Origin of the sequence: Streptomyces sp. NPDC047853 (assembly GCF_043204535.1) — a bacterium.
Lineage (GTDB): Bacteria > Actinomycetota > Actinomycetes > Streptomycetales > Streptomycetaceae > Streptomyces.
Window position 1 is genome coordinate 1 of record NZ_JBIDCI010000035.1, and the last position, 41,269, is coordinate 41,269.

General features: G+C 72.6%; 36 protein-coding genes. 16 read left to right on the plus strand and 20 right to left on the minus strand.

Translation table 11 applies throughout. The annotated features are described in order from the left end of the window. Positions 1 to 253: 253 nt before the first annotated feature. On the minus strand, positions 254 to 1,699 hold the full coding sequence (gene xylB / locus ACGF5T_RS35175) for a xylulokinase (protein ID WP_366768900.1): 1,446 nt from the start codon (positions 1,697 to 1,699) through the stop codon (positions 254 to 256). Positions 1,700 to 1,864: 165 nt separating this feature from the next. Here xylB and xylA point away from each other — a divergent pair, with 165 nt between their 5' ends. Further along, a complete protein-coding gene (xylA, locus tag ACGF5T_RS35180) occupies positions 1,865 to 3,028 on the plus strand; it encodes a xylose isomerase (RefSeq protein WP_356606549.1) in 1,164 nt (387 codons plus the stop codon). 105 nt (positions 3,029 to 3,133) lie between these two features. Here xylA and ACGF5T_RS35185 read toward each other — a convergent pair whose 3' ends face one another. Then, a complete protein-coding gene (locus tag ACGF5T_RS35185) occupies positions 3,134 to 4,408 on the minus strand; it encodes an SWF or SNF family helicase (protein ID WP_366768899.1) in 1,275 nt (424 codons plus the stop codon). Continuing rightward, positions 4,405 to 7,284 (minus strand): DEAD/DEAH box helicase, encoded by a 2,880-nt coding sequence (locus tag ACGF5T_RS35190; protein WP_366768901.1) that lies wholly within the window; start codon positions 7,282 to 7,284, stop codon positions 4,405 to 4,407. Before ACGF5T_RS35190 ends, ACGF5T_RS35185 begins: the two co-directional genes overlap by 4 nt. A gap of 319 nt (positions 7,285 to 7,603) precedes the next feature. Between ACGF5T_RS35190 and ACGF5T_RS35195 the strand changes: the two genes are divergently transcribed. Further along, positions 7,604 to 7,786 (plus strand): hypothetical protein, encoded by a 183-nt coding sequence (locus tag ACGF5T_RS35195; RefSeq protein ID WP_356606553.1) that lies wholly within the window; start codon positions 7,604 to 7,606, stop codon positions 7,784 to 7,786. A 4-nt stretch (positions 7,787 to 7,790) separates the two neighbouring features. Here the strand turns inward: ACGF5T_RS35195 and ACGF5T_RS35200 are convergent, their stop codons facing one another. From ACGF5T_RS35200 to ACGF5T_RS35210, 3 genes are all read right to left on the minus strand, one after another. After that, a complete protein-coding gene (locus tag ACGF5T_RS35200) occupies positions 7,791 to 9,182 on the minus strand; it encodes a tannase/feruloyl esterase family alpha/beta hydrolase (protein WP_366768898.1) in 1,392 nt (463 codons plus the stop codon). 163 nt (positions 9,183 to 9,345) lie between these two features. Then, positions 9,346 to 10,317, minus strand: coding sequence for a hypothetical protein (locus ACGF5T_RS35205; RefSeq protein ID WP_356606557.1), 972 nt, complete (start codon positions 10,315 to 10,317; stop codon positions 9,346 to 9,348). 137 nt (positions 10,318 to 10,454) lie between these two features. Then, positions 10,455 to 10,796 carry a hypothetical protein gene (locus tag ACGF5T_RS35210; RefSeq protein WP_361010254.1) on the minus strand — a complete coding sequence of 114 codons (342 nt, stop codon included), beginning with the start codon at positions 10,794 to 10,796 and terminating at the stop codon, positions 10,455 to 10,457. 54 nt (positions 10,797 to 10,850) lie between these two features. Between ACGF5T_RS35210 and ACGF5T_RS35215 the strand changes: the two genes are divergently transcribed. Continuing rightward, a complete protein-coding gene (locus ACGF5T_RS35215; RefSeq protein WP_356606561.1) occupies positions 10,851 to 11,747 on the plus strand; it encodes an oxygenase MpaB family protein in 897 nt (298 codons plus the stop codon). Here ACGF5T_RS35215 and ACGF5T_RS35220 read toward each other — a convergent pair. Next, a complete protein-coding gene (locus tag ACGF5T_RS35220) occupies positions 11,733 to 12,257 on the minus strand; it encodes a PadR family transcriptional regulator (RefSeq protein ID WP_366768897.1) in 525 nt (174 codons plus the stop codon). The two genes, ACGF5T_RS35215 and ACGF5T_RS35220, sit on opposite strands and share 15 nt — an antisense overlap. 124 nt (positions 12,258 to 12,381) lie before the next feature. On the opposite strand from ACGF5T_RS35220, the gene ACGF5T_RS35225 reads away from it, so the two are divergent. Then, a complete protein-coding gene (locus tag ACGF5T_RS35225) occupies positions 12,382 to 13,137 on the plus strand; it encodes an alpha/beta hydrolase (RefSeq protein WP_366768896.1) in 756 nt (251 codons plus the stop codon). Positions 13,138 to 13,141: 4 nt separating this feature from the next. On the opposite strand, the gene ACGF5T_RS35230 is transcribed toward ACGF5T_RS35225, so the two are convergent. Further along, positions 13,142 to 13,741, minus strand: coding sequence for a methyltransferase domain-containing protein (locus ACGF5T_RS35230; RefSeq protein ID WP_361010260.1), 600 nt, complete (start codon positions 13,739 to 13,741; stop codon positions 13,142 to 13,144). A 152-nt stretch (positions 13,742 to 13,893) separates the two neighbouring features. Here ACGF5T_RS35230 and ACGF5T_RS35235 point away from each other — a divergent pair, with 152 nt between their 5' ends. The 5 genes from ACGF5T_RS35235 to ACGF5T_RS35255 all read left to right on the plus strand — a co-directional run bounded on the left by ACGF5T_RS35235 (position 13,894) and on the right by ACGF5T_RS35255 (position 18,826). Next, positions 13,894 to 14,667, plus strand: a complete 774-nt coding sequence (locus ACGF5T_RS35235) for an MHYT domain-containing protein (protein ID WP_356606569.1) — start codon at positions 13,894 to 13,896, stop codon at positions 14,665 to 14,667. Positions 14,668 to 14,733: 66 nt separating this feature from the next. Beyond that, entirely contained in the window at positions 14,734 to 17,292 is a 2,559-nt protein-coding gene (locus ACGF5T_RS35240; RefSeq protein ID WP_366768895.1) for a nitrate- and nitrite sensing domain-containing protein, read from the plus strand. Further along, positions 17,289 to 17,726 (plus strand): roadblock/LC7 domain-containing protein, encoded by a 438-nt coding sequence (locus ACGF5T_RS35245; RefSeq protein WP_361010268.1) that lies wholly within the window; start codon positions 17,289 to 17,291, stop codon positions 17,724 to 17,726. Before ACGF5T_RS35240 ends, ACGF5T_RS35245 begins: the two co-directional genes overlap by 4 nt. A 17-nt stretch (positions 17,727 to 17,743) precedes the next feature. Continuing rightward, on the plus strand, positions 17,744 to 18,157 hold the full coding sequence (locus ACGF5T_RS35250) for a DUF742 domain-containing protein (RefSeq protein ID WP_361010271.1): 414 nt from the start codon (positions 17,744 to 17,746) through the stop codon (positions 18,155 to 18,157). A gap of 63 nt (positions 18,158 to 18,220) precedes the next feature. Continuing rightward, positions 18,221 to 18,826 (plus strand): ATP/GTP-binding protein, encoded by a 606-nt coding sequence (locus ACGF5T_RS35255; RefSeq protein WP_356606577.1) that lies wholly within the window; start codon positions 18,221 to 18,223, stop codon positions 18,824 to 18,826. Positions 18,827 to 18,854: 28 nt separating this feature from the next. On the opposite strand, the gene ACGF5T_RS35260 is transcribed toward ACGF5T_RS35255, so the two are convergent. Next, positions 18,855 to 19,283: a PPOX class F420-dependent oxidoreductase gene (locus ACGF5T_RS35260; protein ID WP_361010276.1), complete on the minus strand. Its 429-nt coding sequence runs from the start codon at positions 19,281 to 19,283 to the stop codon at positions 18,855 to 18,857. Positions 19,284 to 19,389: 106 nt separating this feature from the next. Here ACGF5T_RS35260 and ACGF5T_RS35265 point away from each other — a divergent pair, with 106 nt between their 5' ends. Together ACGF5T_RS35265 and ACGF5T_RS35270 are read left to right on the plus strand one after the other, a co-directional pair. After that, positions 19,390 to 19,803, plus strand: a complete 414-nt coding sequence (locus ACGF5T_RS35265) for a roadblock/LC7 domain-containing protein (RefSeq protein WP_356606580.1) — start codon at positions 19,390 to 19,392, stop codon at positions 19,801 to 19,803. A 138-nt stretch (positions 19,804 to 19,941) separates the two neighbouring features. Beyond that, on the plus strand, positions 19,942 to 20,943 hold the full coding sequence (locus ACGF5T_RS35270; protein ID WP_366768894.1) for a DUF6397 family protein: 1,002 nt from the start codon (positions 19,942 to 19,944) through the stop codon (positions 20,941 to 20,943). Position 20,944: 1 nt separating this feature from the next. On the opposite strand, the gene ACGF5T_RS35275 is transcribed toward ACGF5T_RS35270, so the two are convergent. Then, positions 20,945 to 21,811 (minus strand): acyl-CoA thioesterase II, encoded by an 867-nt coding sequence (locus ACGF5T_RS35275; RefSeq protein ID WP_356606584.1) that lies wholly within the window; start codon positions 21,809 to 21,811, stop codon positions 20,945 to 20,947. Between the two features lie 19 nt (positions 21,812 to 21,830). Next, a complete protein-coding gene (locus tag ACGF5T_RS35280) occupies positions 21,831 to 24,344 on the minus strand; it encodes a DUF3516 domain-containing protein (RefSeq protein WP_356606586.1) in 2,514 nt (837 codons plus the stop codon). Positions 24,345 to 24,489: 145 nt separating this feature from the next. Between ACGF5T_RS35280 and ACGF5T_RS35285 the strand changes: the two genes are divergently transcribed. Continuing rightward, a complete protein-coding gene (locus ACGF5T_RS35285) occupies positions 24,490 to 25,284 on the plus strand; it encodes a metal-dependent hydrolase (RefSeq protein WP_366768893.1) in 795 nt (264 codons plus the stop codon). 20 nt (positions 25,285 to 25,304) lie between these two features. Here the strand turns inward: ACGF5T_RS35285 and ACGF5T_RS35290 are convergent, their stop codons facing one another. The 4 genes from ACGF5T_RS35290 to ACGF5T_RS35305 all read right to left on the minus strand — a co-directional run bounded on the left by ACGF5T_RS35290 (position 25,305) and on the right by ACGF5T_RS35305 (position 30,124). Next, positions 25,305 to 25,577 (minus strand): type B 50S ribosomal protein L31, encoded by a 273-nt coding sequence (locus ACGF5T_RS35290; protein ID WP_356606590.1) that lies wholly within the window; start codon positions 25,575 to 25,577, stop codon positions 25,305 to 25,307. A gap of 60 nt (positions 25,578 to 25,637) precedes the next feature. Then, positions 25,638 to 26,108: a DUF5709 domain-containing protein gene (locus tag ACGF5T_RS35295; RefSeq protein ID WP_356606592.1), complete on the minus strand. Its 471-nt coding sequence runs from the start codon at positions 26,106 to 26,108 to the stop codon at positions 25,638 to 25,640. A gap of 327 nt (positions 26,109 to 26,435) precedes the next feature. Then, positions 26,436 to 28,217 (minus strand): ABC transporter ATP-binding protein, encoded by a 1,782-nt coding sequence (locus ACGF5T_RS35300; RefSeq protein WP_366768892.1) that lies wholly within the window; start codon positions 28,215 to 28,217, stop codon positions 26,436 to 26,438. Then, on the minus strand, positions 28,214 to 30,124 hold the full coding sequence (locus tag ACGF5T_RS35305; RefSeq protein WP_356606596.1) for an ABC transporter ATP-binding protein: 1,911 nt from the start codon (positions 30,122 to 30,124) through the stop codon (positions 28,214 to 28,216). Before ACGF5T_RS35305 ends, ACGF5T_RS35300 begins: the two co-directional genes overlap by 4 nt. Positions 30,125 to 30,307: 183 nt before the next feature. Between ACGF5T_RS35305 and ACGF5T_RS35310 the strand changes: the two genes are divergently transcribed. After that, the gene (locus tag ACGF5T_RS35310) at positions 30,308 to 31,060 is read left to right on the plus strand and encodes a hypothetical protein (protein ID WP_366768891.1); all 753 of its coding nucleotides are present in this window, start codon (positions 30,308 to 30,310) and stop codon (positions 31,058 to 31,060) included. A gap of 14 nt (positions 31,061 to 31,074) precedes the next feature. Here ACGF5T_RS35310 and ACGF5T_RS35315 read toward each other — a convergent pair whose 3' ends face one another. Then, positions 31,075 to 31,536: a MarR family transcriptional regulator gene (locus ACGF5T_RS35315; RefSeq protein ID WP_361010292.1), complete on the minus strand. Its 462-nt coding sequence runs from the start codon at positions 31,534 to 31,536 to the stop codon at positions 31,075 to 31,077. A 99-nt stretch (positions 31,537 to 31,635) separates the two neighbouring features. Here ACGF5T_RS35315 and ACGF5T_RS35320 point away from each other — a divergent pair, with 99 nt between their 5' ends. Both ACGF5T_RS35320 and mltG read left to right on the plus strand, forming a co-directional pair. Continuing rightward, positions 31,636 to 33,438, plus strand: coding sequence for an ABC transporter ATP-binding protein (locus tag ACGF5T_RS35320; RefSeq protein ID WP_366768890.1), 1,803 nt, complete (start codon positions 31,636 to 31,638; stop codon positions 33,436 to 33,438). Positions 33,439 to 33,481: 43 nt separating this feature from the next. Continuing rightward, positions 33,482 to 34,348 (plus strand): endolytic transglycosylase MltG, encoded by an 867-nt coding sequence (mltG, locus tag ACGF5T_RS35325; RefSeq protein ID WP_366768889.1) that lies wholly within the window; start codon positions 33,482 to 33,484, stop codon positions 34,346 to 34,348. 12 nt (positions 34,349 to 34,360) lie between these two features. Here mltG and ACGF5T_RS35330 read toward each other — a convergent pair whose 3' ends face one another. Then, on the minus strand, positions 34,361 to 35,440 hold the full coding sequence (locus ACGF5T_RS35330) for an NAD(P)-binding domain-containing protein (protein WP_366768888.1): 1,080 nt from the start codon (positions 35,438 to 35,440) through the stop codon (positions 34,361 to 34,363). 92 nt (positions 35,441 to 35,532) lie between these two features. Here ACGF5T_RS35330 and ACGF5T_RS35335 point away from each other — a divergent pair, with 92 nt between their 5' ends. Further along, positions 35,533 to 35,955: a YjbQ family protein gene (locus ACGF5T_RS35335; protein ID WP_366768887.1), complete on the plus strand. Its 423-nt coding sequence runs from the start codon at positions 35,533 to 35,535 to the stop codon at positions 35,953 to 35,955. A gap of 89 nt (positions 35,956 to 36,044) precedes the next feature. Here ACGF5T_RS35335 and ACGF5T_RS35340 read toward each other — a convergent pair whose 3' ends face one another. The 3 genes from ACGF5T_RS35340 to ACGF5T_RS35350 form a co-directional block, all read right to left on the minus strand. Beyond that, on the minus strand, positions 36,045 to 36,872 hold the full coding sequence (locus ACGF5T_RS35340; RefSeq protein WP_361010306.1) for a pentapeptide repeat-containing protein: 828 nt from the start codon (positions 36,870 to 36,872) through the stop codon (positions 36,045 to 36,047). 336 nt (positions 36,873 to 37,208) lie between these two features. Continuing rightward, the gene (locus ACGF5T_RS35345; protein WP_366768886.1) at positions 37,209 to 40,211 is read right to left on the minus strand and encodes a phosphotransferase; all 3,003 of its coding nucleotides are present in this window, start codon (positions 40,209 to 40,211) and stop codon (positions 37,209 to 37,211) included. A 119-nt stretch (positions 40,212 to 40,330) separates the two neighbouring features. After that, positions 40,331 to 41,101: a hypothetical protein gene (locus ACGF5T_RS35350; protein WP_366768885.1), complete on the minus strand. Its 771-nt coding sequence runs from the start codon at positions 41,099 to 41,101 to the stop codon at positions 40,331 to 40,333. Between the last annotated feature and the right edge of the window lie 168 nt (positions 41,102 to 41,269).

Sequence of the window (41,269 nt, forward strand, 5' to 3'; positions counted from 1 at the left end):
CCCCCCAAGCCATCAACTCGACAGGGGGAGACAGTCATGCCAACTCCGAAGGCCGGGCGACCCCGTCGCGGGGCCACCAAGAAGGTAATGGGGGGGCGGGTCCCCGGTGACCGCCCGCCGCCACGGCCCCCGCCGGCGCGCTCAGGGCGCGGTCCCCGCCGGCGCACGCTCGACGCCCCGAAGGCATCACCGCCCCGTGCCGGGGACGGCTCGGCACGGAGACTCGTCGGCGGTGCCCGCGTGGAGCGCGCCGTCAGCGGGTTTCCGCGGTCCGCTCCAGCAGGGGTGCCGCGTCGGAAAGTACCCCGGAGATCCTCGTCAGCGCCGCCTCGTCCCGCTCCACGGCGTCCAGCACCGGCCCGGCGGCCGTGTTCCAGCGCCGGGCGACCGCTGCGGCGTCCTCACCGGTCAGCAGGCCGGCCGCCTGTGCGGCGGCACCGAGTGCGACCAGTTCCTTCGCCTCGGGGATCTGCACGGGACGGCCCGACAGCCGTCGTACGGTCTGCTGCCACGCACTCCCGCGGGCGCCGCCGCCGATCAGCAGCAGGGGCGCCGAGGGGTCCGCGTCGGAGTCCAGGACGAGGTCGAGTGCCCCGAGCAGCGAGTGCACCGCACCGTCGTAGGCGGCCTGGAGCAGTTGGCCGGCGGTCGTGTCGTGGCGCAGGCCGTGCAGGAGGCCGGAGGCATGCGGCAGGTTCGGTGTGCGTTCGCCGTCGAGGTAGGGCAGGAGGGTGACCTCGGTGCCCGGTTCGACGGCTTCCCGGTCCAGGTGCAACAGGGCCGCGACGCGGTCGACGGCGAGCGTGCAGTTGAGGGTGCAGGCCAGTGGCAGCCAGTCGCCGCGCGCGTCGGCGAAGCCCGCCACGGTGCCGGTCGGGTCGGCGGGCCTGCGCCGCGACACGGCGTACACGGTGCCGGACGTGCCGAGACTCATCACCGGAACGCCGGGGCGGAGCCCGAGGCCCAGTGCGGCGGCCGCGTTGTCGCCGGTGCCCGCGGCGACCAGGGTGCCCTTGGAGAACGGCAGGTCGTGACCGTCGCGCACGGTGCCGGCCACCTCGCCGGGCCGCACCATCCGGGGCAGCAACGCCGGATCGAGCCCCACGCGCGCGAGGATGTCCTCGTCGTACGCCTCCGTACCGGAGGCCCACCAACCGGTTCCGGACGCGTCGCCGCGGTCGGTGGTCCCCTCACCGGTGAGGCGCTCGGTGAGGTAGTCGTGGGGGAGCCGAACGGCCTTGACCGCGCGGGCCGCCTCCGGCTCGTGCTCGGCCAGCCAGGCCCACTTGGTGACCGTGAACGAGGCGCTCGGCACGCTGCCCGTGCGCTCCGCCCACGTCCTGGGGCCGCCCAGCTCGTCGATCAGCCGACGGGCCTGCGGGGCCGAACGCACGTCGTTCCACAGCAGGGCCGGGCGCACCGGATCTCCCTGGGCGTCCAGGGTGACCAGTCCGTGCTGCTGTCCACCGACCGACACCGCGGCCGCCTCGCGAGCGGCGTCGCCGCACTGGTGCAGCGCCTCGCGCAACGCCTCCCACCACTGACGCGGATCGCTCTCGCGGCCGGCCCCGGAGGAGACGGTGTGGGGTGCCTGGCCGCTCGCGACGACCTGGCCGGTGGCGGCGTCGACGACCAGTGCCTTCGTGGACTGGGTGGATGTGTCCACACCCACGACGAGCGGACCCTCGGCTGCTGACATCGGGTTTCTCCTCTTCCGCGGCTCCGCGGGCTCTGACCGGACTGCTCGTACTGCGTCGGGGGGACACCTTGTCCCTTCCCAGGAGCGTGTGTGCATACTAATTTGTAAAGCGCCATGACGAAATAGTCGGCAGCGAGTGATCGGCAGCGAGTGAGGAGCCGCGGAATGAACTACCAGCCCACTCCCGAGGACAGGTTCACGTTCGGTTTGTGGACGGTCGGCTGGCAGGGCCGGGACCCCTTCGGTGACGCCACCCGGCGGGCACTGGACCCGGCGGAGTCGGTACGGCGCCTGGCCGAGCTGGGCGCGTACGGGGTCACGTTCCACGACGACGACCTGATCCCGTTCGGGTCGAGCGACACCGAGCGTGAGGAGCACGTCAAGCGGTTCCGGCAGGCGTTGGACGCGACGGGCATGAAGGTCCCGATGGCGACGACGAACCTGTTCACCCACCCGGTCTTCAAGGACGGCGCGTTCACCGCGAACGACCGTGACGTGCGCCGGTACGCGCTGCGCAAGACGATCCGCAACATCGACCTCGCGGTGGAGCTGGGTGCGAGCGTGTACGTCGCCTGGGGCGGCCGGGAGGGCGCGGAATCCGGTGCGGCCAAGGACGTGCGGGACGCGCTGGACCGCATGAAGGAGGCCTTCGACCTGCTGGGCGAGTACGTCACCGAGCAGGGCTACGACCTGAGGTTCGCGATCGAGCCCAAGCCGAACGAGCCCCGCGGCGACATCCTGCTGCCGACGGTGGGCCACGCGCTGGCGTTCATCGAGCGGCTGGAGCGGCCGGAGCTCTACGGCGTGAACCCGGAGGTCGGTCACGAGCAGATGGCGGGGCTGAACTTCCCGCACGGCATCGCGCAGGCACTGTGGGCGGGCAAGCTGTTCCACATCGACCTCAACGGCCAGTCCGGCATCAAGTACGACCAGGACCTCCGGTTCGGCGCGGGTGACCTGAGGGCCGCGTTCTGGCTGGTCGACCTGCTGGAGCGGGCCGGGTACGAGGGGCCGCGGCACTTCGACTTCAAGCCGCCGCGCACCGAGGACCTCGACGGCGTGTGGGCGTCGGCGGCCGGCTGCATGCGCAACTACCTCATCCTCAAGGACCGGGCCGCCGCGTTCCGCGCCGACCCGCAGGTGCAGGAGGCGCTCGCCGCGGCGCGGCTGGACGAGCTGGCCCGTCCGACCGCCGAGGACGGCCTCGCGGCGCTGCTGGCCGACCCGACCGCCTACGACACCTTCGACGTGGACGAGGCCGCCGCCCGCGGCATGGCCTTCGAGCACCTCGACCAGCTCGCCATGGACCACCTCCTCGGCGCCCGCTGAGCGGTCCGTCCGCTGAGCGACGGCTCCTGTTCCCCCTGTCCACAGGTGGGGCCGGAGCACGCTCGACCCCCGTCCCCCCGGCGCGATGCCGGGGGGGACGGGGGGTCACGCTTCCTCGTCCGCCGCGAGTGCCGCCGCGGCCAGGGCCGTCGCCGGGTCCTGGACCGGGCCGCCCGCCGGGAGCCAACGACCCCGCTCCCTCCGGTACGGCCACCAGCGGCCGTCCCGGTCCAGCCGGAGCTGATGCGGCGCATCCACCACGGTCCACCGGTTGGCCCGTGCCCGCAGCGACGGCCGCTCGTCCTCGTCCCAGGCGGACCCGAGCGCGGCACGCGCGCGTGTGTACGTGTCGCCCCGCGGCGTCCACTCCTCCTCGAGCACGGACAGGGCGGCCGCGCCCCCGAGCCGCCACGCGCGCACGGCGACGGCCAGTTCCTCCCCGTCACGTCCCGAGCCCTCACCGAGGCGTCGCGTCACTTCCGGTCCGGGGTCGCCGGCCGCCAGCCGTACCGCGTCCTGCGCGGCGGTCACCTCCGCGGACCCGGTCCGCCCGTCACCCGGGGCCCCCGAACGCAGGGCCTCGGCGAGCAGCCGGTGTGCCTCCGCCGCGGCCTGCGAGGCCACGTAGGCCAGCGCGGCGGGGTCGATGCCGGCGGGTGGCACCGTCTCGGTCTCCAGGGAGGGCGGTACGCCCGGCTCCTTGTGCGGAACGGGCAGCGCGGGCAGCGGAGGCAGCACGTGCCCCGCAGCGTAGGCCTCGGCGGCGTCCACCCCCGCCGGACGCGAGGCGCTCTCTTGCGCGGACGTCCCGCCGTGCCTCTGAAGGGCGTCGAGTACGGCGCCCTCCGCGCGGCCCCGCATCAGCAGCAGCACGAAGGGGTCCTGGTCCAGCAGCCGGGCCACCTGGTAGCAGAGCGCGGCGGTGTGCCCGCAGTGGTCCCAGGCGCCGCAGTCGCACTCCGGTTCCAGGTCGCCCAGGCCCGGCAGCAGGTCGATCCCCGCGGTCGCGGCGTCCTCCACGAGGTGCGGTGGCATGTCGTGATCCAGCAGGGCGGCCACGTGCCCGGCCCGCTCGATCGCCATGTCGACGAAGCGGTCCCACTGGGCGTCGGACAATTTCTCGAGCAGGACGTCGGCCCGGTGCGCGGTGCCGTCCCGGTCCTGGACGACTGCGGTGATGCGACCAGGCCGTACCGACACCGCCCCGACGGCTCCCGCGCGTGCGAGCCGGCGGCCCGTCTTCACCTGGGCCGTGTCCAGCGCGGCGTCCTCCAGGGCCTTCAGCCAGGACCGGCCCCACCAGGTCTGCGCGAAGCCCCGGCCCGGCGCGGGCGGCAGCGCGGCGAACGTCCGCTGCGTGTCGTCGTCGTAGGGTGTCATCGCGTGTCCCCTCGCAGCTCGACCAGGTCGGCGAGTTCCGTGTCCGTCAGCTCCGTGAGCGCCGCCTCGCCGGCTCCCAGTACGGCGTCGGCCAGTTTCCGCTTGCGGTTCAGCAGGGCGGCGATGCGGTCCTCGACCGTCCCCTCGGCGACCAGCCGGTGCACCTGCACGGGGCGGGTCTGGCCGATGCGGTAGGCGCGGTCGGTGGCCTGCGCCTCGACGGCCGGGTTCCACCAGCGGTCGAAGTGCACGACGTGCTCCGCGCGCGTGAGGTTCAGTCCGGTGCCCGCCGCCTTCAGCGACAGCAGGAACACCGGGACCTCCCCGTCCTGGAAGCGCCGCACGAGTGCCTCCCGTGCCGTCACGGACGTTCCCCCGTGGAGGAACAGCGACGGCACGCCGCGGGCGGCCAGGTGTCGTTCGAGGAGGCGCGCCATCTGCACGTACTGCGTGAAGACCAGCACACTCGACCCCTCGGCGAGGATCGTGCCGAGCAACTCGTCCAGCAGTTCCAGCTTCCCCGAACGTCCGGCGAGCCGGGGACGGTCCTCCTTGAGGAACTGCGCCGGGTGGTTGCAGATCTGCTTGAGGCTCGTCAGCAGTTTCACGATCATGCCGCGTCGCGCCATGCTGTCGGCCCCGGAGATCTCCTCGAGTGCCTCGCGCACCACCGCCTCGTACAGACCCGTCTGCTCAGCGGTCAGCGACACCGGGTGGTCGGTCTCCGTCTTGGGCGGCAGTTCGGGCGCGATGCCAGGGTCCGACTTGCGTCGGCGCAGGAGGAACGGCCCGACGAGGCGCGCCAGGCGCTCCGCGGCCGCCGGGTCCTGCCCCCCTTCGACGGCTTGCGCGTAGTGCTCGCGGAACCTGCCGAGCCGCCCCAGCAGACCGGGGGTGGCCCAGTCGAGGATCGCCCAGAGTTCCGAGAGGTTGTTCTCCACCGGGGTGCCGGTGAGTGCCACGCGTGCGCGCGCGCCGATGGAACGCAGTCGCCGCGCGGTCTCCGAGTACGGGTTCTTCACGTGCTGTGCCTCGTCCGCCACGACCAGGCCCCACGGGACGGCGGCCAGCCGTTCGGCGTCCCGGCGCATGGTGCCGTAGGTGGTGAGCACGAACGCGCCGTCCGGGAGGCCCTCCAGGTCGCGTCGTGCGCCGTGGAAGCGGCGCACGGGTGTGCCGGGCGCGAACCGCTCGATCTCCCGCTGCCAGTTGCCCATGAGGGAGGTCGGGCAGACCACGAGCGTGGGCCCGGCGGCGGCCGGGTCGGTCTGCCGGTGCAGGTGCAGCGCGATCAGGGTGATGGTCTTGCCGAGACCCATGTCGTCGGCGAGACAGCACCCCAGGCCCAGTGACGTCATGCGGACCAGCCAGCCGAGTCCTCTCAGCTGGTAGTCGCGCAGCGTGGCGTCGAGCGAGGCGGGCTGTCCCACGGCCTCCCGCGCCTCGGGATCGGCGAGGCGTTCCCGCAGCTCGGCCAGCCACCCCGTGGGCCGCACCTCGACGCGCTCGCCGTCGACCTCCGTCGAGCCCGTCAGGGCGGCGGCGAGCGCGTCGACGGGCGTGACCTTGTGTTGCCGGCGACTGCGGGCGCGCAGCGCCTCCTGCGGGGCGACGAGCACCCACTGGTCACGCAGGCGCACCAGGGGGCGGTTGGCCTCCGCGAGGAGTTCCAGTTCCGCGCGGGTGAGTCGTTGGTCGCCGAGGGCGAACGACCAGTCGAAGGCGAGGAGCGCGTCGGCGGACAGGAACGACGGACCGGCGACGGACGAGGCCGTGCGCCCCGCCGACTCCTCGTCGGGCGGTCCGACCTCCGCGTGAGCGGTCAGGTCACGGGCCAGTTCCCTCGGCCAGTGCACGTCGACTCCCGCGCCGGCCAGTGCTCGGGAAGCCGTCCCGAGCAGCTCGGTGACCTCCTCGTCGGCCAGTTCGACCGCGTCCGGCACGGCCGCCGACAGCAACGGCGTGAGGGCGGGCCAGGCCCGGGCGGCCCGGCGGAGGGCGAGCAGGGCGTCCAGCCGCGCGCGGGTGCCGAACGGGGCGCCCACGGATCCGGCCCACACCTCGGCGGTGTCCGCGACGAGCGCCGGATCGTTCACGCTGTGCACCTGGACCACCGCCCGGAACGTCGGCCGAGCCTCCGAGGGCGCCGCGTCCGACAGCCCCCGGACCTCGACGCGCAGGGACAGGCGTACGCCCGCGTCGTGTCCCGCGGCGACGTCGGCGGCCCACTCGCGCAGTTCGGGCATCCGCCGCGGCTCCCAGGAGGCGTAGGCGGGACCGGCCGTCACCATCGCGGCGGCGGGGGAGCGGGGCATCGAGTCGGCGACGGCGTCCAGGAAGGCGCGCACCAGTCCTTCCGGGTCGGGGAGCCGCAGGGGTTCGACGCCGTCGATCGGGACCGCGTGCGCCTCGGGCGGCATGGCGGCCGCCAGATGGCGCAGGCGCTCGACGTCGTCGGCGCCCATCGGGCCCGCGCGCCAGGCCTCGTGGTCGGCCGCGGACAGGCCGGGCAGCAGCAGCCCGCGCGCCACGAGGTGGAGGGCCTCGACCGCGACCGCGCCCCAGAACTCCGTCGCCCGATGGCCCTCCGCGCGGACCCGCGCGCGCGTGAGGACCGGGAGGGCCGACCCCACCGGAAGCAGCGTCGCCGACACGCTCACCGGACGCACACCGTCACCCTCGGGCAGCGCGACCGTCAGACGTTCCGCGGGCAGCCCCGTGGCGACGCCCGGAGGGTCCTCGGTGTCGGGGCGCCAGAAGGCGACCGCTCCGGTGCGGGCGGGATCACCGGGCAGGAAGACGGCACGGCAGTGAGCGAGGGCGGAGAGGTCGGAGAGGTCGGAGAGTGCGGCCGGGTGGGCGGTCCGTGCAGCGATGATGTATTCCTCAAATTTGACTAGCCAGCGTCGCGATCGCAGAGCTTACATGCTTTCCGGCGCCGTGGAGTGCGCCTCGGGTGTGGCTTGCGACACTGTTCGAGGAGGAGAGTGGCGGTACCGGACGACGCCTCGGACGAAGCGCCGGGGAGGAAGCGCCGGGGAGGAAGCGCCGGGGAGGAAGCGCCGCCGTGCGCCGTCTCAGGGTCGCGTAGGGGTCGAGTCTCAGGGAGGTCTCAGGGGCGCCGCACGGAACTGCCGGGAGCGCGGGCCCGTTTTCAGGACAGAGAGCGGCAGTGGCCGCGAAGGAGGCGACACCATGTCGAAGAACGCCAAGGTTGCCGCGGGAGGTGTGGCGGCCGGGCTCATCCTGCTGATCTGGCTCCCGTGGTGGGCCGCCCTGCTGATCGTTCTGGGAGTCCCGGCCGCCGCGTACCTCACCCTGGACCCCTCGCAGCGGCGCAGGCTGCGCCGTACGACCCGCAGGGAGATAGGCCGATGAGGCGCTAACGCCCCGTCGCGGCCGGCTCCCGCAGCGAGCAGGAGTTGACCACGTCGCCGTCCGCGGGCCTGCCGACCGTGCGGTCCGCGGGCGGCGGGGTGCCCCGCTCCACCCACGCGGTCAGCGCGTCGAACGCCGACCGGTAGCAGGGCAGGATGGGCCGCAGCCTGTCGGGATGGGTGTCGTACAGCCCGTCGACGTGGGTGCCGCCTCCGATCGTGTAGTAGCGGTGCAGCCTCCCCCGGCCGCTCGCGTCGACCATGCGGGCGTACACGTCGGAGTCGGCGGCCTTGGGCAGCAGCGCGTCGAGATCGCCGTGCAAGGTGATCAGCGGCTTCGCGACGCGTCCGGTCAGGGCGACCCGGGCCACCGCGCGGTGGACGGAGGCGGGGCGCGCCGCGTAGTCGTAGGCCGCGTCGGAGGGGCACGGCGCCAGGATCTCCTCCAGCGCGGACCCGGCGGTCGGTCCCGGACAGCGGGGGTCGTAGCCCGGGTCGAACTCGGCGCGGTAGATCTTCTGGGTCAGCCCCCAGTAGGCCCTCTCGTGGTACGGCCACAGGAATTCGGATCCGCGCGCGAAGCCCGCCGTGTACAGGTCCTCCTCCCGTGCCTCACCGAGCATCCGGGCCACCGTCACCGGCAGGGACGTGAGCAGGTTGGGGCCGTCCGCGGTCCACAGCGCCCCCTCCCAGTCCACACCGCCGTCGTACAGCTCCGGGTGGTTCTCCAGTTGCCAGCGGGTGAGATAGCCGCCGTTGGAGATCCCGGTGATGTACGTGTGACGCGGTGCGTGTCCGTAGCGCTGGGCGACCACGCGCCGGGCGGCGCGGGTGAGCTGCGTGGTGCGGGTGTTCCACTCGGCGACCGCGTCTCCGGGCCGTGCGCCGTCCCGGTAGAAGTCCGCGCCGCTGTTGCCCTTGTCGGTCGCGGCGTACGCGTACCCCTGGGCGAGGACGCGGTCGGAGATCGCCTTGTCCGTGGCGTACTGCTTGCGCGTGCCCGGCGCCCCCGTGACGACGAGGCCGCCGTTCCAGCGGTCCGGCAGCCGGATCACGAACTGCGCGTCGTGCTGCCAGCCGTGCGTGGCGTTGAAGCGGGAGGAGTCCGGGAAGTAGCCGTCGATCTGGACGCCGGGAACACCGGACGGCACCTCGGTGCCACCGGCTGTCAGCCCGGCCTGGTCGGCCATGTCGGTGTACGGGGTGCCCGCGAGCCCGGCGGTGGTCAGATCGTCCAGACAGGCGCTGCGCTGCAGAGCCGCGCCCGGCACCCGCACTCGGTCCTGGCGGGAGCAGTGTCCTCCTCCGTCGGCCTGCGCGGCCGCGGGAGCCGGCTGGGTGAGCGCGACCGCGGTGAGGGCGGCGGCGAGGAACGGGACACCACGGGGCAGACGCATCAGGGCCTCCAGGCGCTGTGGAGCGGAGCTCAGGGCTGCCCCATCGTGCGGTCCCCTTGCGGCCGTATCCATGTGCTCGAACCACATGAGGGAACGGCCTGGCATGGGGGGCGAAGGCGGCCCGGGGCCGTCCCGCACCGGTGCCGGGCCCTCCGCCACCCGATCAGCTCGGCCGTACCGCCATCCTGTCCAGGGCTTCAAGGAGCCCGGGCAGCGACGGCCCCCGGCCCACCGGCAGGACCTCTCCGGGTTCCTCGTCGAGCAGGATGAAGGCGATGTCGTCGGTGCGGGCGACGAGCGACCAGCCGGGACCGTCGGCCCGCAGCGTCCGGGCGTCCCCCGACGCGAACGACGAACGGACCCGGCCCAGCGGCGGGGGCGTGTCGACATAGGCGCGCGCTTCCGCGAGCACGCGCCGGACCCCGCTGTGCCCGAGGGACCCGGCATCGACCCGTTCCACGGCGTCGGCCTGATCCGCCGTGGCGCCCGGGCCCGCGGAGTCGGTGCCGTCCTCGGCGGCGGTCCGGTCCGTGCCGTCGGCCGGCGCCCCCTCGGCGGCGGCGGTCCGGTCCTCGTCGGCGTCGTCGTCCGGGACACGCCCGTCCGCGACGGGCCCGCCGTCCGGCACGGGGAAGTCCGCGTCGTCGATCTGCTCCCGCCACTGTGCCCACTGCAGGGCGATCTCGTCGGCCCCCAGACGTCGCTGCGCCGGCCCCCACACGGACGTGTCCGGCGGCGTCAGAGCGGGCTGGTCGACGGAGTCGGGGCCGGGATCGTGCGGCGCGGGCACGCCGGGGGCCGCCACGGCGACCGCCAGGGGCCAGCCGGGCAGCGCGGTGACGACCGTACGCTCGTCCGGCGACAGCTCGTACTCCATCCCGCAGTCCCAGGACGCCACGGCCACGGCGACCAGCGACGCGTCGTCGATGACCACCGTCCACCGCGCACCGTCGCCGTCCTGGCCGAGCACCAGTCCGTAGCCGTCGGCCAGCGGCGGGAGACCGAGCGCCGCGCACGCCTCCACGTAGTCGTCGCCCAGCACACTCGGGAACTTCGCCGGCGTCAGCAACACCGCCGTGAGCACGTAGAGCGCATCTTCCGCGGCGGCGACGGTGTCCTCGTCCGTCCCGGCCATCCCAGCCTCCCCATCGGTTGGTCCAATGGCGCGCACCCTAGTGCGACCGGGAAGCCCTTGTCACGACTCCCAGACGCACCCGAGCTGCACTTTCCGGCTGGTCGGGGCGAATCGACCACCGGCCCCGGAGGGCCGGGTCAGGACGCGGGCAGCCCCAGAAGGTCCCGGGCCACCTCCCGCGGCGACGCGCCGCGCTGCCGCGCGAGGGCGATCACGGCCCGGCAGGCCAGCTCGTTCACCCCGAACGACAGCGCCTCCGGCGACACCCAGCCCGCCGCCTCGTCGATGCCCTCCTGGTCGTTCTCCGCGGCCGCCGCGACGTAGGCGGCGGCGGCATCGAAGAGATTGTGCGCACGCGGCTCCCCTCCGCCGTTCCCCCCGGTGCGCCGGACGGTGCGAGACCTGCGCCGGTTCTCGCGGATCCTGCCGAACAAGCGGACCACCTCCCCTGCCGGATGCCTCGGTCGGCGACCGCGCATCTCCCGCTCCCCAACGTAGAGTTGAAGCTCCTACGGCAGAAGGGGACGGGGACTGTGAAGCGCTACGAGCGGTTGCGGCAGATCCGGCGGATGGACCCTTACGAGGACGCGTCGGAGATCTATCGGCTGGCCTCGGCCTACGAGTTCCCGTGGGACTTCGCCCGCGCCCTGGAGCTGGCGCTGTACCGCACCTACGCCGTGCCGAGCATCGGCCGACTGCTGGCGCGGACGGCTGAGTTCACGGAGCGGGCGCAGAAGCGCTACGACGACACGGCGCTGCTGCTCGACGCCGTCGTCGAGCACGGCTTCGGCAGTGAGCAGGGCCGCACGGCCATCCGGCGCATCAACCAGATGCACCGCGCCTACGACATCACCAACGACGACATGCGGTACGTCCTGTGCACGTTCGTGGTGATCCCCAAGCGCTGGATCGACGCCTACGGCTGGCGCAGGCTGTCGCGTCACGAGATCGTCGCCTCCGCCGTCCACCACCGCACGCTGGGACGGCACATGGGCATCAAGGACGTTCCCACGTCGTACGAGGAGTTCGAGGCCTGCCTCGACGCCTACGAGGAGGCCCACTTCGCGTGGGACGAGGAGGCGCGCCGGGTCGCCGACGGCACCCTCGACCTCATGGCCTCCTGGTACCCCGGCGCCCTCGGACCGCTCCTGCGCACCGGCACCCTCGCCCTGCTCGACGAGCCCCTCCTGCGCGCGTTCCGGTACACGCCGCCGAGCGCCACCAGCCGCGCGATCGTGCGCCGCGCGGTGCGCCTGCGCGGGCGCGCGGTCCGCCTGATGCCACCGAGGCGTGCCCCGCACCACGCCCGGCAGAACAGGGAGATCAAGGGCTACCCGGACGGCTACCTGCTGGCGGAGCTGGGCACCCACCCGACCCCCGGCGTCCGGGGCTGCCCGGTCCGTCGGATCGGGGCGTCAGCCGCCGAGTGAGCCGAGGGTCTCGCGCAGCCAGCCCAGTTCGGCCCGGGACGTGGCTCGGGCGATGGTGAGGACGCCCCGTCGGAAGGGGTCGTCCAGCTCCTCGGCGCGCAGCGGCCGGTCACCGTCGTAGAAGAAGCTCGCCGGTTCCTCCAGGAAGGCCAGGCGGCGGCGCAGTACGCCGGCCTGGGCGCCGGCGTCGTCCAGGTGCCGGAGGAAGGCGAGGACCGTGAACCAGCGGTTCTCGTCGCTGATGTCACGCTTCGTCGGCTCGGCGAGCCGACGGCGCAGCTCCCGCCGTCCCTCCTCGGTGAGTGTCAGAACATGGCGCGGGGCCGCCACGGCGCCCGGCTGCGTGGCGCGCGCGAGGAGGCCCGCCGCTTCCAGGCGCTTGATCGCGGGGTAGAGCGTGCTCTCGGCGACGGGCCGGACGTGCCCGGTCAGAGCGCTGATGCGCTTGCGCAGCTCGTAGCCGTGCAGGGGTGCGTCGTACAGGAATCCGAGGATGGACAGTTCCAGCATGCCCGCATTCTCGCGCACGACCGTTGTACACCGGGCCTGCGATACTCCGCTCACCGAATACATCGGTTCCGATGTATTCTCTTGGAGGGGCGGCGAGGGCCGCGGCCCATCGAGGGAGGACGGAATGCGAGAGGCCCGGTTCGACAGTGAGGGAAGCCGCATCCGCTGGACGGAGACGCCGGGGGAGGAACCCGCGCGGGTGTACGTGCACGGTCTCGGCGCGATGTCGTCCGTGTACCACGCGCACATCGCGGCGCGTCCCGAACTCGCGGGACGGCGCAGCCTCTTCGTGGATCTGCCCGGTCACGGCATCAGCGACCGGCCCGCGCGCTTCGGCTACACCCTCGAGGACCACGCCGACGCCTTGGCCGCCGCGCTGGACGAGGCCGGCCTGTCCGGAGCCGAGCTGATCGCGCACAGCATGGGTGGCGCAGTCGCCGTCGTCCTCGCCCACCGGCGGCCCGAGCTGGTCTCCCGCCTGGTCCTCACGGAGGCCAACCTCGACGCCTGCCCGCCACCGACCGCCGGCAGCAGCGGCATCGCCGCCCATGAGGAGGACGACTTCGTCGACGGCGGCCACGCGCGCGTGCTGGAGCACGTCGGACCGGTGTGGGCGGCGACGATGCGGCTGGCCGACCCCCGGGCCCTGCACCGCTCCGCCGTGGGGCTGCGCCGGGGGTCGCGGCCCGTGATGCGCACCCTCCTCGAAGGGCTGCCGGTCGACCGGGTGTACCTGCAGGGCGAACGCAGCGGCGAAGTGCCGGGCCGACAGGCGCTGGAAGACGCGGGCGTGCGCGTGATGACCGTGCCGGGGGCCGGGCACAACGTCATGTTCGACCGGCCCGACGTCTTCGCGGCCGCGGTCGCGGGCCGGGGCTGATCGGTCAGTCCTCGCGCACGGCCAGCGCCAGGAAGCGGTCGTCCTCGTCGACGTACGACGTCATGCGCCATCCGGAACCGGCCAGCAGGGAGCGCAGACGGGGTTCGGCACGGAGGTCGTCCGGTGCGAGCTGCCGCCCCTGCCGTGCGGCGAGCGCCGCCCTGCCGATCGGGTGGAACAGGGCCAGCACCCCGCCGGGACGCACGACGCGTGCCAACTCCCGCAAGTCGCGCGCGGGATCGGGCAGGTGCGCGACCAGACCCGCCGCGAACACGGCGTCGAGCGAACGGGACCGCAGCGGCAGCGCGGCGACGTCGGTCAGCAGCAGCCGCCCGTCACGATCCCGTCCTGCCCGTGCGGCGGCCTGGAGCATCGCAGGGGTCAGGTCGGCCCCGATCACGAGGCCCGACGGTCCCACGGCCGCCCGAAGCGGCGTCAGGGCGCGGCCGGTACCGCACCCCGCGTCGAGCACGCGGTCCCCCTCCCGCAGCCCCAGCTGTGCGGCCGCCGCCTCGTAGGCGGGCCCGTCGTCGGGGAACCGGCTGTCCCAGTCGGCGGCACGGGCGCCGAAGAAGTCCTGCACGTGTGTGTGGTCGTCGCTCATGGTCCGCATGATCCCCCAAGCGCAGGGAGGACGCCGCAGCGCGCACGTTCGAGCATGACGCGATCGTTCCAGCGCTTCTCTGCGTCAGATAGCAACACCTTTCGCAATGCGCCCCCGTTGTGCGCCCTTGGCGGGACTAGCGTCCCGGGGCCATGGGACACCTGGACCACGCCGCCCTCGGCTGGCTGACCCCCGCGCTGTCGTACGCGATGGCCTGTACCGGCGCGGCCCTCGGACTGCGCTGCACCGTACGCGCCCTCGCCGCCACCGGGCGGGCGCGCCGCAACTGGCTCCTCACCGCGGCCTCGGCGATCGGCACGGGCATCTGGACGATGCACTTCGTCGCCATGCTCGGCTTCCGGGTCCACGGCACCGACATCCGCTACGACGTACCGCTCACCCTCATGAGCCTCCTCGTCGCCATGATCGTGGTCTGCGCCGGCGTCTTCGCGGTCGGCTACGGCCGCCACCGCGGGCGGGCACTCCTGCTCGGCGGGCTCACCACAGGTCTCGGCGTGGCCAGCATGCACTACCTCGGCATGGCGGCCGTGCGCCTGCACGGCGACGTGGGCTACGACCCGACGCGCGTCGGACTCTCCGTCCTCATCGCCGTCGCCGCGGCCACGGCGGCCCTGTGGGCGGCGCTCGACATCAGCTCGCCCCTCGCCGTCACCGGCGCCTCGCTGATCATGGGGGCGGCGGTCAGCAGCATGCACTACACCGGCATGTCCGCGGTGAGCGTGCGGGTCACGCCCTCCGGCGCGGCACTGCCCGGGGCCACGGCGATGCAGTTCGTCTTCCCCCTCGCCGTCGGCCTCGGGTCCTACCTCTTCCTGACCGCGGCCTTCGTCGCACTGTCACCGACGGCAGGGGAGCGGGAGGCCACCGTCTCGGCCCGGCGGCCCGTGGGGAGCGGCGCCCGGTGACGGGCCCCGGACCACGAAGTCCGGCGACCCGAGGCACCGACCGATCCCGCACCGAGCGAGGAGGCCATGCGCACACCCCGTACGACCACCGCGACCCGCGCCGGGACACCGCCGCCCCGGCCCGCCGTCCGCGGCCGTCGCGCGCACGCCGGACCACCGGCCGACGAGGACCGGACGGACCCCATGAGTGAGACACCCGACCCGGCGCCCACCCGCGCCCGCCGCGGGGGGATACGCCCGCGCACCGTGCGCGCCAGAATCATCTGCCTGCTGATGGTGCCCGTCGTGTCCCTGCTCGGTCTGTGGGCGTACGCCACCGTCACCACCGCCCAGGACATCGCCCGGCTGCGGCAGGTGCAGCGTGTGGACGCCCAGGTCAGGTCTCCCGTGAGCGCCGCCGTCGCCGCGTTGCAGGCCGAACGGCTCTCCGCGGTACGCCACACCAGCGATCCGTCGGCGGTGCGCAGCGGCGACTACCGGGAACTCTTCGCGCGCACCGACCGCGCGGTCGCGAGACTGCGGCTAGGCGACCGCCACACCGTCGCCGACAGCGAGGACCTCCCCGCCGATGTGGCCCGGCGGCTCGACGCCTTCGTCGACGGCGTCGAACGGCTCGGGCCACTGCGTGACACGGTCCTCGACCGCCGCACGGACTGGGAGGAGGCCTACCGCCGGTACACGACGACCATCGCGGCGGCCTTCCCGGTGGGCGGCGCGCTGAGCGGCGTCCAGGACGCCGATCTCGGCTCCGACGCGCGCGTACTGGTCGAGTTCGCCCGCGCGGGCGAGGCGCTGGCCCAGGAGGACGCGCTGCTCGCCGGCGCCCGCCTCGCCGACGGCCTCGACGGCGAGCGGCTGCGGCTGTTCACCGGAGCCGTCGACCGCCGCCGGACACTGACCGGATCCTCCGTCGCCGACCTGCGGGGCCCCGAACGCGCCGCCTGGCGGGAACTCGCCCAAAGCGGCGCCTACGCGAACCTGGGGGCGACCGAGGACAGGCTGCTCGCCCGCGGTGCGCAACCCCGGGGCATCGAGGCATCGGCGCCACGGGCCACCTGGGACGCCGCGCACGCGCGCGTGCGCGACGGGATGCGGACCATCGAACGGAACGCCGGGCGGGAGGTCGCCGACCGAGCCGACCCGTTCACGCGCGGCCTGCTCACCCCGGCCGGGGCCGCGGTCCTCCTAGGCCTGCTCTCCGTGGCCGCGTCGCTCGTCATCTCCGTCCGCATCGGCCGCGGCCTCGTGGTCGACCTGGTCGGCCTGCGCGACAGCGCCCTGCGGATCGCCAGGCGCAAGCTGCCCGAGGCCATGCGCAGACTGCGCGAAGGAGAGGAGATCGACATCGGTTCCGAGGCGCCACCCGGACCACCCGCCGAGGACGAGCCCGGTCAGGTCGCCGAAGCGCTGGACACCGTGCACCGTGCCGCCCTGCGGGCCGCGGTGGAACGCGCCGAACTGGCCAGTGGCATCTCCGGAGTCTTCGTCAACCTCGCCCGCCGCAGCCAGATCCTCGTCCACCGCCAGCTGAGCCTCCTGGACACCATGGAGCGCCGGTCCGAGGACCCCGACGAACTGAGCGACCTCTTCCGCCTCGACCACCTCACCACCCGCATGCGGCGCCACGCCGAAAGCCTGATCATCCTCTCCGGCGCGGCGCCCGGCCGGGCCTGGCGCATGCCGGTCTCCCTCACCGACGTGGTCCGCGCGGCCGTCTCGGAGGTCGAGGACTACGCGCGCGTGGAGGTGCGGCAACTGCCCGAGGCGTCCGTCGTCGGTACCGCCGTCGCCGACCTCACCCACCTCGTCGCCGAGATCATCGAGAACGCCGCCCAGTTCTCCCCACCCCACACCCGCGTGCGCGTCACCGGCGAGCCCGTCGGCAACGGCTACGCGATCGAGGTCGAGGACCGTGGGCTCGGCATGGGAAAGGACAGCCTCGCCGAGGCCAACCACCGCATCGCCCGGTCGGAGGCGCTCGACCTGTTCGACAGCGACCGGCTCGGTCTGTTCGTGGTCAGCCGGCTCGCCGCCCGGCACGACATCAAGGTCCACCTCAGGACCTCGCCCTACGGCGGCACCACCGCCGTCGTCCTGCTGCCCACCGCGCTCCTGCACGGCGAAGCGGCGACCCCCTCGCCCAGGGCCGCGCACGAGGCACCGCGGACCGAGGAGGACCTCCGCGCGCGCGTGCCCGGCCCCGCGGAACACCAGGAGACCGTCTCGGCACCGGACGACCGGCCTGCCCTGGCGGCCTTCGCACCGGTCAGGCCGGATTCGACGGCACCGACCCGGAACCCAGGAGCCCCCGCCTTGCGACTGCACCGTTCCCCCGGCGACCCGGCCGGCTCCGGCGACCCGGTTCTGCGGTCCGTGCCGGAGGAGCCCGACGGCCTCCCCCGGCGCACTCGGCAGGCCAGTCTCGCGCCCCAACTGCGCGACGGACGCCCCGCGGACCGCGCACAGCCGCGGCCGCGCGACGACGAACGCACCCCCGAGGCCGTCCGGGACCGTATGACGGCCTACCGGGACGGCTGGTCGCGTGGCGGGGGCCGGAGAGCCGGCCGCGGGGCACCGGGGGACGCCACGGGAGGCGGCAACAGCGACGAAGGAGACCCCGCATGATCCACGATCCCGGCCCGGGAACCGCCCGGCGGACCCGCGAACTCGACTGGCTGCTGGACGACCTCGTCCTACGGGTGGGCGACGTACGACACGCCGTGGTGCTGTCGAACGACGGCCTCGCCGTCGGCGCCTCGACCGGCCTCGGACGCGAGGACGCCGAGCACCTGGCGGCGGTCGCCTCCGGCTTCCACAGCCTGGCCAAAGGTGCCGGCCGCCACTTCGGTGCCGGGGGCGTGCGCCAGACCATGGTGGAGATGGACGACGGCTTCCTCTTCGTCGCCGCCGCCGGCGAAGGCTCCTGCCTCGCCGTCCTCACCGCCGTGACCGCGGACATCGGCCTGGTGGCCTACGAGATGGCACGTCTGGTGCGACGCGTCGGCGAGCACCTCCGCACCGCGCCGCGCGCCGCCGCACGGCCGCCCGCCGGCGGATGAACGGGGAGGGCGCGCGGATGACCGAAGACACCACGGGCGACCGCCGGGACCGGCCGGGCAGCCAGTGGTACGACGACGAGGCCGGACCGCTGGTGCGTCCCTACGCGATGACCGGCGGACGCACCCGCCCGGGCCCCGCGGGCACGGCGTTCGACCTGATCGCCCTCGTGACGCGTGTCCCAGGTGCACCGGGCGCCGACAACCCCGCGCTGGGGCCGGAACACCGGACCCTGAGCGGGCTGTGCCGCACGGAGGCCCAGTCGGTCGCCGAACTCGCCGCCGACGCCGACCTGCCCGTGGGCGTCGTCCGAGTGCTCCTCGGCGACCTGGTGGAACTCGGCTCGGTCACCGTCAGCCGTCCCGTACCCCCCGCGCAGTTGCCCGACGAACGGATCCTGCGCGAAGTGATCGACGGGCTCCGCGCCCTCTAGAGGAGGCCGACAACCATGACCGGCAACACCGTGCACGACCACCCGGACGGGGAGAAGTGAGCCATGGCCTCCGAACACTGCGACGCCGCGGACGGCGACACGGGCGCCTTGGCGTTGAAGATCCTGGTCGCCGGAGGGTTCGGCGTGGGCAAGACCACCCTGGTGGGGGCGGTCAGCGAGATCAGGCCGCTGCGTACGGAGGAACAGCTCAGCGAGGCCGGCCGGCTGGTGGACGACACGGACCGCGTCGACCGCAAGGTCACCACGACCGTCGCCATGGACTTCGGGCGCATCACCATCCGCTCCGGTCTTTCCCTGTACCTCTTCGGGACACCGGGTCAGGACCGCTTCTGGTTCCTGTGGGACGAGCTCTCCCAGGGAGCACTCGGCGCCGTCGTCCTCGCGGACACCCGGCGCCTCACCGACTGCTTCCCGGCGGTGGACTACTTCGAGCACCGGCGCATCCCGTTCGTCGTGGCGGTCAACTGCTTCACGGGAGCACGCCGCTACGACGCCGACGACGTGCTGCGCGCCCTCGACCTCGACCGGGGGACGCCCGTGGTGCTGTGCGACGCCCGGGACCGCGCCTCGGGCAAGGAGGTGCTCATCCGGCTCGTCGAGTACGCCGGGCGGATGCACACCGCCCGACTGCTCGACTCCGTGCGCTGACCGCGTCGCGCGTCGGACCGGACGGGCCTCAGTCCGCCACGGCCCTCTGCGCCAGGACCTTGTCCACGGTGACGCGGACGAGCAGTTCGCCCGGGACGCCGTTGCGGGCCCCGAACTCCGCAGCACGCTCCTCGCCCATGTACCGGGCACCGATGCGCTCTGCCCAGAGCCGGAGGTCCGCGAGGTCCTCCGAGATCCGCGCACGCCCCTGCAGCACCACGAAGTCGAAGGGCGGCCGGTCGTCGTCCACGCACAGGGCGACGCGGCCGTCGCGGACCAGGTTGCGTCCCTTCACCGTGTCCTTGCCGGTGTTGAACACCACGTCGTCCCCGTCGAGCAGGAACCAGATCGGGGCCACGTGCGGGCTGCCGTCCGCCCGGACGGTCGACAGCTTCGCGGTGCGGGTGCCGTCCGTGACGAACGCCCGCCACTCCTCATCGGTCATCTTCTCTGCCATGCCCCCATCCTCCTTGCCCGGAGCACGGGCGTGGGGAAGGCTGGCGGACAGATCCTCCGGCCAGGGGGAGACCATGCATACGGGGACAACACGGGGAGTTCGGACCATGGTGCAGAACCAGGGACTCGGCTGGCTGCTGGACGACCTGACCGGGCGGGTGGAACACGTCCGGCACGCGTTGGTGCTGTCCAACGACGGGCTGGTGACCGGGGCGAGTACGGGCCTGCGGAGGGAGGACGCCGAGCACCTCGCCGCCGTCTCGTCCGGACTGCACAGCCTGGCCAAGGGCTCGGGCCGCCACTTCGGGGCCGGGCAGGTGCAGCAGACGATGGTCGAGTTCGACGACGCCGTCCTGTTCGTCACCGCCGCAGGCTCGGGCAGTTGCCTGTGCGTGCTCAGCGGCGCCGAGGCGGACATCGGGCAGATCGCCTACGAGATGACGCTGCTGGTGAACCGGGTCGGTGAACACCTCGACGTCGACGCGCGACAGCCGGGTCGCATAGCGCCGACGGAGTTCTGACCTGGGGTTCTCATCCTCGGGTGAGGTCGGCCGGAGAGTTTTCCACAGGCCCGTCGCCGAGTCCGCGCCGGCGGCTACGGTTCTTGTGTCAGGCGGGCGCGGACGGCGCCGGCCGCACACTCCACGGGGGAGACGAGCATGTCCGGCAACACCCTCACGCACGAAACGACGGCCTCCGCAGACCGGATCGGCACCACCCGCGGCACATCCCTCGCGCCCGGCCGAGCGGCACGCGAACTCGGACTCAAGCGCAGCGAGTTCGCTCTCGCGGTACACCTCGGCCGCGTCCGCACGCTGCCCGACGAAGGGGGAGGGGGAGGCGGGCGGGTGGCCCGCGACGAGATCGAGAGGATCCGGACGCAACAGGGCTTCCCCGAAGGACTGCGGGAGAGTGTCCGCTGCGTCGGGACCGCGGAGGCCGCGGCTCTCCTGGAAGTGACCAGGGCCCGCTTCACCCGCCTCGCACGGCTGGGCCTTCTGGTGCCCGTGTCGTTCTACGTCAACCGGTACCGAGCCGTCGTCTGGCTCTACCTGGCCGACGATTTGCGGCAGTTCGCGTCCGACGAGGGGAACGGCGCACTCCTGAAGGGCCGTACACCGGAGGGACTGCGGGACCAGTTGACGGAGGGCCTGGACCTGCGCCCCCGCAACTGGCGGGGCCGGCACCTGGGATTCCTGCTCCGCCGGGCCGACGACCCGTGGTCCCGGGCCGCGGCCGTGGCGTCGCTGCTCGACCCGGTGGAGGTGTCGGAGGTCGTCAGGGACCCCTACGAACGTTCCCACCTGTTGCGGTTCCGCCCGGCCCAGCCGTTCCACGGGACCCCCGGCTCCCCGGCCGCGCAGCTCGCCGAGGAGATCATGACGGCGACCGACCCCGACGAGATCGACTGGCTCCGCGCGGACCTGGCGGGCGCGGTGGACGTCGCTCGCGGGCAGCGCCCGGCCCCTCGCCCTGTCCCGAGGGTGGCCGAGCACGGCCCCGCACCGAGGGACCCGCACCCGCCGCGCCGAGCGCCGCACCCGGAACTCCACCCGGTGCAGAGCCCGCCCCCGCCCGGCCCCGCGCCCCGCCCGCCCGGGGCCGAGGCCCCCGGACGGATTCGCGGCATGTTCACCAGACTGTGGCGCGCGGGCCCGTGACCTACAGCGCCCGGAAGAGCCCTTCCTGCACGACGGAGACCAGCATGCGTCCCTGCGTGTCGTAGATCCGGCCCCGGGCCAGACCCCGCCCGCCGGTAGCGATGGGCGACTCCTGGTCGTAGAGGAACCACTCGTCGGCACGGAACGGCCGGTGGAACCACATGGCGTGGTCCAGCGACGCCATGTCGAAGCCCCGCGGCCCCCACAGAGGCTCCACCGGGATGCGCACGGCGTCCAGCAGCGTCATGTCGCTGGCGTAGGTCAGGGCGCAGGTGTGCACGAGCGGATCGTCACCGAGCGGCCCGACCGCGCGCATCCACACGGCGCTGCGCGGTTCGGCCTCCTCGACCTCCTCGGCGCTCCAGCGCAACCGGTCCACGTAGCGGATGTCGAAGGGCTGGCGGCGGGCCATCCGTTCGAACTGCTCGGGCAGCGCCCCCAGGTGCTCCCGCACCTCGTCCGTGACCGTCGGCAGCGACTCGGGGTCCGGGACCTTGCGGGCCGGCGGCAGCTGGTGCTCGAAACTCCCCTGTTCAGGCTTGTGGAAGGAGGCGGTGAGCGTGAAGATCGTGCGGCCCTGCTGCACGGCCGTGACCCGGCGCGTCGTGAAGGACCGGCCGTCCCGGTCCCGCTCGACCTGGTACACGATCGGCACGCCCGGGCGTCCCGGGCGCAGGAAGTACGCGTGGAGCGAGTGCACCGGGCGCTCGCCGTCCGTGGTGCGTCCCGCGGCGACCAGGGCCTGGCCGGCGACCTGGCCGCCGAAGACCCGCTGCAGCGACTCCTCGGGGCTGCGGCCGCGGAAGATGTTGACCTCGATCTGCTCCAGGTCGAGCAGGGACACGAGGCTCTCGGCCGGATTCGTCATGAGTGGGCTTCTCCTGTGCTCACAGCTGGCCTACATCGGTGACGCGGACGACCGCCCGGCCCTCCGCGTCGGAGGCTGTGAGGTCGACCTGCGCGCTGATGCCCCAGTCGTGGTCGTCGTTCGGGTCGTCGAAAATCTGCCGGACTCGCCACAACCCGTTCTGCGGCTCCTCCTCGATCACCAGCAGCTTGGGGCCGCGGGCGTCCGGGCCGGTGCCGAGGTCCTCGTACTCGTCCCAGTACTTGTCCATGGCCTCGCCCCACGCGTCGGCGTCCCAGCCGGCGTCGCCGTCCATCTCACCCAACTGCTCGACCTGGTCGAGGGCGGCAAGCTCGACACGGCGGAACATGGCGTTGCGGACCAGGACGCGGAAGGCGCGCGCGTTGGCGGTGACCGGCCGCACCTGGTCGGCCTTCTCCTGCGCCTCCTCGGCGGTCATCTCCTCCGGGTTGGCGAGCTGCTCCCACTCGTCCAGCAGGCTGGAGTCGACCTGGCGCACCATCTCGCCGAGCCATTCGATCAGGTCCTGCAGGTCGTCGGACTTCAGGTCGTCCGGCACGGTGTGGTCCAGCGCCTTGTACGCGCTCGCGAGGTAGCGCAGCACGATGCCCTCGGTGCGGGCCAGCTCGTAGTGGGAGACCAACTCGGTGAAGGTCAGCGCCCGCTCGTACATGTCGCGGATGACGGACTTGGGCGACAGCGGGTGGTCACCGACCCACGGGTGGCTCCTGCGGTACGTGTCGTACGCGTGGAAGAGCAGCTCCTCCAGGGGCTTCGGGTACGTGATGTCCTGGAGGCGCTCCATGCGCTCCTCGTACTCGACACCGTCCGCCTTCATCGCGGCCACGGCCTCACCGCGCGCCTTGTTCTGCTGGGCGGCGAGGATCTGCCGCGGGTCGTCCAGGGTGGACTCCACGACGGACACCATGTCCAGCGCGTACGACGGCGATTCCGGGTCCAGCAGCTCGAACGCGGCCAGGGCGAACGTGGACAGCGGCTGGTTCAGCGCGAAGTCGTGCTGCAGGTCCACCGTGAGACGGACGATGCGCCCCTCGGCGTCCGGCCGGTCGAGTTTCTCGACGATGCCGCCGTCCAGCAGCGAGCGGTAGATGGCGATCGCCCGCCGGATGTGCCGCAACTGCTGCTTGCGCGGCTCGTGGTTGTCCTCCAGCAGGTGCCGCATCGCCGCGAACGCGTCACCGGGCCGGGCGATCACCGACAGGAGCATGGTGTGCGTCACCCGGAACCGGGACGTCAGCGGCTCCGGCTCCGAGACGATGAGCTTGTCGAACGTGCTCTCCGACCAGGCCACGAAGCCCTCGGGAGCCTTCTTCCGGACGACCTTGCGCCGCTTCTTCGGGTCGTCACCGGCCTTGGCGAGCGCCTTCTCGTTCTCGACGACGTGCTCGGGCGCCTGGGCGACGACGAAGCCCTCCGTGTCGAAGCCCGCGCGTCCGGCCCGGCCGGCGATCTGGTGGAACTCACGGGCCCGCAGCGTGCGCACCCGGCTGCCGTCGTACTTGGTGAGGGCGGTGAACAGCACCGTCCGGATGGGGACGTTGACTCCCACACCGAGCGTGTCCGTCCCGCAGATCACCTTCAGCAGGCCGGCCTGCGCCAGCTTCTCCACCAGTCGCCGGTACTTGGGCAGCATGCCCGCGTGATGCACACCGATGCCGTGCCGGACGTAACGGGAGAGGTTGCGGCCGAACTTCGTGGTGAAGCGGAAGTTGCCGATCAGCTCGGCGATCCGCTCCTTCTCCTCACGCGTGCACATGTTGATGCTCATCAGCGCCTGCGCCCGCTCCACCGCCTGCGCCTGCGTGAAGTGCACGATGTAGACGGGGGCCTGCCGCGCCGCCAGCAGATCGGTGAGCGTCTCGGTGAGGGGCGTGTAGCGGTACTCGTAGGAGAGCGGCACCGGCCGGGTGGCCGAGCGGACCACCGCCGTGGGACGGCCGGTACGGCGTGCGAGGTCCTTCTCGAAGAAGGAGACGTCACCGAGCGTCGCCGACATCAGGACGAACTGGGCCTGCGGCAGTTCCAGCAGAGGGATCTGCCAGGCCCAGCCGCGGTCCGGTTCCGCGTAGAAGTGGAACTCGTCCATGACGACCTGCCCGACGTCCGCGTGCTTGCCGTCACGCAGCGCGATCGACGCCAGGACCTCGGCGGTGCAGCAGATGACCGGGGCGTCGGCGTTCACGGAGGCGTCGCCGGTCAGCATGCCGACGTTCTCGGTGCCGAAGATCTTGCACAGCTCGAAGAACTTCTCCGACACCAGTGCCTTGATCGGAGCCGTGTAGAAGGTGACCTCGTCCCGGGCCAGCGCGGCGAAGTGGGCGCCTGCCGCGATCATGCTCTTGCCGGACCCGGTGGGCGTCGACACGATCACGTTCGCGCCGGAGACCGCCTCGATCAGCGCCTCCTCCTGGTGGGGGTAGAGCGTGAGACCGCGCTCCTGCGCCCACGCCTCGAAGGCTTCGTACAGGGCATCGGGGTCGGCGGTCCGCGGCAGCTGATCGATGAGGGTCACGCCCCCATCTTGCCTGGCCTCGGTCGCGATGGGGGAATCGGCTGTCCGCGTGAAGATCACGAACGCTACGCTGGGTCGCCGACGAGGCAAGAGCGGACCCGGACAACTGCACAGCGGCACACGAGGAATGGGGCGGGCAACGGCGATGATGGGACCAGCACACTCACTCTCGGGCGCCGCGGCGTGGCTCGGCGTCGGGGCGGCGACCACCGCCGCGGGGTACCCGATGCCCTGGCCGGTGCTGCTCGCCGGAGCGCTGATCTGCGCGGGAGCGGCGCTCGCCCCGGACCTCGACCACAAGGCGGCCACCATCTCCCGGGCCTTCGGACCCGTCTCACGGGGGCTGTGCGAGATCGTCGACAAGCTGTCCTACGCCGTCTACAAGGCCACGAAGAAGCAGGGCGACCCACGGCGCTCCGGCGGACACCGCACGCTGACCCACACCTGGCTCTGGGCGGTCCTGATCGGGGCGGGGGCCTCGGCGCTGGCGGTCACGGGCGGGCGCTGGGCGGTGCTGGCACTCCTCTTCGTGCACATGGTGCTCGCCATCGAGGGCCTGCTCTGGCGGGCGACCCGCGGCTCCAGCAGCGACGTGCTGGTCTGGCTGCTCGCCGGGACCAGTGCCTGGATCATCGCCGGGATACTGGACAAGTCGGACGGCGGCTCGGACTGGCTCTTCACCGCGCCGGGACAGGAGTACCTGTGGCTCGGGCTGCCGATCGTGCTCGGCGCCCTCGTCCACGACATCGGGGACGCGCTGACCGTCTCGGGCTGCCCGATACTCTGGCCGATACCGGTGGGCCGCAAGCGCTGGTACCCGATCGGCCCGCCGAAGGCCATGCGGTTCCGGGCGGGCAGCTGGGTCGAGCTGAAGGTGCTGATGCCTGCGTTCATGCTGCTCGGGGGAGTGGGCGGCGCGGCCGCGCTGAACTTCATCTGAGGGTCGCTGCCCCGGCCCGCTCAGCCCGGTGTGCCCGAGCCCTGTCCCTCGCCTCCGCCGTAGCGCCGCTCGAAGCGCGCGACACGGCCCTCGGAGTCCACCGTCCGTGCCTTGCCCGTGTAGAAGGGGTGACTCTCCGAGGAGATCTCCACGTCGACCACCGGGTAGGTCTCGCCGTCGTCCCACGCGATGGTCTGGTCGCTGGTGGCCGTGGACCGGGTGAGGAAGGCGTACCCGGCGCTGCGGTCACGGAAGACGACGGGCTGGTACTCGGGGTGCTTGTCCTGCTGCATGAGTGCTCCTCGTACGGCGCGGATCGTCGGGACGGCGGCGGATCACCGCCGTGGGGGGCGTCAGCCGGGCAGCGAGTCCTCGTCGACGACGTGCATCGCGGCCTCCTCGGCGGAGGCCGCCGCCCCGTCGATTCCGACGTCCAGGGCGACCAGCGCCGGCTCCTCGTCCTCGTGAGCCCCCTCGTCGGGCGCCACGAGCCGACCGGAGCGGTCCGCGCCGACCTCGTTGTCCAGCAGTTCTCCGTCGGTGCCGTCGGAGTCTCCCAGTCCGTCACCGTCGGGTGCGAGCACGTCCGGCCGCTCCTCGGCGAGCCGCTGCTCCAGCGTCTCGCCTGCCTGCCGTTCGGCCGCCGTCACGCCGGTGTGCTCCACCGCCCAGGGGCGCTCAGGCGGGGACCAGCCACGGTCGAGCGGATCGTCGACACCGTCGTTCTCGAGGGTGTCCTCCCCGTCGAGCAGCCCGGTGTCCTCCCGCTGCTCGGATCCGTCGGGCTGGTAGACGTCGTCTCCCCATCCGTCGGCGCTGTTCACGGGTACCTCCAGGGGGTGGGGACCGGCCCCTTCTCACCGTGGACCGCGGCGGGCCGCCGCTGCACGGGGCACAGGCGTCGCCCGTCACGAACCGCACGGTTCCCGGGCCTACCCCGAGCCGGTGCCTGCTTCCAGCCTTCCACTCCCGTTCGGGACCGCGCAACGCCACAGCCGTCGACCGGGTACCCGGTGCTTCGGCCCGCTACGCCGAGTGTGCCGGTGCCGCCCGCCCCGCTTCCGCCCGGCCCACCGCCCGGCCCACCGCCCGGCCGGAGCCGAGCGGTGGGGTGCCTCGGTTCCGGCCGGAGGGTGCCCGTCGGGGCCGGGTCAGCCGTGCCACGAGCGCCAGAGCGCCGCGTACGCCCCGTCCGCCGCGACCAGCTCGTCGTGGCTGCCCAGCTCGCTGATCCGCCCCTTCTCGACGACGGCGATGACGTCCGCGTCGTGGGCGGTGTGCAGACGGTGTGCGATCGCGACGACGGTCCGGCCGTCGAGGACACGCGCGAGGGACTGTTCGAGGTGGCGGGCCGCCCGGGGATCGAGCAGGGACGTCGCCTCGTCCAGGACCAGGGTGTGCGGGTCGGCCAGCACCAGGCGGGCCAGCGCGATCTGCTGGGCCTGGGCCGGGCTGAGCGTGAAGCCGCCCGAGCCGACCTCGGTGTCCAGGCCCTCGTCGAGTCCCCGGGACCAGTCGTCCGCGTCGACCGCGCCCAGCGCCGCCCACAGCTCGGCGTCGGTTGCTCCGGTCCGGGCGAGGCGCAGGTTGTCGCGCAGGGAGCCCACGAACACGTGGTGCTCCTGGTTGACGAGGGCAACGTGCGAGCGGACCGATTCGGCGGACATCCGGGACAGCTCGGCGCCGCCCAGGGTGACCCGGCCGTCGCGGGGGCCGTAGATGCCGGCCAGCAGCCTGCCCAGCGTCGACTTGCCGGCGCCCGAGGGCCCGACCAGCGCGAGCCGGGTGCCGGGGGCGACCTCCAGCGACACCTTGCGCAGGACGTCCACGCCCTCGACGTAGCCGAAGTGCACGCGGTCGGCGTGCACGTGCCGCCCGTCGGGGGCCAGCGCGGGGTCACCGGCCTCGGGCTCGATGTCCCGCACTCCCACCAGCCGCGCCAGGGACACCTGCGCGACCTGCAGCTCGTCGTACCAGCGCAGGATGAGGCCGACCGGGTCGACGAGCATCTGCGCGATCAGCGCCGCCGTGGTCAGCTGACCGACCCCGATCCAGCCCTGCAGGACGAACACGCCGCCGATCAGCAGGACGGAGGAGAGCACGGTCACATGGGTGACGTTGATGACCGGGAAGAGCACCGACCGCAGCCAGAGCGTGTAGCGCTCCCAGGCCGTCCACTCGATGATCCGCCGCTCCGACAGCTCGATGCGACGGGCGTCGAGGCGGTGGGACTCCACGGTGCGGCCGGCGTCCACGGTCTCGGCGAGCGCGGCGGCGACGGCGGCGTACCCGGCGGCCTCCGAGCGGTAGGCGGCGGGCGCCCGCCGGAAGTACCAGCGGCAGCCGACGACCAGCAGCGGCACCGCGATCAGCACCGCGGGCGCCAGCGGCGGCGCCGTGATCACGAGCCCGCCGAGCAGCAGCACCACCCACACGGCACCGATGGCCAGCTGCGGCACGGCTTCGCGCATGGCATTGGCGAGCCGGTCGATGTCCGTCGTGATCCGGGAGAGCAGATCACCGGTACCGGCCCGTTCCAGCACGCCGGGCGGCAGCCTGACCGACCGCACGAGGAAGTCCTCGCGCAGATCGGCCAGCATCCGCTCGCCCAGCACGGCTCCGCGCAGCCGCACCTCCCGCACGAACACGGCCTGGACGACGAGCGCGAGCACGAACAGCGAGGCGGTGAGCCCGAGGTTCAGCTCGCGCGACTCGTCCGACACCCGCTCCACCAGCCCGCCCAGCAGGTAGGGGCCCGCCATGGAGGCGATCACCGCGACGGTGTTGACGGAGACCAGGAGGAGGAACGCCCGGCGGTGCCGGCGCAGCAGCTCTCCCGTGTACGCGCGTACGGTCGCGGGTGCCCCGACGGGCAGGGTGCTCGCCGTGGTCGGGGCCGCCGGGTCGTACGACGGTGGCGCGACGCCGATCATGCCGTCTCCTCGATCTCTTCCAGTCGGCGCAGTACGTCGTCATCGACGAGGGCGCCGTCGTCCGGGGTCTTCTCGCGGTCGCGCGGGTTCTCACCGTTCAGCGCCGGCCGACCTTTCAGGGCCGGCTCCGGGCCGCCTCCGGCCGCGGGGACCGTCTGCCCGCGCGCCGCGGTCTCCTCGTCGGTCTCACGGGTCACCACCGCGCGGTACCGGGGGTCGGTGTGCAGCAGTTCCCGGTGGCCGCCGACCGCGGCGACCTCGCCGTCGTGCAGGAAGACGATCCGGTCCGCGCGGTCCAGCAGCAGCGGCGACGAGGTGAACACCACGGTGGTCCGACCGGCGCGCAGCGTCCGCACGCCTTCCGCGATCCGCGCCTCGGTGTGCGAGTCCACGGCCGAGGTCGGCTCGTCCAGGACGAGTGCCTCCGGGTCCGTGATCAGCGACCGGGCCAGGGCCAGCCGCTGGCGCTGGCCGCCGGACAGCGAGCGTCCGCGTTCGGTGATGCGGGCGTCCATCGGGTCGTCCACGCCCGGGGACCCCTGCGTGAGCGCCGCCAGCACGTCGTCGCACTGGGCCGCGGCCAGCGCGTCCTGCGCGGCGACCGCGCCGGAGGCGGGCACGTCGAGCAGTTCCCGCAGCGTGCCGGAGAGCAGAACCGGGTCCTTGTCCTGGACCAGCACGGCGGTGCGGGCGGACTCCAGCGGCAGTTCGTCGAGCGGCACGCCGCCGAGCAGCGCCGACTCGCCCTGCTCCGAGGGATGCCCACCGAGCCGTTCCGCGAGCCGTCCGGCCGCGTCCGGGTCGCCGCACACCACGGCGGTGAACCGGCCCCTCGACGCCAGGAGACCGGTGGCCGGGTCGTACAGATCCCCGGTCGGTACCTCGGCGGGGCGGGAGCCGGCGGTGTCGGTGGCCCGCTCCAGGGCGAGCACCCGCGCGGCCCGCTTGGCCGACGGCCGGGAGAAGGAGTACGCCATGGCGATCTCCTCGAAGTGCCGGAGAGGGTAGGTGAGGAGCATGACGGAGCTGTACACGGTGACGAGTTCACCGACCCCGATGCGGCCCTGGCGGGCGAGATGCACGCCGTGCCAGACCACGCCGACCAGCAGCAGCCCCGGCAGCAGTACCTGGATCGCGGAGATCAGGGACCACATCCGGGCGCTGCGCACGGCAGCGTGGCGCACCTCCTGGGAGGCGCTGCGGTAGCGGTCGAGGAAGAGCTCCTCGCCGCCGATGCCGCGCAGCACCCGCAGCCCGGCGACGGTGTCCGAGGCGAGTTCGGTGGCGTGCCCGGCCTTCTCGCGCTGGACGTCGGCCCGTCGGGTGGCCCGCGGCAGCAGAGGCAGCACGGCGAGGGCGAGTACCGGCAGACCGAGGATCACGACGACGCCGAGCGCCGGCTCGTAGACGACCAGGGCGACACAGACCAGCACGATCGTCAGCGCCGCCGCCGTGAAGCGGGAGACGGCCTCCACGAACCAGCCGATCTTCTCCACGTCGCCGGTGGAGACGGCCACGACCTCGCCCGCGGCGACCCGGCGGGTCAGCGCCGCGCCCAGGACCGCGGTCTTGCGGGCCAGCAGTTGCTGGACCCGGGCCGCCGCGGTGATCCAGTTGGTGACGGCGGCACGGTGCAGGAAGGTGTCGCCGAGCGCGTTGCCGACGCAGCACAGGGCCAGGAGGCCGCCCGCGAGGGCGAGTCGGGCGCCGGACCGGTCGACGACGGCCTGGACGGCGACACCCACGCAGAACGGCAGGGCGGAGACGGAGACGAAGTGCACCATGCCCCAGGCCAGGGCCTTGAGTTGTCCTCCCAGCTGGTTGCGGAACAGCCACCACAGGAAGCGGGGGCCCGAGCGCGCGTCCGGTACGCCCGGGTCGGGATACGGAAGGTCTTGGATCTGCATGACGTCCCAGTGGCTCGTGTCAGGGGGTGCCGTTGCGATACGGCGGCAAGAGACTGCAAACCGTGCAAGGTTCGCGTCGCGGCATGCCCAAAATCAAGCGGTTTTCCGCACGGGGACACGAATCCGGCTGCCGTCCGCCTAACCCCTTCACGACGGGTGCCGCGCCGGTGCGACCATGGACCGATGCGTAGGGGTGGTGCACGGCGAACGGCGGTCGCTCTGACGCTCCTCGGATCCTTGCTGGCGACGGTGTCCGCCTGCGGCGACCCGTCCGGGCCCGGGGCGGGCGCCCGGGCGAGCGGGCCCGCCGGAGGGGCGGGAGCGAGTGGTGCGACGGCCGACCCGACCCGCATTCCCGGCGTCGGCGACCGTCTGCAGCGGCTCGTTCCCGCCGACTCCCGTCAGGTCGTCGCGGTCTACGGACAGGACAGGGACTCCGCCGACTCCACGGTCGTGCTGTACACGAAGCGGGGCTCCGGCTGGCAGCGCGTGCGCCGTTGGGCGGCGCACAACGGTACGAAGGGGTGGACGACGGACCACCGCGAGAACGACCGGCGCAGCCCCGTCGGCGTCTTCACGCTCAGCGACGCCGGGGGCGTCCTCCCGGACCCCGCACCGGCTCCCGGCGCCGGCCTGCCCTACACGCGGTCCGCCGCCTTCGCGGCACCGAGGTGGTGGAAGAAGTCCTACTGGCACGACTTCGACTACGTGATCGCCATCGACTACAACCGGGTCAAGGGCACCCCGCCGAACGATCCGACCCGTCCGCGGGGCGCGTCCGAGGGGGGTGGCATCTGGCTGCACATGGACCACGGCAGTGGCACGTCCGCCTGCGTGAGCCTGCCCAAGCCGGCCATGGAGCATCTGCTGCGCACACTGGACCCGGACCTGCACCCGGTGGTGGTCATGGGGGACAGGGAGCACCTGCGGCTCTGAGGGCGCGCCCCCGGTCACCCGGTCCGGTCGCCCCCCATGACGCCGGGGCCGTCGACCAGCGTGTCCAGCAGCCCGCCGAGCACCGTACGCTGCTCGCCCGTCAGCGGCGCCAGGATCTCCTCCGCGGCGGAGCGGCGCGCGCCGTGCAGCTCCCGCAGGGCCGCGCGTCCGTCGTCGGTGAGTTCGATCCGGATCACCCTGCGATTGGCCGGGTCCGGGACGCGGCGGACCTTCCCCGCGGCTTCCAGACCGTCGACCAGCGTCGTCACCGCCCGGGGCACCACCTCCAGACGCTCGGCCAGGTCGGCCATGCGGGGCGGCGAGCCGTAGTGCGCCAGCGTGCGCAGCAGCCGGGACTGGGCCGGTGTGATGCCGAGGTCGCGGTGTTCGAGATGGCGCTTCTGGATGCGGTGCACCCGGCGCGTGAGCCGCAGCAACTGCTCGGCGAGCAGGCCGTCGGGATCGGGGGCGGTCATACGGGAACAATATCAGGACTACGTTCATTGTGAGTATAGGTAACAATGAGCTACGATCCGCAAGGTGGCCTTTCCGCTCGTCGACCCCCGTAGGAGCCCATGCATCCCGACCACGAGTCCGCCTGGACCGCACCCGCCGAGGCGAAGGAACAGCCGCGGCAGGTGCGCCGCATTCTGAGACTCTTCCGCCCCTATCGCGGCCGGCTCGCGATCGTCGGCCTGCTCGTCGGTGCCGCGTCGCTCGTGTCGGTCGCCACGCCCTTCCTGCTCAAGGAGATCCTCGACGTCGCCCTCCCCGAGGGGCGCACGGGCCTGCTGAGCCTGCTCGCCCTCGGCATGATCCTCGGCGCCGTCCTCACCAGCGTCTTCGGTGTCCTGCAGACGCTGATCTCGACGACCGTCGGCCAGCGCGTCATGCACGACCTGCGCACCGCCGTCTACGGCCGGCTGCAGCAGATGTCCCTCGCCTTCTTCACCCGCACCCGCACCGGCGAGGTCCAGTCCCGCATCGCCAACGACATCGGCGGCATGCAGGCCACCGTCACGTCGACGGCGACCTCCCTGGTCTCCAACCTCACCAGCGTGATCGCCACGATCGCCGCCATGGTCGTCCTGGACTGGCGCCTCACCGTCGTCTCGCTGCTCCTCCTGCCGGTGTTCGTGTGGATCAGCCGCCGCGTCGGACGGGAACGCAGGAAGATCACAACCCGGCGCCAGAAGCAGATGGCCGCGATGGCCGCCACGGTGACCGAGTCGCTCTCCGTCAGCGGCATCCTGCTGGGCCGCACGATGGGGCGTACCGACTCGCTCACCCGGGCCTTCGCCGACGAGTCGGAGGGCCTGGTCGACCTGGAGGTCAGGTCGAACATGGCGGGCCGCTGGCGGATGGCGGTCATCACGATCGTCATGGCCGCCATGCCGGCCGTCATCTACTGGACCGCCGGCATCGCCCTCCGCTTCGGCGGCCCCGAGGTCTCGCTCGGCACGATCGTCGCCTTCGTCTCGCTCCAGCAGGGGCTCTTCCGTCCGACCGTGAGCCTGCTGTCGACCGGCGTCCAGATCCAGAGCTCGCTCGCGCTCTTCCAGAGGATCTTCGAGTACCTCGACCTGCCGATCGACATCACCGAACGGGACGACCCGCGCCACCTCGACCACATCAAGGGCGAGGTCCGGTTCGAGAACGTCGAGTTCCGCTACGACGGCACGGACCGCCCGGTCCTCGACGGCATCGACATCACCGTCCCCGCGGGCAGCAGCCTCGCCGTCGTCGGCCCGACCGGAGCCGGCAAGTCCACCCTCGGCCACCTCGTGCCGCGGCTGTACGACGTGACGGGCGGCCGGGTCACCCTGGACGGGGCCGACGTGCGCGACCTCGACTTCGACACCCTCGCCCGCGCGGTCGGCGTCGTCTCGCAGGAGACGTACCTCTTCCACGCCTCGGTCGCGGAGAACCTGCGCTTCGCCAAGCCGGACGCCACCGACGCGGAGCTGGAGGCGGCGGCGCGGGCGGCCCAGATCCACGACCACATCGCCGCCCTGCCCGACGGGTACGACACGGTCGTGGGCGAGCGAGGCCACCGCTTCTCCGGCGGTGAGAAGCAGCGCCTGGCCATCGCCCGCACCATCCTCCGCGACCCGCCCGTGCTCGTCCTCGACGAGGCCACCAGCGCCCTGGACACGCGCACCGAGGCCGCCGTGCAGGAGGCGATCGACGCCCTGTCCGCCAACCGCACCACCATCACCATCGCGCACCGCCTGTCCACGGTCCGGGACGCCGACCGCATCGTGGTCCTCGACTCGGGGCGCCTGGCGGAACAGGGCACGCACGAGGAATTGCTGGCGCAGGAGGGCAGGTACGCGGCACTGGTGCGCCGGGACGCCCGACTGGAGCCGACAAGATGACGATATGCCGGGTTTGCGTGTAGATGGGGGTTACCGTGCCCGCATGCAGACGAACACTCCGCCACGCAGTGCGAGAGGCACGAGGAGAACGATCCGACTGACGCGCCGGGGCCGTATCGCCCTGATCGTGACCGGCGCCGTCGTCGCCGGTACCGCCGTGGCGGTGCCGCTGCTGACGACGGACGACGAGGGCGGGTCGGAACCCACGTCCCTGGTGATCCCGGAGGGCTGGCGCGCGACCCAGGTCTACGCGGCCGTCGACAAGGCCCTGGCCCTGCCCGCCGGCACCACCAGGAAGTCCCTGGCCAAGGCCGAACTGAAGCTGCCGAACGACGCCGGGGGCAACCCCGAGGGCTACCTCTTCCCGGCGACCTACCCGCTCGGCGAGGCCCCGACCCCGGAGAAGCTGCTGACGGCCATGGTCGACAAGGCGAACGAGAAGTTCACCGGCGCGCCGGTCGCCGCGGGCGCCCAGCGCAACGCCCTGAACGTCTACCAGGCCGTCACGATCGCCAGCATCGTGCAGGCGGAGGCCGCCACCGAAGACGACATGGCCATGGCCGCCCGGGTGATCTTCAACCGGCTGGAGCGCGGTATGCCGCTGCAGATGGACTCCACCATCAACTACGCCCTGGGGCGCTCCACGCTGCACACCACCACGAAGGACACCCGGATCGACAGCCCCTACAACTCGTACCAGCGCATGGGGCTGCCTCCCACGCCCATCGCCAACCCGGGTGACGAGGCGATGCGCGCCGCGATCAACCCGACCCCCGGCGACTGGCTGTACTTCGTCACGGTCAAGCCCGGCGACACCCGGTTCACCGCCGACCACGCCGAGCACCAGCGCAACGTCGCCGAGTTCAACCGCGTCCGGCAGGACGCCGCCAAGGAGGACCTGGCCACGTGACCGGGCGGGACGTCACGCGGCGAGCCGCTCCCGCTCGGCCAGCAGCCGCCTGATGTCCCGAACGGCCGCGCGCCCGGCCCGGTTGGCGCCGACGGTGCTGGCCGACGGTCCGTAGCCGACCAGGTGCACGCGAGGGTCGGCCACCGCGCGCGTCCCCTCGACACGGATGCCGCCGCCCGCCTCCCGCAGCCGCAGCGGTCTCAGATGGTCGATGGCGGCCCGGAACCCGGTCGCCCACAGGATGACGTCGGCGTCCACGCGCCGCCCGTCGCTCCACTCGACCCCCTCGGGCGTGATCCGGTCGAACATGGGCCGCCGGTCCAGCACACCCGACTCCAGCCCGGCCCGGATCGCGTCGTTCAGCGGAAGACCGGTCACCGACACCACGCTCTTGGGCGGCAGCCCCTGCCGTACCCGTTCCTCCACGAGCGCGACCGCCGCCCGGCCCGCGTCCTCGTCGAAGGGACCCTCGCGGAAGACGGGAGGCCGCCGGGTCACCCAGGTGGTGGCGGCGGCGTACGGAGCGATCTCCAGCAGGTGCTGCGTCGCCGAGGCACCCCCGCCCACCACGACGACCCGCTGCCCGGCGAACTCCTCGGGGCCGTTGTACCGCGCGGTGTGCAGTTGCCGACCCCGGAAGGTCTCCTGCCCCGGGTAGCGCGGCCAGAAGGGCCGGTCCCAGGTGCCGGTCGCGTTGATCAGCGCCCGCGTCGACCAGACGCCCGCCGAGGTCTCGACGAGCAGTCGCCCGCCCGTCCCCTCACGCACCGCGCGCACGTCGACGGGCCGCCGTACACGCAGGTCGAAGACCCGCTCGTACTCCGCGAAGTACTCGCCGACCACGTCCGCGGACGGCCGCGCCGGGTCGGCGTCGGTCAGTTCCATGCCCGGCAGGGAGTGCATCCCGTGCACCTTGCCGTACGTCAGCGACGGCCAGCGGAACTGCCAGGCGCCGCCGGGGCCGGGGGAGTGGTCGAGCACGACGAAGTCACGGTCCGGCTCCCACCCGGTGCGCCGCAGGTGGTGGGCGGCGGCGAGCCCCGCCTGACCGGCCCCGATGACGACGACCTCGACCTCGCGCGTGTTGTTCACGCTTCTACCAACCGAGCCGAGGGCTCCGATCTTCCCCCGACCCGCCCCTCCGGGCCCGCGCCCGGTCCGCCGGGTACGTCAGGATGGGAGGCATGCCTGACGCCTTCACCACCCGCATCCTGAACCTCACCACCGGCTCGGCGGAGCGTGTCGCCGACATCACCGGTGACTGCGAGTCCTTCCTCCGCGAGGCGGCCGCAGGCCGCGACGGCCTCCTCAACGTCTTCGTGCCGCACGCCACCGCCGGGATCGCGGTCATCGAGACCGGCGCGGGCAGCGACGACGACCTGCTGGCCGCCCTGCACACCCTGCTCCCCGCCGACGACCGCTGGCAGCACCGCCACGGCTCCCCGGGCCACGGCCGCGACCACGTCCTGCCCGCCTTCGTACCGCCCCACGCGACCCTCCCGGTGATCGGCGGACGGCTGGAACTCGGAACCTGGCAGTCGGTGTGCCTGGTGGACACGAACGTGGACAACGCGAACCGGCAGGTGCGGCTGAGTTTCCTCGGCTGAGCCGAATCGGGCCCGGGTGCGCCCCTGTCCTCTCCGCGTGGTCGGACCGGCTCCGGAACCTGTCCGGGAGCGGCCTTCTGCGACGCGCTTCAGGCGGCCCAGTGGGACGGGCGCTGCAAGGGGTCGGAGACCTTCGTGCGGGCGTCGCCCCGCGCGGCGTTCAGCTGAGGCTGGGTGAGGAACAGCGCGCCGCGCAGGTCTGCCCCGCACAGGTTGGTGTCCCTCATGTCCGCGCCGATCAGGTCGGCGTCGCGCAGGTCGGCGTCGGACAGGTCGGCCGCGATGAGGAGAGCGCCGCGCAGGCTGGCGCCGCGCAGCTTCGCGCCGCATAGCCGCGAGCCGATGAGGTGGGCGCCCCGGTGGTTCTTCTTGCGCCCCGGGACCGCCGCGCGGGCCAGTTCGCTGGCGCGCAGGAGCAGGGGGTTGACCTCGCCGCGCAGCGCGTCCACGTCGACGGCGAGCAAGGTCTGGGGCGTGTCCCGGGTGAGCGCGTCGATCTGCTCGTAGGCGCGGCGGAGGTCCCGGTGGACGGGCCGGGCCGAGGGCAGGTCCAAGGCCTGCGCGGTGTACTTCAGGAGCTCCTGGAGTCGGCGCACGACGGGGAAGACCTCGTACATCGTGCGGGCCGAGTCCGGCTGCTCGCGCCAGCTGACGCCCTTGAAGGTGATCTGGGAGACCTTCTGGCCCGCGCCGAAGCAGTCGAACACCGTGCAGCCGCTGTAGCCCTTGTCGCGCAGTCGCTCGTGGATCCCGCAGCGGAAGTCCTCCTGGAGGTTTCCGCAGGGTGTGCCGGCGGACTTGTTCACCGGGAAGTCCGACGAACGTGAGAAGCGCAGCGCCACGCAGCACAGACCGAAGCAGTCGCCGCAGTCGGCTCGCAGGTCGGGGTGGGCGGCGTTCGGGGTGCGCTCGGGCAAGACGGTGACTCCTGGTTCGGCGTGCGGCGAGGCCGGCGGGTGTGAGGCCCCACGCCCCACGCCCCCATGGTCCCGCACCGGCAGACCTCGCTCGCCTGCGGATCGCGGCAGGCGGTCCGTGGACGGCGCAGGCGAGAAGAAACGGCGGCTGACCTGGGAGCGTCTCGTGGGTGGCAGCTTTCCGGCCTGGCGACGCCGTCCGCCGCGTTGGACCACCGGACCGGAGCGTACTGCCGGGCCGTCGTTCCTCGCGTGATGCCGCGGTGACAGCGGATCGGGGCGCGTCCCGCCCGCGGTGGAGGGTGCGGGCGGGACACGCCCCGCCGGGGGCGCCCGCTACTCCGCGGGCCTGATCGCTGCCTGCGCTCCGGCGACCAGTCGGTCCGCGACATCCGCGGCCAGCAGGAACGGGAGATGCCGGTTGATGGGGCTGTCGTGGTCCCTGTACCGGGCGAAGGGCAGCAGGGAGGCCAGCAGCGCCCACTGGTACTCGGAGTCGCCGAACGCCCAGTTCCGCTGCTCACAGCCCTTGAGGATGGCGCGGAGTTCCGCGATGCACAGCAACACACGCCGGACGTCCGGGTGGACGTCCGACGGAATGTCCGGGGCCCACATGGCCGCGCCCTGCAAGGCTTCGATGAACCAGGAGCGTACCTGCGTCAACTGGTCGTGGTCCCACGAGAAGGTGCGCGACCACAGGGCGGCTTCAAGGCGGGCGAAGTCCTTGCAGATGTGTCCCTGGTGAGTGGTCTCGAAGTCGATGACATAGAGATCGGGACGCTGCCCCTTGGGGCCGCTGGCCAGGACGTTGTCCCCGTGGAGGTCTCCGTGGCAGACACACGTCAGGTAGGAGGCGGTGGTGACGCCGTCCTTGGGGTCGTACAGCAGATGGTCGACCAGGGGGCGGCTGTCGGCGTCCCGCTCCGCGACCTCCGCCAGGTGCGCGACGAGCCACAGAGGGTTGGTGACGGCGCCGTAGCCGGCCTCCGCCACGAACGAGTCGGAGCCGAGCGCGGAACCCTGCAGGAGGGGCTCCATCAGGCGGGAGCGCCAGGACAGCCCACCCGGGAGCCCGAAGACCTCCGCCGTCTCCGGCAGCTCGAAGTGCCTCAGCTCGGACTCCGCGTTCTTGCCGGGCGCGTAGCTGGTCAGCTCGAAGGCGGCCGGACGGAGCGCCGGGTATTCACCGCGCAGGTCGCCGATGGTGCGGCGGGCCTGACTCAGCCATGGGCCGAGCGCGTCCATGAACACCTCGCGGACGACCGGCCGCAGCACCTCGGGGTCGGCGGTGCGCACCCAGGCGCGCAGGGTTCTCGGCTCGTCGCGGTGCCGGAAGACGTAGGAGGTGAAGATGCCCTGGTAGAGGTCGCCGTTGCTGCCGTTGGCGATGGTGGTGCTGCCGACGACGCACTTGCCCGCCCGGTACACGGGCCGCAGGTAGGGCTCGGCGAACTGGTCGAAGTTCTTCTTCTCCCTGCGCACCTTCGCCAGTTCGTCGATCTTCAACACCCCGACGGGGCCGAAGCTGTCGAGGGCCAGGAAGGTCGGCACGGACCGGCCGGCGAACAGGGCGCCTTGGACCATCGTCCCCTGCGGGCGCGGCGCCAACTCGGCGGCGATGCCCTGCAGCAGTCGGTTGGTGACCTGGACGTACGCGTCCTGTTCACCCACCGACAGGAGTCCGGGGGACGCCGTCGCACCGGGCTCCCACGGGTTCCGGGCGACCCGGACCATGCGGATGGTGGCGAGCATCTCCATGCCTGCCGTCTTCCAGAACTCGAGGGCTTCCTGCCGCTCCTCGTGCGTGGTCTCCTCCCCGTACGGGCCCGTGGAGGAGTAGAGCAGTTCCAGCAGGCGCTCGAGCCTGTCGGCCTTCCAACCGGAGAGTTTGAGCAGGGTGAGGGCCACGCTGCTGCGGTGCTCGGCCTCCTTGGTCCAGCGGTTCAGTACGCGCACGGCCCAGTACTCGGCGTAGATGTGCCGGTCGGCGAACTTGGGGTCCTGGATCAGTTCGTTGAACCGGAGCTCGTTCGGTGCGGTGGGTTCGGGGCCGTCCACGAGGAGATGGATCCCCACCGCGTGCCGCAGCCAGCCGTACACGTAGGACACGCGGTTCAGTTCGGTGTCCCGCAGTGCTCCGAGTGCGATCAGGACGGCCGCTTCGGTCACCGCCAGCAGGAGTTCCCGTCTCTCGGCGTGGTAGCGGGCGGAGATCTGGATGAGCTGCAGGTAGCCCAGTACGTCGGCCAGGGTCTGGTAGCCGCTGGAGTGCCAGTGTCCTTCGACGGCGTAGTTCCACAGCGCGCTGGCCAGCCAGTGCTGACGCAGGATCTCCGCCTCCACCACGGTCCCGCCCTTGGCGTAGGGCAGCATCTCCGAGCGGCACAGGCTGCGGGCGTCCTTGGCGCGCCGGTGCAGCGCATGGGCGTCGTCGCCCGGGACGGAGACGCCGACGAGCATGAGGCGCAGTCCGTCCAGGTCGTCCTCCACCAACGGGACGAGCGTCTCGGCCGCGACCGGTGCGTGGGTGCGGAGCAGTTCCGTCAGACGTAGACCCAGATCATCGGCGAGCTGCCGGACGGCGTCCTCGTCGGGCTCTCCGGACCGCCAGTCCTCCAGCAGTGCGTCCCAGCTCCGGACCGTGCTCAGCTGGCTGAGGAAGGATGGCGCGGTGACCGTGGCGGTGGCCGTGTCGCCTCCGGAGGCCACCGAGATCGCAGCCGCGCCCGTTCCGGTGGACAGGGCGGGTGCGGCGGCCGCAGCGGCCGCGGCCGCTGCGGCCGCCGCGCTGCCCTCGGACGGGGCGGTCGAGGCAGCGGCGGTCGACGCAGCGGCAGCCGAGGACACCGCGGTCGAGGCGGCGGCGGACGAGGCGTCGCCACTGTTCACGGCACCCCCCGAGGCACTCACCGAGGCGGTGGACGCTGCGGGCGTCGCCTGGTCCGCCTGCCGGGCGCCCGGTAGCGTGCCGGGGCCGCTGTGACTCGGGGAAGCCTCCAGCTGCAGCAGCTTGCTGCGGCACACCTCGATCGACGGCGTGTAGCGGCCGTCGTGGTTCTCGGCCTCCCACAGGTAGACGGCCAGCTCCAGCAGCTCGCGAGCGCGCGCCTCGTCCGCCGAGAGGTAGTGATCGGCCACGGTCGACGCGCCGTTCGCGATGCGGTAGCCGGGTACGTGCGGGTATCCGCCGTCCAGTTGCTCCTGTGTCTTGAGCAGGCCCTCACGAGCCCGGCGCAGGCGGTGCTCCAGCGCCGGTGTCGCTCTGATGGCATCGTTCAGCGCGTCGTCCAGCACACCGGCCGAGTGCTGGAGTATCTCGATGGTCACAGCTGCGCTCATGCGCCCCCCTGTTCGGATGGCACGTGCGGGCGGAACGGTCTCCGCCCGCGTGCCGGAGGCTGTATCCCAGCAGACTCGCCGGAGTGTTGTGGGGGTTTCTTCGGAAGTGAACGGATTGATCAGGTAGCAGGATGTATGTCCCCGCGGAATCGCCGGTCACCGACCAGGAACGCGGACTGCGGCAGGACCACGTGCACGCCCGCCCGGCCGAGGCTGATCTGCTTGCGCGTGGCGGTGACGACCGTGGCTCCGGGCCCGTCAGGCGCTGCGGCGGCGAGGGAGAGCAGGGCGGTGCGCAGCTCCACCGCCTCGGGTCGGTCCGGCACGAGATCGAGCACTTCGATGAAGCGAAGCTGGTGGTACGTCTCACCCGCCACCTTCATGGGGCCGTCCACGACTCTCCGGACCGGCCTGAAGGTGACGTCCCGTGCGAGCGGGGCGAGTTCCTCGTGACCGACCTCACCCAGCTCCTCGACCAGTTCGCGACGTAGGCACTCGGCGGCGGGTTCCCGGTCGATCCCGCGATGCAGCCACCGCGCGAAGTCGGGGACGCGCGAAGCGGGCAGGTAGCCTCGCAGGTCGAGACGCATCGCGGGGGCGCCGCGGTCCTCGAACTCGAACCCCATCCTTTCCAGCGCCGCGCGCCCGTGTTCCTGGTACTTGACCACTCCGCCGGGCGGACCGAAAGCGCCGGGTCGCGTCGGCGAGGAGAAGAGGACGTAGCGGTCCTCGTCATGGACCCGGAGCAGCACGGCGACCGACACCCTCGTGCGGCGCCATGGAACGAGGAGGACCAGCATGAGTCCGAGGTGCCGCCGGTTCTGCCAGAGGGTGCGCCCCAGGTAGGTGAGGATGGCCAGCACGAGGCCACCGACGATTTTCTCGACCACTGGTCATCCCCCCGCGTCGTCGCTCCGCGCTCAATCTAACGAGTGGTCAGGGACTTTGGCGGACGAACGCATAAGAGGTCCTAACAAAGGCGTCGAACGTGACGGTGGGTGATCAGGCAGACGGCGAGGCCGAGGAACGCTTCGTGGATGTCGTCGCGTCTCTCCCAG

What these genes read in the sequence shown, in the direction of transcription:
- ACGF5T_RS35260 (WP_361010276.1), bottom strand. Translation starts at nt 19,283, where the DNA reads ATGGCAGAGAAGATGACCGATGAGGAGTGGCGGGCGTTCGTCACGGAC.
- ACGF5T_RS35305 (WP_356606596.1), bottom strand. Translation starts at nt 30,124, where the DNA reads ATGCAGATCCAAGACCTTCCGTATCCCGACCCGGGCGTACCGGACGCG.
- ACGF5T_RS35230 (WP_361010260.1), bottom strand. Translation starts at nt 13,741, where the DNA reads ATGAGCGACGACCACACACACGTGCAGGACTTCTTCGGCGCCCGTGCC.
- ACGF5T_RS35225 (WP_366768896.1), top strand. Translation starts at nt 12,382, where the DNA reads ATGCGAGAGGCCCGGTTCGACAGTGAGGGAAGCCGCATCCGCTGGACG.
- ACGF5T_RS35290 (WP_356606590.1), bottom strand. Translation starts at nt 25,577, where the DNA reads ATGCAGCAGGACAAGCACCCCGAGTACCAGCCCGTCGTCTTCCGTGAC.
- ACGF5T_RS35200 (WP_366768898.1), bottom strand. Translation starts at nt 9,182, where the DNA reads ATGCGTCTGCCCCGTGGTGTCCCGTTCCTCGCCGCCGCCCTCACCGCG.
- ACGF5T_RS35220 (WP_366768897.1), bottom strand. Translation starts at nt 12,257, where the DNA reads ATGCTGGAACTGTCCATCCTCGGATTCCTGTACGACGCACCCCTGCAC.
- ACGF5T_RS35310 (WP_366768891.1), top strand. Translation starts at nt 30,308, where the DNA reads ATGCGTAGGGGTGGTGCACGGCGAACGGCGGTCGCTCTGACGCTCCTC.
- ACGF5T_RS35315 (WP_361010292.1), bottom strand. Translation starts at nt 31,536, where the DNA reads ATGACCGCCCCCGATCCCGACGGCCTGCTCGCCGAGCAGTTGCTGCGG.
- ACGF5T_RS35275 (WP_356606584.1), bottom strand. Translation starts at nt 21,811, where the DNA reads ATGACGAATCCGGCCGAGAGCCTCGTGTCCCTGCTCGACCTGGAGCAG.
- ACGF5T_RS35265 (WP_356606580.1), top strand. Translation starts at nt 19,390, where the DNA reads ATGGTGCAGAACCAGGGACTCGGCTGGCTGCTGGACGACCTGACCGGG.
- ACGF5T_RS35250 (WP_361010271.1), top strand. Translation starts at nt 17,744, where the DNA reads ATGACCGAAGACACCACGGGCGACCGCCGGGACCGGCCGGGCAGCCAG.
- ACGF5T_RS35235 (WP_356606569.1), top strand. Translation starts at nt 13,894, where the DNA reads ATGGGACACCTGGACCACGCCGCCCTCGGCTGGCTGACCCCCGCGCTG.
- ACGF5T_RS35335 (WP_366768887.1), top strand. Translation starts at nt 35,533, where the DNA reads ATGCCTGACGCCTTCACCACCCGCATCCTGAACCTCACCACCGGCTCG.
- ACGF5T_RS35345 (WP_366768886.1), bottom strand. Translation starts at nt 40,211, where the DNA reads ATGAGCGCAGCTGTGACCATCGAGATACTCCAGCACTCGGCCGGTGTG.
- mltG (WP_366768889.1), top strand. Translation starts at nt 33,482, where the DNA reads ATGCAGACGAACACTCCGCCACGCAGTGCGAGAGGCACGAGGAGAACG.
- ACGF5T_RS35270 (WP_366768894.1), top strand. Translation starts at nt 19,942, where the DNA reads ATGTCCGGCAACACCCTCACGCACGAAACGACGGCCTCCGCAGACCGG.
- xylA (WP_356606549.1), top strand. Translation starts at nt 1,865, where the DNA reads ATGAACTACCAGCCCACTCCCGAGGACAGGTTCACGTTCGGTTTGTGG.
- ACGF5T_RS35195 (WP_356606553.1), top strand. Translation starts at nt 7,604, where the DNA reads ATGTCGAAGAACGCCAAGGTTGCCGCGGGAGGTGTGGCGGCCGGGCTC.
- ACGF5T_RS35245 (WP_361010268.1), top strand. Translation starts at nt 17,289, where the DNA reads ATGATCCACGATCCCGGCCCGGGAACCGCCCGGCGGACCCGCGAACTC.
- ACGF5T_RS35255 (WP_356606577.1), top strand. Translation starts at nt 18,221, where the DNA reads ATGGCCTCCGAACACTGCGACGCCGCGGACGGCGACACGGGCGCCTTG.
- ACGF5T_RS35240 (WP_366768895.1), top strand. Translation starts at nt 14,734, where the DNA reads ATGCGCACACCCCGTACGACCACCGCGACCCGCGCCGGGACACCGCCG.
- ACGF5T_RS35320 (WP_366768890.1), top strand. Translation starts at nt 31,636, where the DNA reads ATGCATCCCGACCACGAGTCCGCCTGGACCGCACCCGCCGAGGCGAAG.
- ACGF5T_RS35185 (WP_366768899.1), bottom strand. Translation starts at nt 4,408, where the DNA reads ATGACACCCTACGACGACGACACGCAGCGGACGTTCGCCGCGCTGCCG.
- ACGF5T_RS35300 (WP_366768892.1), bottom strand. Translation starts at nt 28,217, where the DNA reads ATGATCGGCGTCGCGCCACCGTCGTACGACCCGGCGGCCCCGACCACG.
- xylB (WP_366768900.1), bottom strand. Translation starts at nt 1,699, where the DNA reads ATGTCAGCAGCCGAGGGTCCGCTCGTCGTGGGTGTGGACACATCCACC.
- ACGF5T_RS35285 (WP_366768893.1), top strand. Translation starts at nt 24,490, where the DNA reads ATGATGGGACCAGCACACTCACTCTCGGGCGCCGCGGCGTGGCTCGGC.
- ACGF5T_RS35205 (WP_356606557.1), bottom strand. Translation starts at nt 10,317, where the DNA reads ATGGCCGGGACGGACGAGGACACCGTCGCCGCCGCGGAAGATGCGCTC.
- ACGF5T_RS35210 (WP_361010254.1), bottom strand. Translation starts at nt 10,796, where the DNA reads ATGCGCGGTCGCCGACCGAGGCATCCGGCAGGGGAGGTGGTCCGCTTG.